This window comes from Microcoleus sp. B7-D4, from assembly GCF_036705125.1.
Taxonomy (GTDB): domain Bacteria; phylum Cyanobacteriota; class Cyanobacteriia; order Cyanobacteriales; family Microcoleaceae; genus Microcoleus.
This window is the reverse complement of the sequence record NZ_JAUBTT010000060.1, coordinates 1-53,886: the sequence shown is the minus strand read 5'-3', so window position 1 is coordinate 53,886 and position 53,886 is coordinate 1. Positions and strand designations below refer to the sequence as shown.

Sequence of the window (53,886 nt, the reverse complement as noted above, 5' to 3'; positions counted from 1 at the left end):
AGGAAAGTATTTAGGTTGTTCGGTGCGAGGTGGTTTTCCGGGTGCAGGTAATCTCAGAAGTTTCGCGCCGATCGGAACTGGTACGGGTAGGTATTCCTTCTTTTTGGCTTTTGGCTTTGATGCCTGTGGTTTACTTACCTGTTGCTTAAGTTTTTCTTCTTCACACTCTGCTAAAAATTCAGCCAATGGTCGGATAGCTTCCCGAATATCAACGGTTGAGCAAGCGTTCGTCCAGCATTGGTACTTGCCGTTCTTGGAGTCAATCCCTAAGCTGTGACCTTCGCAAACAGGGCAAATATAGTAATTTTTGGCTTTGCCTGGTTCCAGTTTGTCGAGATGCTCACGGATGTCGAATTTTTTGGGGGTGCTTGAAGTTTGGTCGTTGTTCGGAGTAGAATTGTCGTACATAAATTTGGCTCGACCCTAAGACGAGCTGAATGTGGATAAGCCTCAAAACCGTTGCGCTCAGGTTCCAATTGAAAGCAGCGGTTTTTTGGTGTTTGTGGGTTTTGAGATATAGCTAAAATTTGGAACCTAGCTCTTGTTCACCAAAAAAACATGGTGAAAAAAGCCAGTTTCCCCGTACCAATGGGTTCTTCAGCTTAGGGTTTGTAAATTGGTGTGTTGCATCCTTGGTACGCGCAGCCCGCGTAGCTGCCAGTTTCCCGGACTCTGCTTAGATCCGCCCTCCCGCATGACTCTACTTTGGAAAGATTCCCGCAGAAATTTGCTTAAGGATATTTCAAAAACCCACTCAAGCCGAACATCTTGCGCCTACTCTTTCTGATTCCAAAGCTTTTTCTCGGTCTAAACGGCCGAGAGTCGCCTATAGATTAAGCTGCGTCGCTACAGCCTGGGACTCCACCAATTGCCTATTTGGTCTTAACAGATAACCTAGAGCACCCTTGTTTTTAGGGCCACCCTTGCGGGGCTAGGACTGTTTTACTTGTCTTGAATTTTACCTCAAGTTTGGTTCGCTCGCTTCTTGCCACCCAACACCGCGTCATAGGGCTTCGGCTGTGGTTCGTTGGGATTGGGTGCTGTGGGTGCGGATGTTATTACAAGGGATGTTCTTACGTTATTTAGGTAATAGGCAAACTTATTTGCGTCACCCCGTTGAGCATGATATTTTTCCTTGCTATTCCACACGCAACCCTTAGTTCTTAAAAATGCCAAGGTGTTTGTAATTTCTGTTTTAGTTCCTATCACTCGGAGGCTTCCTAGTTGTAGTGATTCACTCATTGAGTTTACCCTCAAACTGTTTCAAAATTGACTCTAATTTTACCTTGCCATCTGCAAATTTGCGCCCTCCCATTTTGAGTACATTCTCAACAATCCAAGTCACAGACTTACCCGCTTCCATTGACTTACAAACTTCCAAGTATATAGGGTAATCAGGAGAGTCGGAAGCGGAAGCAGTTTCCTGTAAATCGCCACTGTATATAGCTTCCAGCGCTTGACGGCTAGCTTCCACGTCAACGCCAGGGGAAGTCAGGATAAGTTCAGCTTCCTGCTGTCTTTGTTGCTGTGAAACATAGACGCTCGTGCTGATTTCATCTTCTACATCAGCTTTAATCGCTCTCAGTTTCAACTCCTCAACTTCTCCCTCGTCAGCTAATTGACGGGCGATATTTCCAGCGGAAACGGCACAAGCAATCGCAGCACACAGGCTTACCCCTTGCAGTGCTTTGTGAGTGTCTAGCGTTTTGTCTAGTGCTGCTAGTGGAGTCAACCACAGCACTACAGAGGACGCGCTCAACATAAACAGTTTTAGCTGCATAGAAATACCCCCAAACCAATCAGCAGCATCGCCAAACCGCCGATTAAAACAGCCTGTAAGTCAGCCACTGAAATCTTGAGCAACTTGCTCAGGGAATAGTCAAGCAACCAGCTCAACCCCCACGCAATCGCAATCGCTGCTAACAGGAATAAGACGGCTTTCATTGCCATCGGATGCAGACTCGCTATCCACCCCAAAAGGGAGAAAGCGACGCATCCGGCAAGGAAGTAGTTTGCCAGATACATCGCTTTCATTAGTTCGCCCCCGTCAATCGAGCTTTGATTGCATCAATCCGTTCCCGCGCTGAATTCTCAGCTTTATCAATCCCTAAGCCGAGCTTCGCGTATCCCGGTCGGAGTCCATGAAGTTTTTTAGCGAGTCCGGCGTTCGATCGCACTTTCTTCAATTCCTCACCAGCCACCACACCTTCGTATTTGCGGTGGCTCTTGTGTACTGTGGCATCTGCTACTTCAATCTGGCTCAAGGATTTATAGGCCTTTTTAGCGTGCCTCGCGTCTTCGGTCTTTTCCTTTGCCAACTTCTTCAAGCCCTGGGCTTCTTCCTTATTGAAATATCGAGGATCGGGCACTACGGGTGCGGTGCGGATGCTGCCAAAATTGCCCGGTGAGTTTGGGGTAATTACCCCCACGTCGGTTTGCGCTAATACCTTAGATTTGTCGATCGCGTGGTTGCCGTCGTTGCTGGCAGTAAGTTTTCCAGCATCAGAATTGCCGCCGAAAAGGCGCAGTTGTAAGCTCATAATTTTGTCCCGATTTGAATGTTGATGCGAACTGGGGAGGGAAATAAATTCAGGGGGTTGATTTGTCGCCACATGGACATTGCCAGCATAAATACTCCCGCAGATGCGAGCAAAACAGCAATAAGTTGTCCTAAATCAACCCAGTCGAAGAAGTTGGTGGAATTCTGGCGGGTGAAGCCACACACAGGAAATGAACCGTCGTTAGTCCAATCAAGGGTGTCTACACTGTCTACAAAACCGTCTACACGAAGCAAGTCAGGTGCCGTGTCTACAGTAGTGTCTACAACGTCTACGTTGTCTAGTGGTTTGTCTAGCAGCGTGTCTAGTGTCTCGCGGTCAACAAGGTATACTTCAAGCAGCGTTTCCCACGTAGAAGTTTTTGAAAGCTTGCCAAACTGTCGGGCGTTTTCATTGGTGAAACCACAGGAAAAAGCGATCGCCTTGAGTTGGTCGATGCGACGGTAGCTGACAATGGGTTTAGTCATGTTCAACCGCCTGCATTAACTTAAAAGCTTCCTCTAACCTATTGCCAAGAAGTACAAGACTTGCTGGAACGTATTCGTAGTAAGCATCCAGTAACAAGGAAGCTTGAAAACACCCTGCATCATCCAAAAATTTAGATTTAGTCAGGCAAGTATCAAGACATTCAAGAAAAATTTCTCGGTGGCGAGCATTGGCAAGTTCGTCCACGCTACGACGAACCAATAAAAAAACTCGGTCAAACGTTTTGCGGTCAATCACAATTTTGTCGCTTGACTCAAACGTAAAGAGTTGCGATCGTCCGCAAGGACAATCGTCTGAAAGTGGCATAATTTATAGGCTCCAAACGTTCTAGTACAACGGTTTGGGGAAGTCGTGGTTTGGCTAGCATTGTCAGTGCTCGTCAACCGCGCATCAATCTTCCTTAGTTACTCACGATTGCAGACTTACAGTTCCTTGTCAACACAGGAAGTGTAAAGTTTTGTTTCAAATTATTGAGTTAGCAACTCCATCACTTCGTGGGGTGTAATGCCATAAATAGCAGCTAGCAGTTTGATACTTTTCTCGTCACTTCCCAACTGCTTAAGCACCCCGATCGCGCTACCAAGAGGAATAGCTTCTTTTGTTGAATGAGTTAGCAAGTCAATTGTCGTCTTAGTATTGGCTCGTTTTTTATAAGTACCTTCATTCATCTGTGTTGAATGTCCCAAGCTTTTAGCTCTTGTTTCCTGGGACATCCCTGCCATTTGACCGTTGAGATTAGCTAGGTGGCGTAAAGCGTGAGACTGAGTAAAGCCCTTATTCCATCTTTTTAAAGTAGCCCACGCACGGTCATTATATGCACCAAAAATTGTCTTTGGATTGTTCGATGTCAACCTAACTTCAGGCAATTGCCCTAATTTGATTCCCAATCGTTCGATTAAATCCGAATGAGTAGGAGGAAGCATTGGCACACACAATCGGTAGCCAGTCTTAGTCGTAGTTTCCAACTTGGTTCTTTCGCCTACTACGGCAATCATTTTTGTGTTACTTGGTTCACTCAGTGCCGGAATAGTAATCCCATCTTTTGTCTTAAACGGTTCGTTGACGTTCTGAATTGCGAATACTTCATGTACTCGGAAACCATACACCACCTGCATTGAGAATACCCACAGCCATCGTTTGCGTGATTCTAAGTTGTATCGTTTATCATCGGAGATAGCTAAAACTTCTTCGTGAAATTTAAAAAATTCATCCACTGATATAGACTGAAGGTCTTCTCTGAACAGTGTCTGCGTGCCGTTAATTTCTTTAAGGCGAATAAGCAAGTCAGTGTTACCAACAGTCTCAGCAAGCTTACGCATAGCGCACAAGCAGTTTTTAAAACATTTAGTTCCTACTTGCTTGCTGTGAACTACCAGTAGAATGTCTGCCAGGTTCAGGACTGTGTTTTGGGGCAATAGTTTGAAATAATGTCCGTAAACACATTGCCAACTATATTGATGGCTAGGATTGTTCTTGTCGCGAGGTTGACGACGCTTTGTGTGTCCATCCCAATATTCTTTTTCTACTCTTGCTATCGCCTCACCGAACGTCATTAAATCATTTTTGATGACGTTCTTTTCTAGAATCACATCATCATACCAAGCCAAAAACTGAGACTCGGTTTTTAGTGATTCTAAAGCGCTAGCGACTAGGTGGGCCCTCCTCAAAGCATCAGTAATCCCTTGCATTGTCAGGTAACATCCGCAGGCTTTATTGACTCGCTTGACGCCTAACTTGAATTGAAGTGTTATGTAGCCACCGCTAGCTTTCCTGTCTCTTTTTAGCCCTACGCCCTTGGGGCATTCCTTCTGTGCTTGTTTGAAGTAGTCCAGAATCCGCTCGTAACCAACCAGGTAGTCTCCAGTGGTACTTGCCGTGACTGGATTAGACTTTTCGCTCATCTTTCGCTCCCTACTATAATAATGCCGAGTTTGCTTGCTGTAGACAGCGTACAGCAAGTCGCTCGGTATTCGCTCAAATCCAAAACAGGACTTTCAGAGTAGGCACAAAAAATGGCTAGAACAACGTAAAAGCGTCGATTGAGAACTCAGCGCTAATTCAAATCCCACCCTCTCCGTTTTTGAGAAAATGCCTAATTTTTGGGCTATCGCAACTTGGTCAGACACACCCGATTTCAATTGACAGCCATAAAGGCCGAGAGTCGATCGCTCAAACTCCCCTCCACTCCAATAACTCCCATTGCTGGAACTCTCTTAGGGTTCCCAGGCTCACCCACCAACGCGGATGATTTTCCCTGTCTTCCAACAGGCTCCTCGGGCGTACTTTTATCCTGTTTCCGAGGGACTCTCGGTACAGCATCCAAATAAATTCCCAGTCCATCCAGGCCGCGCTGCAAAATAACTTTTGCAGCATCCACATCGGCATCCTCATGATGGCCGCACTCTTGGCAGATAAACTTCTCCAGATCTCGATTTGTGGGACTTACATACCCGCACTCGCTGCATTCCTGAGAGCTAAAGTGAGGTACCGCTTCATAAACCAGAACGCCCGCCCTTTCGGACAAAATCTTGACTTTCTGTTTTAAGGAACCCCAAGCAGCATCAGTAATGGCTTTGTTCAGTCCAGATTTAGCAGATTGACCGTTAGGCAAATACTTTCCGTTTTCATCCTGCTTTGGTTTGCAGCGTGCCATCATGCCTTGAATATTAAGATTCTCAAACACAATCAGGTCAAACTGCTTGACCAAGCTATTAGCTATCTTCCATTGGTAATCCTCTCGTCGATTAGCAACTTTTTGTTCCAGTCTTGCTAAGCGCTGGCAGGCTTTTCTTCTGCGGCGGGAACCTACAACCTTGTGGCTGATAGCACGGTTTAGTTGCGATCGCGGACGCTCCATCTGTTGATAAAATCTGGGATTGGCAATGGTTTGTCCCGTACTCAGAGACATTAGCTTCTTGATACCCAGATCTACTCCTACTGCTGTTTTAACTTGATTTGCTGCTGGAACATCTGGAACCGACTCATCTTGCAACAAAACAGAAATATAAAAGCCATCTGCTTTTTTCCGCACTGTGACGGAACGAATGCTGAAAGCATTGGGAAATGGTCGGGACTGAAAAAACGACATCCAGCCAATACCGGGAAGTCGGACTTTATTCCCTTTAAAGGCGACATCTCCCGGCGGGTAGGTGAAAGAGCGAAATTTACCCTGCCGCTTTGTTTTCGGATATTTGCCCAATCCTCGGAAAAAGCGCCCAAAAGCAGCATCAACCTGTTTTAGCATTTGTTGCAAAACATGGTGATAGATTTCTCTATACCAAGGACGCTCTTGCTTCAGGTCAACCAAATTGGCATCTTGTTGAGCGAGTGGAGTTCTTTTCTTGCCTTTTGCTGTCCAAGGATTGCCGTACAAAGCACCTTTGCTTAACGAGCAAGCAAGGGGGCAACACTCGGCTTGAGTTTCTATGAAGCAGTAGTTCCCCATAACAGGAAATCTTGCTTGCTCGTAGGCTTCTGTTCGCTCCCTAACTCTAAAGTTGTATTGCAAGCGAAGCAAATGAATCCACCGCTCGATTGTTTGAGCTTGTTTGGGCGATGGATTCAGCTTGTAAACGTAAGCAAGCAGCATAGTGTACTAAGTTAACCAGGCTACTGATTGAGCAGATGAGCAACTTGCTGCGCTGTGGAATGGGAGATGCTAGCGCATGAGCTCACCCCATTAGGATTGAGCGTGTTGATCCGCTTGGCACTGAGAACTTTGGCAAAATCTGTAGCAGCCAGTTCCTCCATTGTCATGCCATCTTTGCAGTTTTGTCTTTTTTTCAATCCTCTGGCTGTTCGGAAATCTTCCGTAGTACCAATGATCGGCTGATACACCCTCGCCTTGCAATGAGCAAAGTGCAGTGGAGCCTGAACCCCATGTTCATACAACGCTGCCTCGTAAAAGTCTTCTTTGGGAATAGAGTCAAGACGGGCTCCAATATATTCACGGCTTTTGCCTTGCTTTTCCCAATTTTTAACTGCCCTTTGCCGACTACGGCGAACGCCGAGTTCTGGATCTACTTCTTCTTCAATCCTTTCTTTGACAGCATTTCGCGCCCAATCACGAAACTCTGTAGACAAGGATTCGGCATATTCGATGGCTATCTTGTCTATGGCATAAGTTCCACCGCCTATACCTCCCCGAGTTGATATCAGACCAACATCTTTAGCTAATTTTCTGACTTGGCTTGCCCAAGCTCTGTATTTTTTACATGCAGAGTTAGCGACTGGTTGTTCTACAAAAGTTCTCTCGACAACGGGTTTTAACTCAAGCTTAGCTTCAAGCACTAATTCCAACAGCCGTTCACAGATACGCTTCTGTATCAACCACTTATCTAGCTCTTGGGATTTAACAGACCCGGCAGCTTTCCACATATCGGTCAGGCAGATTAGCCCACCGTTTTGCTGACAATGAATCACTAAACCTTTGTAATTCATGTTCTTACTCCGTAATTTCCCCATCGCAAAAAAACCTCCACTAAAATCCAAAACAGTCTTGACATATTTGTGACCGTGTGGTAATAGCTAAGGGTTGACAAATGTGCTATGATAAAAGCACAAGAAACTCTAGACCGCAAGAAATTAAATTCTTGCAGCTCAGGTTTATAGCCCAAAGCCACTACCGAGCAAGATCCTTATCTGTGGGGATGGTGGGACTCGAACCCACAAAAACCCTGGCAGGTTATCCGGTTAGGAGCCGGATGCGTTTTCCAGTTCCGCCACATCCCCAAGTAGAATGCAGCGGCGATACTTTGAATTAGGAACTCAAAGCATCGTCGCTGTTTGTTAACGGAGAAAATATCATTTGCGGTGTCATCATCGTGTTGCTCGCATTATTTGACTCTGATTATTCGTTGCACAAATTTGAAGCATAAAGATTTCGACCAAGCTTTTTCCACCTTTTATGTGTCTCTGCGCCCCGACGCAATTCTACGCTCAAGGAGTTTTTGGCTCGCCAAAATTCCTCTTCAGATTCCGCGTCAAATATAGCTTCGACAATCCGATCGGCTAGCATTGGCTCTTGATGAGCATTCAAAACCTTTTCTATGGATTCTGCAAAGGTCAGCCCCAGGTACTGAGGACGCTTTATCTCCACAGGGTTACGCTGATGTCTGTTTTGAGAGATTGCTTTTTCAAGACCTGCATCTTCAAAAGCAAAACTAACATTGGCTAGGCCTCCTTTTAGATGTTCCTCTGCACCAAGAGAACTTGTCGAAGCTACTTGACTCTCATTCAAAGTCAGTGTTTCTGTTTCGGAAACCACATCTGTAGGTTTTGATGCCACTTCATCAGGAGCTACCTGCGCCAGCGTACTCTCGTAATAAAGAATACTTTCTTTTAGTTGTACAGCTTTCGCTTGTACTTCAGCAAGTTCTGACTTCTGCTGGTCAATTTGCTCTGTGAGCCATTTGACGAGCTGTTCGCGGGCAAGATCCTGTGCCATAGCTCCTAAAATTTTCTGTGCTTCTCAGACGATAACACAACAAAACAAATTTAAAAACAAAAACAAGAAAAGAATGTAAATATTTCTCAATCTTTAAATAACATAAGATACCGCTGCTAGCTCCCAACAAAAAAACACCCCCGTAGGGGTGCTGTTGCTTACCAGGTAATTTTTCTAGCCAACGGCGTTAACTAAACCCTTCTTCATCCGCCGGGTCGCCGTAGGGATCTTCGCTGGCCGGGCTCACATTGCCGAACATTCCAGCATCCGCTACGTAGTCTGCGGGGTCGCCGTAGGGGTCTTCGCTGGCCGGAGTCAGGTTGCCGAACTGTCCGTAGTCTGTACCGGCGTAGTCTGCGGGGTCGCCGTAGGGGTCTTGGCTGGCTGGAGTCAGGTTGCCGTACTCTCCCGAACCGGCGTAGTCTGCGGGGTCGCCGTAGGGGTCTTGGCTGGCTGGAGTCAGGTTGCCGTACTCTCCGTACTCAGCCGGGTCGCCGTAGGGGTCTTGGCTGGCTGGAGTCACGTTGCCGTACTGTCCGGCATTGGAGGCATCTTGGTAATTGCCATCAGGATCGAGTTGCTCGCTGTCTGGCCCGACGATCGCATCTTTTAACTTCCGCAAAAATCCGTCTACCATGATAAAGTTCCTCTTTTTTATGTGTTGAAAAACGACTGTTTTAGATTGGGAATCCCAGATTTAATTGAAAGTCAGGGAACCTGCAATCTAAAATCTCAAATGCTTAGACTACTGTGCCGGAACAGGACTTGTAGCTTCCGGCAAGGTAGTAAGGTCTCGACCGGTATTTTGGTTGTTGTACCCCTGGAATTCGCGGTAACGCACTGCCTCGGACTCCGGAACTTTAATTCCTTCAGGCGGGGGCGTTACCCAGACCGCGCGATTCTGGGCATCACGGTAGTAAACGCGACCGTTTTTGGAAAGGTAATGTTTTCCCTGCGGCCCCTTTTCTTGTTTATTTTTGTGCTGATTGTAGATGTAGTAAAGGGCTGCTGCTCCTGCTAAAGTAATCCCTACTTTTTGAGCATTGCTCAGTCCTTTTTTGGCTTGTGGGGAAGGGGAAGGAGTGGAGGCACGATTAGTTTGCACTCCTCCAGCGCGAGTGTTGTCAACAGGAGGCGGAGGAGCGGAATTTTGCTGGCTAGAACCGCAAGCACTCACAAAGGGAAATGTCAGCAGCGTTGTCAGCAGCAGAGCCATGAAGCGCGATCTTTGGGGTTCGGGTTTGATTGTGTTCATTGCCGCTCCGAATTGTCGGGATTATAGGTAGAGTGTGTTCTGGCGAGGTTGAGGAACCTGAGCTGCTGCCAACAGTTTTTAGAGTAAACTAATTTCTCAAAGCAATTTTGACCAAAGTAGTTGCTGAGAACTTAACAGCGCAGGTACGGTATTGCGTTTGTATATTAATCATCCTCAAGTCTCTCGAAAATTTACTCATTCCAGGGATATAAATAAAGTTTCTTTTATTTCAGTCTCCAGGTATAGGCCAATGCGCGCCTTCGGGTAAAAATAAATTCCGTTTGTGGACTGCTCAAAGCAAAGTGAAGCAGACCGAGGGGGCGAGTGCGAAGCTCAAAGCAGGACGGGCGAGGCAAAGGATGCGGGATTTATAAGTCCGGCGGTGTTTAATTGCACCAGAGTGCTTGTGGGAGATGCCTGCAATTTTAGTGGGGGAATTCTGGAGAGGTCGATCGCACTCTTGTAGATATCTATTAACCGCGAGAGAAAGCCCCCGAAGCTTTTCGGATATTTATGAAATTAAAGAATTTACTTACTGCTGCTTTGTCGATCGCAGTTATATTTACTGCGGCAAAATATCTAACTTTTTCAAATCAACAAAATCAAGTCAAGCAATTGCTGGAAACCAAACAGTGTCCCGAATGCAATTTCAGCAAGGCCAACCTAAAAGGATTAGACTTGCAAGGAGTCAACTTGCAGGGAGCCAACTTAGAAGGTGCTAACTTATCAGGATCCAAATTAGCCAATGCCAACCTCAAAAATGCCAACTTAAATAAAGCCAACCTGACGGGAGCTGATTTGGGCTGTGCCGGCATCACTTTCAACCTTGAGGCTAATGAAAAAGAAGCAAATATGGATTTTAATGTCACCGCTGTTCCAGAACAGAATAACCCAGAAAATGCAGTAGTTGGTTTCAATATGAAAGCAACGGATCGAGGAGCCACAATGCGTTTCAACCTCATGGGATGCGCGGACTTCTCAAATGCTAGCTTGCAAGAAGCTAAAATGCCAGATGGCACAATTCATCCTTAATTGCAGCAAATACAGCAATCTGCTGTCTCATCATTTGTCAACTTCTTTTCATTCTTTCTGCTCTCTCTTTTCTCTTTCTCTGTGTCCTCTGTGGCCTCTGTGGTTCATAAAAAAAAACCGTCGCCTGACTGACAGGCGGCGGTTTTTTTAAGCAACTAACAATCGCCTAAAATTAGTGAGCAGAACCATTACCGTGATACTTGTCAGTATCGTAGAATCCGTTTTTTGTGCCGAAGAACAAACAGCAAACCGTGAAAACTGCTGTCAAGACTGCTAAAACTAACTTAACGTCCATAATTTACCTGCTGTTGTTGAGTGAGTGCAAATACTCAGATTGTAGAATCTTTTTGGCTGGCGCGGCCATCTACCAGCGTAGCGCCAGATTTGCTGGGATGTTCGTTGGTGCGGCAGTTTCCTGACGGCGAGACGATTCGGGGAATTATTGTCGAAACCGAAGCTTACGGCCCAGGAGATCCCGCTTGTCACGCTTACCGAAAGCGAACTCCTCGCAATGAGGTGATGTTCGGGCCTCCGGGTATGAGCTACGTTTACTTAATCTACGGGATGTACCATTGCTTTAATGTCGTGACGGATGCAGAGGGAGTTGCTAGTGCTGTGCTGATTCGAGCTTTGCAGCTAGATGCGGTTCCCCAAGAATTCGCTGCAATTCCTGAGAAGAAGCGATCGCGCCTCGCCGCCGGGCCTGGGAAACTGTGTAAGGTACTGCAGATCGATCGAACTTTAAGCGGTTTTCCCTTGGGTTCCGGCCAACCGCTGCGATTGGAACACCGGAGCGAGGAATTTCAGCAAGCTGTGGAGGAGGGTACAATAAATTTTGTGCAAACTACGCGGATCGGGATTTCTCAAGGAATTGATTTGCCTTGGCGGTGGTATGTAGGGAACTGTACGGCTGTGTCACCAAATTATTGGGTCTGAAGCCCCTTCTTCAGTGGCCGGTTTTTTCTTCGCCTTTTTAATATAAAATCTAAATATTTATTAATAGATTGTCCTGCTTTTTGCTGTACTATAAATTATAGGAGGATTCAGCAATGTTTGGTTGTCAACAAAATCTAATTCGAGCTGATTCAAGCATTCAAGCGATTCTTGAATATCTGTGTTCCGAGTCGGCAAAGCTTACTAATTGCGGTATCTATTATTCTCGCCAAATATACTTTAAAACTGGCAAGATTCCGAACCGGGCTAAGCTACATAAAGTCTTGGGAACTGAAGATAGAAACCTGCACTATCAAGCGTTCTATTCAGATACAGCTCAGCAAATTCTAACAGGGGTAGCAGAGTCTTTTAAGTCTTTTATGGGCTTACTCAGAGGAATCAAAAATGGAACGGTTACGCAACACCCTAAATTGCCGGGATACCGTAAAGGTGGAATGGCACTTGTAACGTTTACAGGAAGATCCGTAAAACTTAAGAATGGGATGCTGCGATTTCCTCTCTTGAGCAAGGTTAAAGCGTGGTTCTGGTTAGATGCGTTTTTCCTACCAATGCCATCTAATCTAGATTTTACAACAATTCGAGAGTATCGCATTCTTCCCCGGAATTGCTGTTTCTACTTGGAATTGATTTACAAAACAGAGGATGTCCAAGCGAATGTAGACCCTGCCAAATGCTTAGCAATTGACCACGGAATAGACAACTGGCTAACCTGCTTGAGCAATATCGGCACAAGTTTTATCGTTGACGGCAAACATCTCAAGTCCCTCAATCAAGGATATAACAAACGGGTTGCTTTTCTCATGAAAGGGAAAGCCAACGGCTACTGGTCTAAAAGATTGGCAGGCTTAACTGAAAAACGTAATCGCCAAATGCGAGATGCCGTCAACAAAGCAGCAAGAAAAGTAATTCAGCACTGCTTAGACAACCAAATCGGTACAGTTATTTTTGGCTGGAACAAAGGACAAAAAGAGTCTGTCAATATGGGAAGCAAAACTAATCAAAAGTTTGTGCAAATCCCTACGGGCAGACTGAAAGATAGAATAGCTCAACTGTGCGAGCAATACGGTTTAAGGTTTGTTGAAGCTGAAGAATCATATTCTTCCAAAGCTTCGTTTGTCGATAATGACTTGCTACCTAAATTTGGCGAAAAACCCGAAGGGTGGCTTCCTAGTGGCAAACGAATTAAGCGCGGTTTGTACAGAACGGCTCAAGGTTGGCTAATCAATGCAGATTGTAATGGTTGTGCAAATATTGCTAGAAAAGTAGCGATAATGCTTGGACTAGATCTAAGTGGAATCGGTAGAGGTGCTTTGGCATCGCCTTTAAGACTCAAATTGCTGTCTTAAGAATCCCCGCGCTGGTCTGCCGGGGAGTGTCAAAACTCTAGTAATGTCAAAGGTATCATTGTAAATTTTGTCGCTTATCTTAGTGAAATTATGGCTTACTCTTCTGAAAATCCGATCGTACAACTGAAAAAATGCCTAAGCCTGGTTCAGGATGTTAGCACTCACACCGAAGCCAACCGGGCCTTCGAGCAATTGTGTGGGATTATCGATGCTGAAAACCCAATGGCGGCGCAACTTTTGGAGATGCTTTGGGAAGAAGCAATTATGGCGAGGAGATCGGCTTTATTTTGGCAACAAATGAGCGATGTTGAGAAAGATATGGCTAATAGAATGATGGAAAATATGACGCAGATGCGGCAGAATTATTTGCGGTTGATGCAGGAAATGTAAGATTGGGGAATGGGTAATTGCTAATTAGTAATTGGTAATTGCCCAGACTGCGATCGTAAACGAGAAAAACGAGTAGCAGAAGCGGATTTAACTGCGGCGAGACTCATGATCCACCAAGCAATATGTGCGTATTGAGCGCAGTCGAACCAAGTGAAAGTAAAAATGAAATAAGCAATAGCAACTGCTTCAATACCGCGCAGATACGAATTCATGGCTAAACATACATAATATCCCCAAACTGCAATGCCAGCAAGCAGCCCTAAGATGCCAACTGATAGGGTTGTATCCAGAATCCAATTGTGAGCTTTGTAAGTAGGAATTTCTCTAGTGCTGATTTCAGCTTTTATGTTAATATAGTCGTAAGTAAACTCGTCTAAATTTACAACAATCGGAGTTACTTGAGGATTTCGGATGTAGGGATAGGCAATGCCGAAACCGTCAAATCCCCATCCAAATAGCGGGCGTTTTTTGATGCCACGGGCTGAGAGAGTCCACATCGGCGATCGGCTAGACATGACTTGTGCGATCGAAGGTTTGCTCCAATCTAGGGGTCTGGTGACAGTCATGATGGCAATAGCAATTACACCGCTCAGAGCAATTCCTGCAAGGATTTTGTAATATTTGCGTCTCAGCAAATAGGCACTGGCAACCATCAAAGCTAAAATAGCACTTCGGGTAGATGTTAGCAGCAGCGCGGGAACAGTTAAAATTAAAGTAATTGCAGTTAATTTAGTTGTGATAAATCTCGAAAACCAACCGACAAGAGCAGTAATTATTATTAATGCTAAAACTATGGCTGCGTGGCCTCTGTGGGAATACAATCCTATGGGTTGCTGCCCTTGAAATATGCTGCTGACATTAACATCTGCTCGGATAATTTGCCCCATTGTGGCGGTGTAGTCGATCCGCCAGTCGATGATTTGGGGGAAGATACTAAGAGAAAGGATCGTGCCGCCAATTAGCAGTCCTTGGAATTGGGAATTTATGAGTTGCGGGTGTATGGTTAAGAGCAAGCTGTTGCTCAGGGTGAAGGCAGCGATTAACAGCCAGTACAGCCAGCCATCTCCCATTTGGTCTTGACCGAAGAAAGAGGTTAAGGGAAAAGGACTTTGTAGAGTGGAGATAGCTCCGATTGATAGAAATATTGTCCACAGTATTAGCGAGATTTTCCACTGTCTGGGAATGGTTAGGGCTTTTCTTTGTTCCCACAAGAGGGCGAGATTGACTCCTACTATTAGCCAAATAATTAATACTTTGGGGGAAGTCCAGATAAGGGCCCGGCTGCTTCCCGAAGGGTTGATGAGGATGATGCTGAGGGCATATAGCAGGGTGTAGAGGGTTTTCATTACTCTTTGTTTTTCCGGTTTTTGAGTCTTTTAATTACAGGCAATACAGCGAGGGCAAATAAAGTTCCTAATGCTGTAGTTGGTTCGGGAACGGCTTCTGCGGGGAGGGCGTCGTCGTCGGTGTTTTTAGATGAGACTTTTGGAGTTTTTGCGGTGAGAGTATCGTCAAGATACGATAGTTCTGGGTCTTCAAGTAAGTCGGCACTGATGCCTGCTAAATCTACTTCGTTATCCTTGTTATCCTCTGAAGATAGTTCTGGGTCTTCAAGTAAGTCGGCACTGATGCCTCCTATATCTGCGTTATTTTCATCGTTGTCTGTTGAAGATAATTCTGGGTCTTCAAGTAGGTCGCTGCTGATGTCGGCTAAATTTACTTGGTTTTCGTTGCTGTCTGTTGAAGATAATTCTGGGTCTTCCAGTAAGTCGCTGCTGATGCCGGCTAAACTTACTTGATTTTCGTTGCTGTCTGTTGATGATAGTTCTGGAGTTTCCAGCAAATCACGACTGACGCCTGCTACGTTGACATTGTTCAAACTATTGTCTGTTGATGATAGTTCTGGGTCTTCGAGTAAGTCGCTGCTGATTGCTGTTAAGTAGTCAGTGTTAGCTTTGCTACTGCTCTCAAAAAGTGAGCTTTTTCGCAAGCTCTGGGCATTAGCGTTTGATATCGCAGAAATGGGAACCGCCCGAATCGGACGCCCACCCCGACGGGGTGCTGGTGCTGGACGCGGACTCGGTGCTGGCGCTGGACGAGGGGTGGGTGCTGGGCGTGGGGTTGGTGCTGGTGCTGGACGCGGGCTGGGTGCTGGACGCGGGCTCGGTGCTGGGCGAGGGCTGGGGGCTGGGCGAGGGCTGGGTGCTGGAGGCGGGCTCGGCGCTGGACGAGGGCTGGGGGCTGGACGCGGACTGGGGATGGGAGCCGGTGATGGTTTTGGTGTTGGTGATGGTGACGGCGATGGTGTGACACAACCTATCCCGCCACCACCGCTGCTGCTGCTGGCGATAATCACGCTACCGCTGTTATTAAAGAAACCAGGTGGTGGTGGGCAAATTTCCTGGGGAACTGGAACTGGAGTTGGAGCAGGCACTGGAACGGGAGCTGGGACGGGAACGGGATTTTTATCAGGAAAATACTCGTACACCCAACCCCATTTGACTCCGTTATAAATCGTGACTTCTTGTTGATTCTTGGGATTCGCTTGAGCTAGGTAAAGTTCCGCAGTCCAGAAATAATTTCGATTTAAATTTGTGATTTCATAGGGGCGAAAGGGGCGATCTTCAAATAAACCATTTGGCTTCAGAGGATCGCCTGAACCATAGTATGGAGCGAGACTATTTCTCCCCTCATTCGGCCCCCGAAGAGGAATGTTGTCAATATAGCTTATCGTAGCACCGACTGGTCCAATTTTATCGCTTCCTGGGTAGTTAGTAGTAACGCGCTGAATCCAATAAAGTAAATTTTTGCTATTTTTAGGGTCAGGATTAGGCTGTCTTTTGCTTGTACCGGGACGGTAAATCAAACTAAGTGCAGAGCCAATTCCCCCCTCACTTGGGGTTAATTTAGTACCCTGACCGCAATTAGTCTTAATACCGCATGGGTACTGAAGCTTGACATTAAAACTCCCTTTTAAATTCTGTCCTTTCTTAAAAGTCCAACCTTCTTCTCCGTAAACTATTCTTAAGTTTTCTAGGAATCTGTTTCTACCTCCTAGTTTTATCTCGCTAACGAAGGGGCTAGCCTTACTTAAGTTAAAAGGGTCATCTGGATCTAGTACATTTAAAGAAGTATAGCCTTTTCCATTGGGCAACTCAGACTCAGATATGTAATTGAATAGTCCACGATTCTGTGTGAGAGTAAACGCACTACTAGATTGACAGGAAAGCGTGGCTATTAAGCTAGTTGATAATACGAAAAAAAAGTCTCTGACTTGCATTGTTTTTACCTGTTTGGGAAATTAAACAAAAAGAAATAGTGATTCGCCATTCAAGGCTGGGTTATACGGAATTCAACAAAGGGAGTATCCACCCGCCCAGTCCAAACTTTTTCTATTGGCCGACTTGTGATCGACTGCCCTGCAAGGTTTTTCTTCTGTATGGTATTACTGATATTTTCATACCGGAAGCGGAAGTGATATATACCTGGCTTGAGTTCGTTAAAAGACCATGCACCACCACTGCCGTCAGAGACACCAAGCGAAAGTTGGTCGCACTTCCTCCAGGAGAGGTCGATATCTGGAAAAAGTGTCACACTTTTTCCAGGTGTGACTAACAGAAAATCAGATTCTTCAGGCCCTCTCATCCAGTCGCTAATATAGCCTCCCCGCAATATTTGACCATCTGGTATGACAAGACTTGGGGCAAAACTGCCATAAAAGCTGAAGTAAAATGAGGTTAGCGTGTTGTTGGTAATCCGCATACCAATCTGCACAGATTGGTATGAATTGTCACTCTTATTTGGCACAGTTAAGAATGGCTCCGGTATGAAAGTTTCAAAACGAATACCATCTACTTCCACTGCACTGTTATTCAACCCAACAGGTTGAAGTAGGCGAAAATTAGCTAAGGGAGTTACCAACTGACCTGTCCCAGCTACTTCTATTCTCTCTAGCGGCACTTCTTTTCCCTCTAGTAGTTCTTTAATATTAAAAACAGTGAAGGGATTCGTGTATACTATTGTCCCAGTCGGAGTTTCATAAGTGAATCGAACCTGATATTCCCCTGGCCCAAGAGTATCAAAAGACCAAGATTTATCGAGATCAATAGGGCTTTCATCGTAGGTGGGGCGATGTAATATCAGTTGAAGTAAATTATTTTGCCAAGACAGTCTTCCCTTCATAGAGGTGGATATCTGCTGTCTGACCCCAACTAACGAGCCATGATATTCTCCGTTCCCAACTTGCCTATTTATCGGTTCTCTTCGGTGCAGTGCTTGACCATCTGGTCCGAATATTTCTGGAATTAAAGCATCATAATCTATAGCCAAGGGAATAGGGGCTGGTGTATTATTAGTCAGGCTGACAGTAAAGCTGAATTCAGCAGTGACACCGGGCTTGTTTTCGGGGATAGATAGTGCCACAATTTCTGGCAATTCCACTTTCAGTTGGAGGCCATCTTGTTTAACGTTATTGCTGCGCTTAGATTTTCTAGATGCCATGTTTGTTACCTTTTCAACTTTTGAATTTTCATTGCCAACAGCTTGTATACTTCCATAGGTTACTACCAGGAGCGCAGCCATTACTAAAGCTAATAAAAACCGCAAAAGATACTTCATCGCCATCGGGATTATCAAATAATTAAAGAAAAAAACCGAAATTCCCTTGCATATAAGTGATAGACTGAGTTGGAAGGTATAAATCTCGCGCTCCTTTTGCTGCAAAACTCAGGCTGAAACCCATAGCCTCTTGACTCGTGAATGCAACTAACAAGGGTGTTGCTAAAAACATTACGATCGTTTGTGTGGTGGCCATTATGTATCCTCAATCAGTTATGTTTATACGAAGTGCTAATTATTAGGCGTAAATCCTTAATTAGTTTCATTTTCACTTTGTGGTTACTGGTTGCACTATGCAAAAGTCTATGAAAGGGGTAAAGACTTGCCCCACCCATACCATTTTTAAGCACTGTTTATCTATTAATTCGTCATAACCTTTTACTGCCGCATTAGTTACTTCGTATTTGAATCTAATCGAATAATTCCCCGTAGATGGTAGATAAAATTTCCAATATTCACGGTTGGTAAAAGGCATAAAAAGTCTTAAATCTCTATCCGGCCTTCTTTTTATTTTTGGATATCTTCGCTCCCAATAACACTGAGCGGTTTGAGAAAAAGTTACAGACTTTCCCGGCATAGTTAAGTGAAGATCGGATTCGTCAGGTACTCCTACTCCATCTGCCTGATAACCAGGATTAATATTTTGACCATCTGATGTTATAATTTCTGGAAGAAATTGGAAAAAACTAAAATAATAGGGAGTTGAAGTATTGTTAGTGATGGAAAAACCTAACACTACAGATGTATGATCGTCTTGCTTAAGCTGTTGTGCATTTAAATTGTATATTTCGAGTCCCGATCAAAAATCGTCAAATCCTCTCCCCCTCTCCCCTTCTCCCCCTCTCCCTCTCTAGTACCATAGGCAATCTAGATGCAACACAGCTTAGTTCTTTTTATCGGGACAGTCCACAGACGGTCTGACAGGATTGTTTCAAACCGAATGCCATCTACTTCAACGGCATTGTTGTCACTGGATTCTCCTATAGTCATGATGCTTGTCCTCCTTAAGCTGTTGTGCATTTAAATTGAATGTCAAAAAATAATCTAAGTCTTGTGGGGTGGGCGTCTCGCCCGCCCTGAATATGCAATTTAAATGCGTGACAGCTTATTGCTTTATCCTAAGAGTATGGCAGTAGCGCCTACGCTGATTTAAAAGAAGTTTGGTGAGATTATTTCCCAAGATTATCACAGTATCAAAGTTCTCCACAATCCAAAAATTTACTGAATTTAGTGACATCTAGAGAAGTCAATCAAATTTTTCCTAGTAATATTAGTTATGCCTAAAGTAAGATTTAAGAGAAAATCTTGACTTCTGTAGCTAAAAAGTTACAATAGATACTGTTTTTTATCGAGTTTGCTCTAAGATGCGAGGCAATCAGCGAATATAGGGTTGATATAAAATCCGGGTGCACTGGAATTATTTGTTTGTAAAATTTGGTAAAGTTCGCAGTTGCGGGTTTTTTGCCACACCGCAACTGCGAACTTTTCTTACTTCATTAAAGCAGCGCCGCGGTTGTAAAGTTCCCGCGCGTAATCAGTCCAAGTTCCCTGTCCCCAATAGCGAAAACAGCTTGTTTGCAGCAACAAATTGTACAGCAAAGCTTGCTGGTATTCAAACTGCTTGGTAACGGTGGCATCTTGCTGCACCCGCGCATCGTATTTTTTGTGGAATGCAGCGCTGAGTAGATTCATCGGTTCCAAGACATTTTCGTAGCCTTTCACCCAACTTAAATCGTTAGTCCAAGAAGCACCATCCATGTGAAAATTATGGTCTGTTTGCTTGAGTTGGGCGATCGCACTTTCCACTTTTTCCGGCGTCGCACTATCAGCATCGACTAGATGCCAGATTTTGTGCTGGTTAACCCCTTGACAAATGGGATAATCATCAGGATTAACACCCGCCGCTTCAATTATCTCCAAATATTCAGTGCCGTTTAAACCGACAACGCCGGATTTTCCCCCGCCTTGTTCGCGGTTTTCGTGCCAAGCTTTGACAAAAGCGCTGGGAAATTCATTCATCATCACGCCGCCATTTTCGCCGTCGGCAATTTGAGTAACTAAAGAAGGGACTGTGATATTGCCAATTTGCTGTTTATTGCGTCCTTTGGCTTCGTAATAAGGCTGCATTTGACCGACCAATTTCGTATCTGAACCTTGGGTTTTAATCAAAGCAGTAATACTGATTGTTTCGCCGCGAGAATTGCGGGCAACTAAACGGTTGGGAATATATTTTTGGTCTTGCGACAATCCCGAACCGTCTGGATTTTCTACAGAATGTTCTTGCACCATCAGCCAGCGATAGCCGCATTCTTTCAAAGCTTTGATGTATTCGTAAAGTGTATCTGGGTGATTGGGAAAGTGCATTTCTGGGGGCGAAAAACCTTTGACGCGCTTCAGGGCATCAATGCCAAAGATAGCGGCAAAATGATGTTGCCATGCTTGAATTTGGAGTTTGATGTCGGGAATGGGAGTTGAGGGAATGACGGCGTGACTCCACATTGTCCCCAGCCATTCTACGTGAGGTTGATATTGAGGATCGCAGGTAATCCGCTTGAGATTATCAAAGATATCGTCGCGTCCCATTTGGCGCAATCCCCACAATAAGTTGCCCGAATAGTCGAGCATAATTCGCGGGTTGCAGCCTTCGGCAATCAGTTGGGGGATAAATTCTCCCATGCGAGAATAGCACCAAGCAAAGACTGCGGCGTTGTGGTTGTCTCCTTGGTTGGGATGTTCAAACATATGCTGGAGATTGCCGATCAGTTCGCCGTTTGCACCCGCAGGAATGGTGGGTTGGTGCATATGCAGGGCGCAGGCGAATCCGGCTTGAATATTTTCCAGGCGCAGATTTGTGGTAGGTAGAAAGATTGGTTCGTTGCTATTGGCTGCGGCATTAATTTCTGCTTCGGAGCCGCAAATATGGGGTAATCCTGAGTTGATTTCTTGTAAAATGGGTAAATTGGGAGATTGTGCGATCGCAGGCATAAATTTTTCTCAACAATTGTGGAGGGGCGCTGTCTGCTATTGCTAAGATAGCTAGATACTTTAACAGTAGCAGAGGATGTCTGCAAAAGATAAATTACCCAAGATAAGTCCGGGAGCGCAGAAGCTCCTAATCTTGGGTAAAATGTTTAACACATTTCACGTAAATAGGCGAGGTAAATTATGAAATACGAAATCAAGCTTTTGGAACCGACGGATTTGTGGTACGTCCAAAATAACATCAATAAAGAAACCAACAAGTTTTACCATCCAACTAAAAATATTCCGTTGGTTCAGCAAGCGGAAATTCACTTGAACAATTCGGGAGTGATTATTCAAAAAGGTGCGCTGCATTGGTGTATGGGAAAATTGACTTCCGGTGTTTATAAAACGGATAACCGTTTAAAAGATATGTGGGTATCGTTGACTACGGAAATGGACTACAACGCTCCCGTATATCAAGGAACTGGTACGGTGAAACTGGAACCGAGACAAAAAGGGAATTTCCTGCATTATACGCCGATCGAGCTTTTGGATGCAGAGCAGTGGGAATTTGATGATGGTGTATTTCAGTTTTGTTCGGACAATGTAGTTATCGGTGCTAAAAAACTGAAATTCCGACAAGTGGCTGCTTCTAATGACGGTAGGTGGAGAATTGCTGTTACAGCTTTGCGCGAGCAAAAAGCTATAGTTGTAGCTGCTACAAATTCACCGGCTAAGGTTGTCGAACTCAAACAAGGTGAAACTTTGATAGCTGATTGCGATTTGGTGAAAGGATTTACCAAGGGGATTGAAGAAGATTATCGAAAATTAGGTCATTTTGGCAAAGGCGGTGGAGAGGGTTATGTTTGGTATTATCAGGGGAAAGGTAAATTATTAGTATGTGAAAATGATGCTATGGGTTTGGGATAAGTTGTTGCATTTTTGTCGAGCGGTATGAGAATGATGAGTGGGATTTATGTAAGATAAGGAGGAAGAAACATCGCACACAAATTTGCAGGCATGAAAGTGTCTGAGATTCTCAAAGGTAAAAAAGGTAGTAGAAAACAAGCACAGCTTCCGGCAAATTCGCCAAGTTGGGAAGAATTTAGCGAAATGATATGGGAGCAAATAGAAAGAGGTGCTGAAGAAAATCTCCCCGGCTTTAAGATGGTTCGCAAATTGTTGAGCGATCGGAGATTTGATAGATGAAAAATAATGGATTTGACCAAGTAATATTATTTTTGCAAAAATTGCAAAAACAGGCTATCGATTACAGTTTAGCGCATCATCGCGATGAAGCTCTGATGGTAATTGTAGCTGTACCTGGGGAACGGTGGGAAATTGAATTTTTGAGTGATGGTTCGGTGGAGGTAGAGAAGTTTGTCAGTAATGGAGAAATTGTTGGAGAAGAAGCTTTGAGTGAGTTATTCGATCGCTATTCGGAACTAGACGAGACAAATGGCGATTTGACTCAAAAGATTGAGTTGACAAATGTGAGAAGATGAGTTATGTTTTGCGGAATTTGCGATCGAGTTGCAGCAATGCCGAAACGATATCGCCGATCGCAACCGCCGCAAATTCGGCTTCTGGGAGCCCGATCGCCCTGTATTCCCAATGGCCTACTTGCTTATTTGGCGAGAAACCATATACTTTGTCATGTTAAGAAAATATCTTTTTGATTCATCCAGGAGCGACAAAAAAAAATGTACATAGTACAAATTGCCTCAGAGTGCGCCCCCGTCATCAAAGCAGGGGGTTTGGGCGACGTAGTTTACGGCTTGAGTCGGGAGTTACAGAATTCCGGCCACTGCGTCGAGATTATTCTACCGAAGTACGACTGCATGAGGTACGACCACATTTGGGGACTTCACGAGGCCTACCGGGATTTGGCTGTGCCCTGGTACGGCGGCGAAATCCTCTGCGATGTGTTGTGCGGCTGGGTGCACGGGCAGTTGTGTTTTTTCATCGAACCTCGCTCTCAAGATAACTTTTTTAATCGCGGCTGTTATTACGGGTGCAATGACGACAATATGCGGTTTGCATTTTTCAGCAAAGCCGCTTTGGAATTTTTGCTCAGAAGCAACAAACGTCCCGATGTGATTCACTGTCATGATTGGCAAACTGGTTTGGTGCCAGTCTTGCTGTTTGAAATTTACAAATACAATTGGATGGAATATCAGCGAGTCTGCTATACCATTCACAATTTCAAACATCAAGGCATGGGAGGTAGCGATATTTTGCAAGCAACGGGTTTGCACAGACCGGATTATTATTTTGATTACGATCGCCTCCGAGATAACTTTAACCCTTTTGCTATCAACTTTATGAAAGGCGGCATTGTTTACTCGAACTTTGTCACCACGGTTTCGCCGCATCATGCTTGGGAAGCTCACCTCGGCGAGTGTGGCTACGGTTTGGGCCACACATTGCATTTATATCAAGAGAAGTTTCGCGGCGTGCTCAACGGCATTGATTATGATGTCTGGAATCCCGATGGCGATCGCTATATTCCTCACCACTACAATCAGGAGGATTTGGCAGGAAAAGCCAAAACTAAAAAAGCTTTGCGCGATCGGCTGTTACTGCGCGATGCTGACAAGCCTATTATTACCTTTATCGGTCGTTTGGACGACCAAAAAGGCGTTCATCTCGTCCACCATGCAATTTATTACTCTCTGAGTAAGGGAGCGCAATTCGTGCTTTTGGGCTCCGCGACGGAAGCCGGAATTAACGCGCATTTCCAGCACGAAAGACAGTTTTTAAATGATAATCCAGACTGCCATTTAGAACTAGGTTTTAATGAGGAACTGTCGCACTTAATTTACGCCGGTGGGGATATGATTGTGGTTCCCAGTAATTACGAACCCTGCGGGCTGACTCAGATGATCGGGTTGAGGTACGGCACTGTTCCTGTGGTGCGGGGAGTTGGCGGTTTGGTGAATACTGTGTTCGATCGAGATTACGACACCCGCCACCTCCCGGAAGAACGCAACGGTTACGTGTTTTACCAAAGCGACTACTACGCTTTAGAGTCGGCGCTCGATCGCGCGATCGGATTGTGGTATGACTATCATGATGAATTTGAAAAACTCATGCTTCAAGGCATGAATTGTGACAATTCGTGGAACTATCCAGCTAAAGACTATGTGGAAATTTACGAGCTAATTAGACACAAATAATCCGTAGGATCTCAGATGCTGCACCATTGTCAAGAACGGGCTCTGGGGCCCGTTCCACAAAGAATGAGTTTTCTCGCTTCACAGGCCGTCCAGCCTGTTCATAAAAGGCTTATTGAGAATGGTGCAACATCTCAGATGAAATTGTTGTGGGGAGTAGGGGTTGGGCGTCCCGCCCGCCCGAAAAATACAACGCAAGATGCCCGACAGCTTATAAAAAAGTCTTTGCGTAAAAAAAATTGCCGGTTGAGCGAAGTCGAGACCGGATTTCTGACCACGAATTTCAAAGGTGGTACCCGCCACGTGATTTATCCGTGGAATCAATCCAAAATCGAAAATCGAAAATCCTCAAGAAAGAGCATTTATCCGTGGGGTCGCCTCTAAAATCTAAAATCTAAAATCTAAAATCGATTGACCAGCAGTGCGTCAGCCCTAAAATAGTTACGATCTCGATCATCAAATAAGAATTACTTGCATTAATATAGTAAAGCACTGACTATAGATGGCTGTAGAGAGACCATCGTGTCAATTACCAGATGAAAAAATCTATCATTATAGAACAATGAGCATTTCTCGGCGTATTTTTCTTGCCAGCGGTACAGCAATGGCTGTCGTGGCCGTGGGGGAACTAAGCAAAAAAGCCCCTGTCGCAGCCCAAACCGGGACTCTCAACCTTTATTCAGCACGTCACTACGACACTGATAATGAGTTGTACCAAAGCTTCACCAAAAAAACTGGGATCAAGGTTAACCTCGTTGAGGCGGATGCTGACCAACTAATTGAACGGATCAGAAGTGAAGGTGCAAATAGCCCCGCTGATGTTTTCATCACGGTGGATGGTGGGCGTTTGTGGCGGGCCAAACAAGCAGGTATTCTGCAACCTGTTTCTTCAACAATCCTGACATCGGCAATTCCAGCAAGTTTGCGAGATCCTCAAGGTTTCTGGTTTGGTCTATCGCGCCGGGCACGGGTGATTGTTTATAACAAAAGCAAGGTGAACCCGACCCAATTGTCAACCTATGAGGCGCTGACAGAACCTCGGTGGAAAGGCAAAGTTTTAGTGCGATCGTCCACTAATATCTATAATCAGTCTCTGGTTGGGGCTATGTTAGCGGTTCATGGAGCTCAAAAAACAGAAGCTTGGGCACGAGGATTGGTGGCTAATTTTGCGCGTCCTCCAGAAGGAAATGATACGGCGCAAATCAAGGCTGTTGCTGATGGGGTAGGCGATATTGCCATTGTTAATACCTATTATGTAGCTCGCTTAATGAAATCGAAAGATCCAGCAGAAAAAGCGATCGCGGCGAAAGTAGGTGTATTTTTCCCGAACCAGCGCGATCGCGGTACCCACGTCAATATTAGTGGTGGAGGTGTAGTCAAAACCTCCCGTAACAAAGCAGGCGCGACCAAATTCTTGGAACACTTAGCCAGTCGCGAAGCGCAACAAATTTTTGCTAGGAGTAATAACGAATACCCTGTGATTTCAGGTGTGGCGATCGATCCTGTAGTGGCAAGTTTTGGTACATTCAAATCTGACCCTCTCAACCCTGATGTGTTTGGGAAAAATAACCCCGAAGCTTTAAAGGTTGCCGATCGGGCAGGATGGAAATAGAGGCTTTTTGAACAAGAAGCTACTCTTTGTGATTCGGCGGTTGAAACCGCCGAATCCCATAAACTTTAATTTTTAATTTTACCATCCGGCATGATAGCGCCTTTCAGGTTGGCCCCTTTCAGGTTTGCCCCAGTCAAATCAGCACTATTTAAGTCAGTTTCACTTAAATCGGCATTACTAAGATTGGCATTATTCAGTTTTGCCCCTCGCAAAAAAGCCCCCTTGAGATTTGCATTACTCAAATCAGCATTTGTGAGATCAGCAGAAAATAAACCTGCTTTTTCCAGAGAAGCAGCTTTTAAATTTGCACCTTTGAGATTGACGCTATCGAGTAAGGCTTCATTAAGTTTGACATTTTCTAGCATAGCACCTTCCAACTTAGCACCGTTGAGATTAGCACTTGTTAAATCAATGTCACTTAACTTAGTATCAGTCAGGTCACATCCTGGACATTGCTTAGTTTTTTGTAATGTTTCGAGAGGGCTGGCCGCCTGTTTTTGGCATCCAAAGGTGACAAAAATAGTAAGCAGTAAGAAGGAGATTGTGCCAGTAGTGCGGTTAAACATTGCTAAGTTTTTATTAATCATCTTAATTTATGAAGGAAAAAAGAAGATGGAAGAAGGGTTGATACATTCTCCTGAAACCCGCCAGGGAATAAATTCCCTGTCTAATAGCTAAAGTCGGTTGAAACCGACATCTTGCACCATTGTCAAGAACGGGCAAGATGCCCGTTCCACAAACAGTAGATTTTCTTGTGGAACAGGCCGAAAAGCCTGTTCCTAAACAAGTAATTGAGAGTGGTGCAAGATGTGAGTTGAAACCGACTGAAATCCTAGCTGTATAGTCGTCTTCAGACGAGTTTCGCTATGAGACAGGGGTTTCAACCCCTGTCGGACTATAGCTTTAAAAGAATCAATCACCTGTGCAAGCAGGGAAGAGATTTGGCGGTTATAGTGTTGAAGACTTGCGCGATCGCGCAATTTTCCAACTTAATAAAATAACCGGTAACATCCCCACTAAAACAATTGCCAAGGCTGGGCCAGAAGCTTCCGCCAATCGCTCATCTGAGGCAAGTTGATAAGTTCGCACAGCCAAGGTATCAAAGTTAAAAGGTCTAATAATTATAGTAGCAGGTAACTCTTTCATTACATCAACGAATACTAACATCATGGCAGTTAGTAAACCTCCCGTCATCATTGGTGTATGAACTGTAACTAAAGTTTGCATCGGGCTATAACCCAAACTTCTCGCCGCATCATCTAAATTAGGCTTGATTTTGCTCAAACTTGACTCCACGGCATTTAAAGAAACAGCTAGGAAGCGAACTATATAGGCAAATACCAAAGCTGCGATCGTACCACTTAACAACAAGCCTGTAGAAATTCCCCAGTTTTCACGCATCCAACTATCAAATAGATTGTCAAATTTTCCAATGGGAACCATAATCCCCACTGCAATCACAGAACCAGGTACAGCATAGCCCATTGCCGCAACTCTAGTTCCTAACTGCACTCCTAAATTAGGATATAACCGTAAGCCATAAGCCATAATCAAGGCAATAACTACGGCTAATATTGCTGTCAGTGTTGCCAAAATTAAACTATGACGGGCAAAGATCCAAAAACGTTCATCTAAAGTGACTTGCCAATTAGCTAAAGTCAACTTGCCTAAAAGACCTGCTGGCAATAAAAAACCAAAAAACAGCGGCAGGAAACAAGCCATTACCGCTAAAATTTCCCGGATTCCTTTAAGTTGATAAGTTGGTAGTTGGCGATAGCGGCTGCTAGCTTGATAATATTTAGTCCGACTTCGAGACCAGCGTTCTAGTAAAATTAAACCCAGAACAAATAATAATAGCAGGGCAGCTAATTGATTGGCAGCAATTCGTTCTCCCATGCCAAACCAAGTCCGATAAATACCTGTGGTGAATGTATCAACTCCAAAATACTGAACAGTACCATAATCGTTGAGAGTTTCCATCAAAGCCAGTGCTAAACCTGCAACAATTGCTGGTCTAGCCATTGGTAAGGCAACTGTCATAAAACTCCGCCAAGGGCTACAGCCGAGTATTCTACTAGCTTCTAGGGTACAAGTTGATTGCTCCAAAAAGGCAACTCTTGTTAATAGGTAGACGTAGGGATATAAAACTAAGATTAGCATTAAGATTGCTCCAGGGAGCGATCGCACGTTAGGAAACCAATAGTCTCCATAACTCCAGCCAAAAATATAACGCAAAGCACTTTGAACTGGGCCTGAAAATTCTAAAAAGTCTGTATAAGTATAAGCTAGCACATAAGCTGGGGCCGCTAAGGGTAACAGTAATGCCCATTCAAATACGCGACTGGCCCGAAAGCGACACATTGTTACTAGCCACGCACATCCTACCCCAATCACGACAACACCAAAGCCTACACCGATCATTAACCAAAAAGAGTTGATGATATAACGAGTTAAAACTGTATCGGTTAGATGTTGCCATGTATCTTTAGCTTCCACAAAGATACTGGATAAGACACTGAAAACTGGTATGGCGATCGGCAATGCTAAAGCAATAACCGCAAGCGTCCACCCACTAGCGGATAAGCCGCGTAAGGTCGATCGCCATTGGATTGTCCTAATTGCTGTTTTTTGTAGTGATTGTTGGGAATTTTTCATCGCTAGTAAATTGTCTAGCTTGCTAGTTTATCAGTAGGTGTAAACATTTGTCAAGTCTTTCTGACAATTTATATCACTAAACAGGTTTATTGTAGAATAGTAAGTTGTTGATTATTTATAGCAATAATGGCTCGACCGATAATTCTGCATTTGGATGGTGTAACAAAACAGTATGCCCAAGCAGCATCACCTGCGGTGGCATCTGTCACCCTGACCTTACATCAAGGAGATATACTGGGGTTGTTGGGGCCATCGGGTTGTGGGAAAACAACGTTGCTGCGGTTAATTGCGGGTTTTGAACAGCTACAAGCAGGGACGATCGCTCTAGCAGGAAAAACTGTAGCCAGTGTTAATATGTCAGTGCCGCCGGAACAGCGAGACATTGGTATGGTGTTTCAAGACTATGCACTCTTCCCCCATTTGACGGTCGCCAAAAATGTAGCTTTTGGCTTGACGCATCAAGGAAAAGAGTCAAAGCATAATATTCAGAAAGGTGTCACCGAAGCATTAGCATTGGTGGGATTAGAAGGATTAGAAAACCGTTATCCCCATGAATTATCCGGGGGTCAGCAACAGCGAGTGGCCCTGGCCCGTGCTTTAGCCCCTAGACCTGCGATTATTTTACTAGATGAACCATTGAGTAATTTAGATGTACAGGTACGGTTAAGATTGCGTCAGGAAGTCCGCGAGATTCTCAAAGCAACGGGAACCTCTGGTGTATTTGTCACCCACGATCGCGAAGAAGCACTTTCGATTTCAGATTGGGTAGCGGTGATGCGTCAAGGCCAATTAGAACAGTTTGGCACTCCAGAGGAAGTTTATCAAGAACCAGCATCTAGATTTGTGGCTGAGTTTGTGACGCAAGCTAATTTTGTGTCTGCATCGCTGAAGCAGGATTTTTGGGAAACAGAAGTAGGTTGTTTTGCTGTTAAAGGATATTCATCTTCACAAGTTCCTTGTGATGTTTCTACTGAAGGAGAATTGATGATCCGGCAGGAAGACTTGAGTTTATACTTAGATGAAGATTCGGCTGTTGTGGTTTGCGATCGTCAGTTTTTAGGTAGAGAAAATCGTTATTGTTTAAAAACACCTTCGGGCGAAAAGTTATATGCCCTCACAACCACAGGAAATGTTTTTCCCATTGGTTCTAAAGTTCGGTTATCTTGTGGTGATAATTCTCCCTTAGCTTTCTTTGTCGGTAAGCCTAGGTCATAGCTAAGGACTAATTGCTAATAGACATCTCGCAAAAAGAATCTCAAACCGTTGCCCTATGTAGAAAAGGTTATTTGCAGCCACTCAACAGGAAGGTTACATTTTTTCCCGACAGGTGAATGCGATCGCCTGCAACTCCTTCCCCTCGCCCGCCTTATTTCCCTAAAGCCTCAAAAAATACAGCAACCACCAAGGCTAAAATCAGATCTGGATCGATCGCCAATATACCACCAACCCCGTCAGCAACAAATTCCCCTCGCTATCCCACCACCGTAACCATTGCTGAGTCTGATTTTGGTAACTGCCTTCCCATAGGGCCAAGTTTAGTTCCATAAGTTCGATCGGCTACTGAAGGTTGATTAACAGTAAGACTTTTTCTGACATTTGCTAACAATCACTTACATTTGCCTTCTGGTCTTCATGTCATATAGAATGAATTTAGCCACTCAGATGTAGGTGAAAAACCTTGGTAGTACGCAACCGCTATATAAATAAGTTGCCTCTACATTATCAAAGCAAATAATCAGATTGGCGTGGGGCTGTAAGCGATAACCAAGCTGAAGGCAAGAATATAAGTGCTTGTAGAAATTTCTACGGGCATCGGTTGATACGCCTTGGTTGAGATAGGATCTCAACTTATGTATTTGTTAGCAAATGTTAGCAAAAAAGTATCGGAAACAATATTACAACATAAAAGCCTTTCATCCCGGTGACTTTAGTCTGGGGATGAAAGGCTTTTGCACGTTTTGACCAGCCTTCAATCTTGTGGGCTTGACAGATTTAAGCTAATTTTATTCAAATGAAAGTATGTTAATTTTCGGACTTTTGTCCTTGCGATTCCGGCAGTGCAACTTCTGAATCCGGCTGAGTGAGAGCCATTTCTAGAGATTTTGCAATCTCGACTGACTCAGGAGTACGCTTAGAAAATCCCCAGATAAACATCAAGACAATACTGGAAACTAACAGCCATTGCGGAGGAACTAAATCGGGATTAATTACTTTCACCAACAACCGCATTCCCACGAACCCAACTGTGATGTAACCAGCACTTTCTAGGTGAACGAACTCATCCAGCCAGCGGATGAACAACCCGGCCATGAATCGCAGGGCAATAATTCCAATAGTAGCGCCTGTTACGACGATAAAAGTGTTGTCAGACACAGCGATCGCAGTAGTAACGCTATCCAATGAAAACGCTAAATCCGTAAAAGCAATCATGGGAATTGCTTGCCACACAGACGCAAATCTGGGCCCGTGATGTTCTCCTTCGGAGTCTGTCTCTGAAGTAAAATGTTGGAAAACAAGCCACAGCAGGTAGAGAGCACCAAGCAGCTCAAACTGCCAGTATTGGATCACCCAAGTAGCCGTTAAAATTAGGGCGATCCGCAGTACAAAAGCAATTATCAAACCCAAGTTGAGAGCTCTTTGCTGATCCTTGGCATCTTCTAAACCTTTAGAAATAGACGCCAGGGCGATCGCGTTGTCAGCCGAAAGTACAGCCTCCAAAGCCACCAAAACCAACAATAATAAAAAGCCGTCAACTCCAAAATTGGGTGAAGCGTCGAGAAATTGATCTAGCATTAACTATTTTGTGCACCTAAAATTGGCAAGGGTCGAGCGCAGCGCAAATTACCCGCTCTGTCTAACATTAGTGTCACCTTCACGTGAACTACCAGACGCTGACCACTTCATTGGTACAGCGCTGGCTTCCTGATTCAACGGGGCGGCGCGTCCAACAAAACCGAAGTTTTGCCAGATCGACTTACATCCCCTCCACAGGCAGAAGCGCTAGTTCCTAACGCCAAAATCCGCAAGGCTTCATTTCTAATGTTGAGGGCTGCATTTACATCACGGTCATGATGAGTACCACAATGTTTACAAGTCCATGCCCTAACATCAAGAGTGAGATGCTCAACTTGATTTAGGCAGGCATGACAAGTTTTTGAGCTAGGAAACCATCGATCAATCTCAATGTATTGTTTACCTTCACTTTGGGCCTTGTACTTAAGCATTGTGCAGAACATACCCCAGCCAACATCACTAATGGCTTTGGCTAAATTATGATTCTTGACCATGCCTTTGATATTGAGATTTTCTACTGCAATAACTTGGTTTTCGTTAACTATCTTGCGGGATAGCTTTTGTAGAAAATCTTCCCGGCATCGGGCAATCTTGGAGTGAACTTTTGCCACCGCCCGTCTTGCCTTTTTCCTGTTTTGACTGCCTTTCTTTTTGCGATCGAGCTTTTGTTGTTTACGTTTTAAGTTTCGTTGACGTTTGACGAAATACTTGGGATTGCCGAACTTAGAACCATCACTGGTAATCGCAAAATGAGTTAACCCTACGTCAATGCCAATAGCTTTATCTGCTGGGACTAACTCAGGCTGTTCTTTCCCATCGTCAATCAAAACAGAAACAAAATGTTTACCGTCCGGGTTGCGAGATACGGTAACGGTCTTGATATCGCCCTCAAAATCACGATGTCGCCGACAGAAAACTAAACCAATCTTAGGTAGGTTGATATAGTCACCGTCGAATTTGACATTTTGAGGGTAGCTGATCGACTGCCTGCCATGCTTGGCTTTGAACTTGGGCAGCATCGCCATCTTGTCAAAGAAGTTTTTGTAGGCAGTAGATAAATTCAATGCAACCACCTGCAAGCATTGAGAATAAGGTTCTTTTAACCATTCGTATTCTTTTTTGAGTGCAGGGAGCAAGCCTTGTATGTATGCCCTAGATAGTCCTTTGCCAGTATTCTTGTAAGTTTCTTGACATAGATTCAAAGCATAGTTCCAGAACCATCTCGCACAGCCAAAAGACTTTGCAAGCAAGACATCTTGCTCATCTGTGGGATAAATTCTGTACTTGTAAGCTTTATACATTTATCAAGGTTGCAGAATACCGATAAAATTATCATAGCGCACAAAAAGGATATTGATTCGCTCTCGCTCAATTTATTTTCGGGCTGCGTTTTCATCCCGACGCTCACCTTCGGTAGAGCGCAAGACTTCCCATTCGCATTAGTTAAATCTTAACCTAACGCGGTAGTTCTGTGCGAGGCGATCGTCCCAACAACGTCGGAAGGAAGCAGTCCCAGGAAACAAGGAAAAATTCTCCCCCTCCGACACTCAAAAACAGCGCCACTGCGCCACTGCGCTACTGCCCCACTCCTCCCCGGAGGCAGCATTTGTGTTGCAAGTTGTAACAAATGATTCCCAAAAGCGCCAATTTGTCTCAAATTAGTGAAAGCTCGTCCCCGCGAAAAGGAGTTTTGCGAATATGTCTTTAACAGATACCCAAGTCTACGTAGCGCTCGTAATTGCTTTGATTCCCGGAATCTTGGCTTTCCGGTTGTCAACTGAACTGTACAAATAGTTTCCAGACACCAGTTGCGAACTGCAAAACGCCTGCCTGACCAGTTAAATCTCTCGCATTACAGATACAGACAATTGCTGCCCCAGTGCAGTAGATTGTTTGTGTTCCGCAAGACGAGACTGCAAGGGCAGGCATTTTTATGGGAAAATTCCGTCTTAAGGCGTCACCTTTGTCTCAACAATTTTGGCTGTCAGCACCCTGACAAACAGCGGCGAGTGTGCGTTAAGCTCAGAATTTGCTCTGTTGAACTCTAAAACGTCAGTCTCAGGTATTTGAAAAAAAATTATGCAAGCGATTCAACCCACCGTTACCCCACTGCGTCCTGTAAAAAACTCCCCTCGGGTTACTCCTCGTCGCAACAGCAGCCGCCAGCGTTCCTACCCTCACCAAACCCTCGCGGCCGAAACAGGGGTCAAGTTGGCAGTCAACATGGTACTTTCAGTCTGTGCCACTTCTGCTTTGCTTCAGCTTTGGCCTCACTACCGGGCGGTGCAAGAAAAATTGCACGAAATCCAAGCTGAAGTCAATCTTACCCAAGGGCGAGTAAATCAGTCGCGATCGGACTTTAACCGCTACTTTGACCCTAGTCTTGCTAAAACTGTGATGCAAGAGCAAAGCAACCAAGCTGACCCGCAGCAGCGTCCGGTGATTTTGCAAGAAGCCGAGGTGCCCGACGCCGAGGAATCAACCCCCCAACCTTAAGGGAAGGGCTGTTTTGGGTTTGGATATCACGTCCGATGTGCATCATTCTTTTATGTCATTGGTTCGCACAGCGAACAATGACAGATGAATCTGTCGGACGTGATATCAGTTTTGAATAAAAGAGCAAAACTTAAGTGCCAAATACTTTGCTAAACTTATTCACAGTTAATCACCGAGAGGAAGTTTCATGTTTGCTGTCAAGCGGGCGCTAAAATTAAATAACAAGGAAGCGACGTTGATGGCAAAACACGCAGGATTCCGGCGCGTAGTTTTCAATTTTGGGTTGAGCCTGCGAACTCAAATGTACAGTGAGGGGAAATTTACCGACTCGAAGGTACTCAACGAAGTCAAGAAGGTTCTCACCAATCACGTCAAGAAAACGTCTGAATTTGCTTGGATGAACCAGTTGTCTAGCCGAGTTTATCAAAACGCTTTGATTGACTTAAAAGATGCTTTTAGTCGATATCGTTCGGGGAAAGCAGGTCATCCGAAGTTCGCCAGCCGCCGAGACGGTCAATCTTTTACGGTTGATTCATCTAACGGTAAAGTTTTGTTAGTCGCTGGTAGCACTATCAAGATTCCTACGTTGGGAACTTTTCGACTTTTTGAGCCGTTAGAATGTGGTTTTATTTCTCAAACTTTTACGGTTTCAAAAGAAGGGAATCGCTGGTTTGTTTCCTTTTGTGTTGATGCAGAGCGCCTGCCCGGTGGGCAGTCTGAAGGTTCTGTGGGAATTGATGTCGGCATCAAGTATGCGGCCACGCTATCAACCCAACAGAGTTTTGATGCACCAAAGCCGCTAAAGCAAGCGAAAACCAAGCTTGCTACTTTACAGCGCCAAGCATCTAAACAGGTAAAAGGCTCTCGAAATCAGCGCAAAACCTACAACAAAATTAGTCAGATCCATGCACGAGTCGCTCGTATTCGCTTAGACTTCCTTCACAAGTTAACAACTTACCTAGCTAAAACTTTCAAGCTAATTAAGATTGAGAACTTGAATGTTCAAGGAATGATGGCGAATCATAAGTTAGCTGGAGCAATATCTGACCTGGGATTTTACGAATTCAAACGTCAGCTCGACTACAAATGCCAAATGTATGGAGCTAGTTTAGTGCTAGTAGACCCGTGGTTCCCTAGTACGAAAACATGCTCAAATTGTGGCACAAAAAAAGATATGCCACTAAGCGTTCGGACTTTTGACTGTCCTACTTGTGGCATATCTTTGGATCGGGATTTTAACGCAAGTTTGAATATTTTAAATTGGGAACCCTCGGCTTGAGGGGAATAGCCTACTTATCTTGGGATTAGCCGTCTACCCAACAGCGTAGGAAGTGAACTCGAATTGTGTCTAAAAATGAGTTTAGACAAGTTTAGATAAGTTTCACGAAGCAGTTTTTAGGATGATTCTTGTCTGTCGTGGCGAAGCAAACGCAGAGACAGACAGACCTGCGTATTGTCACCTATTGCAATCTCAAAACTTTAAACTCAGGCTTATACTGACTTTGCCAGCACGGTTTTTTCTTTCAGTAGTTGCAGTGCAGCTTGATATTGCAAGTCTGCTGCGGTGCCGATTTGATCGCGCGCGATGGGTTCCAAAGGCACTACGCGATCGGGCGCAATCCCCAGCTTGTTAATATCTTTATGGTTCGGTGTCTCGTACTTAGCAACAGTCACGGCTAACCCGGAACCGTCAGACAAATCAAACAGGGACTGAATCAGTCCTTTGCCAAAAGTCTTTTCTCCTACCAGTTGAGCTCTGCCGTTATCTTGCAGCGCACCCGCCAAAATTTCGCTAGCACTGGCAGTTCCCTTGTTCACCAAAACAATCAGCGGATCGTTAGTTAGGGCTTGTCCAGAGGCTTCAAAACTGCCGAGAATGCCTTGTCTGTTGACCGTGTAGACGATCGTCCCGGAATCGAGCCACAAGCGGGCAATTTCAATCCCTGCTTGCAACAGTCCGCCCGGGTTGTTCCGCAGGTCGAGAATGTAGGCGGCGGCTCCTTGTTTTTCCAAGCGGTCGATCGCGTGAGCGACTTCTTCAGTGGCGTTAGCGCTGAATTGACTCAAGCGAATGTAGCCCACCGGCAAATTCTCCGACGCCGACTGCAATTCGGCGTAAACCGGATTCAGAGCAATGCGATCGCGCACTAGCTCAATGTCCTCAGCAGCGTCCCTCCCCTCGCGCCCCAAGGTCAAGGTAACGGGAGTGCCGATGCGGCCACGCATTCGAGTTGCTGCTTCGTCTAGGCTCAATTCTGAGGTAGGAGTGCCGTCAATTTTCAGAATGCGATCGAGGGGTTGGATACCAGCTTTATCCGCCGGTGAGCCGGCCAAAGGAGCCACCACTGTCAGGGTATTTGTCTGGGGGTCGATCGCAATTTGCAGCCCCACACCCGTCAATTCTCCCGAAGTGTTGACCTGCAAACTGCGGTACTGTTCGGGTTTCAGCAGTCGAGTGAAGGGGTCGTCGAGATTGGCCAGCATCCCCTGAATCGCCGTGTAAGTCTGCTGTCTGTCGTTAAGCGGTTGCTTGACAGCTTTTTGGCGAATCGACCACCAGTTTTGAGAGTTGAAGCTGTCGTCCACATAAGAGCGATTGACAATTCGCCAAGCTTCGCTCAATAGCTGCTGTTCAGGAGTCAGCGCCGCCGCAGGCTGCGCCCACCCACCTAGAACTAGGACGACTTGGAGGCAAAGTACAATAGCAATCTGGAAAACTCGTCTGTGCATGATTTTTCTGTAAAATACCAGTAAGTATTACATTTTATGTATTTTAGGTTTGTACGCTCGGAACCCTGTTGCAGATTTAACTCAGATTTGTTTCCCGACGGTCAGTCCCGAAGGCACTCGGATGTTTAGAAGAATCCTCGCCGTAGAACGGCGAGGAGTTGTCAACTACAAAATAGCAACTCGTCCAGTCGGTGCCAGTTATGTCCCCACAGAAACCTTTAATTCTTGATTTTGCCAAGACAGACGGGATGAAAGTGATTCTCCCGCGCCCCGCAATCCTGTCGAGTCACGGCACAAAGTGGCAAGGAATTCATGTCGAATATCACTCTCAGCCGCCAAACGAATGTCCCGAACACTGTCTCGAACAGCACACGGTTGGCTTGATGCTCAATTCAGCCACACTAAAAGGAACAGTGAACGGGAAAAACTGCGGTAGCGAATCGTGGCAAAGTGGGCAGATGTTCATCGCTGCTGCTGGTACTTATTTCCAGTCAGTTGCAGCCGCAGACTATGAATTTATGGCGATCGCTCTTGAACCTACCGACTTCGACAATACAGTTGGCGAATCGATCAATTCAAATTCCATTGAAATTATACCGCAATGGCAAACCCGCGATCCGTTGGTTCACGGAATTGCCTGGGCTCTCAAAACCGAACTGGAATCAGGCGGATTAAACGGTACTCTTTATGTCGATGCACTGAAAAACGCGCTTTCACTGCACATACTGCACCGCTATGGCGCGAAAAAACCTAATCGGCGAGATGTGGGAGGCGGTCTTGACCCCGGTCAATTGCAGCTAGTTATTCACTACATTAATGAATTCATAAACCGAGATTTGCACTTAAGTGAACTTGCTAATTTAGTGAACATTAGTTCTTATCATTTCAGCCGTATGTTTAAACAATCGACTGGAGTCACGCCCCATCAGTACGTGACCCAGTGCCGAATTGAAAAAGCAAAACAGTTGTTGAAAAAACCGAAGTTATCAATAAAATATATCTCCCAGCAAGTGGGATTTCACGACCAAAGTCACTTTAGTAAGACATTCTGCAAAATTGTCGGTTTGACTCCTAAGCAATATCGCGATCGGCTTTAACAAAACTCAAGCCCCTGTCACATTAAAAGCAGTTTGTAGTTGCAAAGTATTTTCGCCTAGGGCTTGCGGGGATTCAGAAACCGGGTTTTTTGCCCGATCGGGAAACCTGTGTATTTTGGTACAAAACCCGGTTTCTTTGGTAAGCTGTTCTGCCTTTAAATTGTATGTCAAAAAAATTTAAAGTCTTGTGGGGAGTAGGGGTTGGGCGTCCCGCCCGCCCTGAATATACAGTTTAAATGCGCGACAGCTTATTGAGGCGTAAGTTCTGTCGTAAAAAACCCCTGCCCGCCGGCGCTGTTACAATTCTTCATCAAATAGGGATAAATTCCGCAAGAAAATTATATTTTTAGCAATTTTTCCGCAAGAATTTACAATACAGCAGAGCTGGTGCTTTTGTAGACTTGCTCGCATCACATAAACCCGAAGTATCAGCTAGGTAAATTAATCATGTCTACTTTCAGTATTGGTACCAAGTTTCCTGCCGGCACAAGTCCCCAATCCCTCAGTGCCGAAAACTGTAATAACGATAACATCCCAGACTTAAACATCCCAGACTTAGGGATCGCCCCAACGGCTGTTTCCCTAAAGTCAATGACTCAGCTTTCCTCAAAAGCGATCGCATTTATCGATGCTGCCGTCCCCGACTGTCAAACATTAATCGACGGCGTTATCCCTGAAACCGAAGTAATTAAATTAGAAACTAACCGCAACGGCATCGAACAAATTGCCGAAGCTTTGCAGGGAAGGAAATTTTCAGTAATTCACATTATTGCCCACGGAAAGCCCGGTTGTTTGCAACTGGGGAACGTTGAATTGAGTTGGCAGAATTTGATAAATCGCGCCGACAATTTTGTCAAAACAGTTAAGATATGGGCGGGCGGGCTGACACAAAATGCCGAAATTTTGCTCTACGGGTGCAATGTTGCCAAAGGAAATATAGGTAAAGAATTTGTAAAAAACCTGAGTCAAATAACAGGAGCCAATGTTGCCGCTTCTGATAATTTAATAGGTTGTGCGGCAAAAGGCGGCGATTGGAAATTAACAGTGACAGCGGGGACAATTAAAGCTGGAATTGTATTTGTGCCCGAGGCGATCGCAGCTTACGGCCACGTTCTCAATACGTTTAGTTCTCCTAATAATTTTAATGCGGGAACCAGTCCATCCTTTGTTGCGGCTGGCGATTTCAATACCGATGGCCTCTTAGATTTAGCTGTTGCTAACCCCACCACGAATAGGGTTTCTATTTTACTGGGAAACGGTCAAGGAGGATTTAACTCTGGAACTGATTTGACTTCGGTATTTGGTCCGACCGCGATCGCAGTTGGCAATTTTAACGGCGATAACTTTTCCGACTTAGCGATAACTTCCGCACAAGGTTCGGAATTTAGCAGCATTTATATCTTTTTAGGATCTGGTAATGGCAACTTTAACAGTCCGGGATTTTTGACTGCCCTAGAAAATCCTAGCGCGATCGCTGTCGGCAATTTTAATGCTGATGATTTACTCGATATTGCCATTACTCAATCCAGTGGCAATGGTTTTGTACCTGAAGGCAATGTTGGCATTTATTTGGGAACGGGACAAGGCGGTTTTTCCACTCCTGTTACTGTGAATGTTGGGCAAAGTCCCAGCGCGATCGCTGCGGGAAATTTTAACGGCGACAATTTCCTCGATCTCGCCGTGGCCAACCGAAATTCTAATAGTGTTACCATATTATCGGCAAATGGTCAAGGTAGTTTTGGCAATCCGACTAATATTAATGTCGGTCAAAGTCCGAGTGCGATCGCAGTCGGAGATTTTAACGCTGACGGCAGATCCGATCTAGCTGTAGCCAATGCAGGCAATCAGAACGTATCAATTTTATCAGGGACAGGTCAAGGCACTTTTAGCAATCCTGCTAACTTTAATGTTGGGGCAGATCCTAATGATATTGCCGTTGGTGATTTCAACGCTGACGGTCAACCCGATTTAGCTGTAGTGAACGCCGGTTCTAATAATGTTTCAATTTTAACTGGAACCGGTCAAGGAACGTTTAACGGGCCGTTTAATTATAATAGTGGGGGAACCACTCCGAGCGCGATCGCGGTTGGAGATTTTAACTCTGATACCAGACCAGATATTGCTGTCGCAAATACCAACAGTAACAGAGTTTCAATTCTGTTGAATGTGCTATTGAAAGCAAGTTTTGGTAATTCGGCCTACAGCAGTCTTGAAGGAGACGCAGATGCGACTGTTAATATTCCTGTGACACTCGAAGACGGTTTGCGATTTACAGACTTGATTGTACCGATCGCAACTGTCTTGCCCGTTCCTCCTGCTACCTCACGAGCGACTCAAGGTTCGGATTATACTCTTTCTACTAATACTCTCACTTTTGCCGCAGGTAGTGGCAGTTCGACTCAAAATATAGCTGTCACTATCAAACCAGACAACCTTGCAGAAATGGATGAAGCAGTTGTCTTGAGTTTTGGTACGAGTCCGGGAGGGTTTGCAGGTACAATCCCTCAAACTACCCTCACAATTCCAGCCAACGATCCGATTATTTACACAGTTGCTGCTAGCGCTGGTACTGTTCCTGAAGGCAACTCCGGCACAAATCCGCTGATATTTACTGTTAGTCGCAGTGGCGGTACTGATTCAGCAGGGACTGTCGATTATGGAATAGGGGGAACTGCAACCAACGGCAGTGATTACAATATCGGCGCTACTTCGGGCGCAACAAGTACCAATGCTACTATTAATTTTGCATCGGGAGAAACATCAAAAACTGTCACCATAGATGTATTAGGTGATGCTAGCGTTGAACCAGACGAAACTATTACTGTCACTCTCTCAAATCCCGTGACATTGCCTAATGGTGGTCTTCCCAGCGGCATCTCAACAATTGGTTCTGCTAGTGCGACAACTACTATTACTAATGACGACACTGCTGGAATTGCCGTCAATCCCGATAGTGGATTAATTACAACAGAAGCAGGAGGAACAGCGACATTTACTGTCCAACTCAACTCTCAACCAACTGCTAACGTGACTGTTGGCTTAAGCAGTTCCAATGTTGCCGAGGGAACAGTTTCTACACCCTCGCTGACATTCACTCCCGCCAATTGGAGTGCGCCGCAAACTGTAACTATTAGTGGCGTTGAAGACAATATTGCTGACGGCAATCAAACTTACAATATTGTCACCGCTGCGGCTGTTAGTACAGACAGCAATTACAGCAATTTAAGTGCTGCCGATGTCAGCGTTACGAATAGCGACAACGAAACTCCCGGCATTACCGTTAATCCCGCCAGTACCACAGCAGCAGAAGGCGGTGCAACGGGAATTTATACACTTCAGCTAAATTCGCAGCCAACAGCGCCGGTAACAGTCAGCTTGGAGGGGGGGAATCAAATAAATGCGATCGCCCCCATTAGCTTCGACAGCACTAATTGGAATATTGCCCAAACTGTAACTGTGATTGCGACGGATGACACAGTTGTAGAAGGTACTCACACAGGCACAATCAATCACGCGGTAACAACTACTGACGCGAAATATAGCGGAATTGCGATCGGGGCTGTCACTGTCGCCATTACCGACAATGACACGCCAATTACATCGCCAACACCGCCAATTACATCGCCAACACCGCCAATTACATCGCCAACACCGCCAATTACATCGCCAACACCGCCAATTACATCGCCAACACCGCCAACATCGCCAACACCGCCAACATCGCCAACACCGCCAATTACATCGCCAACACCGCCAATTACATCGCCAACACCGCCAACACCGCCAACACCAACACCGCCAATTACATCGCCCACACCGCCAATTACATCACCCACACCGCCAACACCGCCAACACCACCAATTACACCGACGCCAGCCCCAATCATCATGCCGCCGGCGAAATCGGCTGGGATTACGGTCAATTTGACATCGGGATTAACCACTACAGAATCGGGAGACAAAGCAACATTTACCGTCAAACTAGATAGTCCGCCAACTGCTGATGTCAAAATTGATTTAGCAAGTTCCAATACAACAGAAGGAATCATTTCCCCAGTCTCGCTTACTTTCAATTCAACTAACTGGAATTCACCGCAAACGGTAACAGTAACAGGTGTTGATGACCTTGTAGCCGACGGGAATAAAACTTACAGCATTGTTACGACACCTGCTGTTAGCAATGACAGCAACTATTCTGGGTTAAACGCAGCCGATGTTAGCGTTACCAATAGCGACAGCGAAACCGACAACAATACAGGATTTCCGGTAGATAGCGCAACTGGCGTCGCATATAAACCGGGCGAACTGTTGGTAAAACTCAAACAAGGTCGAGGGAACGAGGCAATCCAGAGTGCTTTTCAGTTTAATGGAGCGATCGAGATCGAAAATCTAGTACCCCGAAGCGAACAGTTAAGCTCAACACCTCGCCGATTAGATCGGTGGCGAGTCGTCAAGTTTGCGACTGATGCAGACTTGTTGCAAATTCAGAGAAACTTAGCTTCAGATTTCAGAATAGAAGCCGTGCAACTGAACTATCTGGAATCTATCAACGCAGTGCCCGATGATACCCTGTTCAGCGAACTTTGGGGTTTGAATAATACAGGAGCCGATGGCGGAACAGCAGATGCCGATATTGATGCGCCGGAAGCTTGGGACACCGCAACAGGTAGCAGCAGTGTCCTCGTCGCCGTTGTGGACAGTGGCGTGGACTACAATCACGAAGACCTGGCTGCCAATATGTGGACTAACTCCGGGGAAATTGCCGGCAATGGTATTGATGATGATGGCAACGGCTACACAGATGATGTGCGCGGCTATGACTTTGCTAACAACGACAGCGATCCGATGGATGATAATGACCACGGCAGTCACGTTGCCGGCACCATCGGTGCTGTTGGCAATAACAGTCTTGGCATAACAGGCATTAATCACACCGTCAGGATCGTGCCTTTGAAATTTATCGGTGCGGGTGGCACAGGTTCGGTAGCTAATGCTGCCAGAGCCATCCGCTACGCTACTGATAAGGGTGCGGACGCAATCAACTACAGCGCTGGCGGTTATCGTCCTTCTGATTTCGACCCGCTTACAGATGTTCGGTATGATGCGATCGCAGATGCCAATGATGCTGGCATTATCTTCGTCGCAGCAGCAGGTAATGATGCGAACAATAATGACAGCAATCGCTTTTACCCTGCTAACTTCGATCTGCCCAATGTCATTTCAGTGGCGGCAACCAACCGTAATGATGGTTTGTGGAGTTCCTCCAATTTTGGAGCTACTACCGTAGACTTAGGTGCGCCCGGAAGCAGCATTTTGAGCACAGTTCCTGGTAATAACTACGATGTTTTTAGCGGAACTTCTATGGCTGCACCCCACGTAGCAGGTGCGGCGGCGCTGCTATTAGCTCAAGATCCGACCCTGACTGTCACTCAACTGAAAAATTCTCTTCTGTCAAATGTTGACCTGCTGCCTTCACTTGCAGGAAGGACTGCTACGGGAGGACGTTTAAATCTTCGCAAGGCTTTCAACCGTCCGCCAGTTGTGAATCGTTCGGTGTTTTCCCAAAGCGCGGCGCTGGGTTTTTCTCAGGCGGGAAATACCTTTACTTTAGCTGCCAATACTGACACCGATCCCGATGCGGGTGACAGCATTAATTATTCGATCGCCCTGGCAAATTCTAGCGATTTAAGTTCATCTGCATTTACCTGGAGAACCGATCTCAATGGCGGTTCCTACCGCCAACCAATTGCCGGTTCAAGTTTCCCGGAAATTCCTTTGCCTTCCTGGCTAACTTTTAATTCCGCAACTCGCACGATTAATTTAGGCCCAACTCGTCCAGGATCGTTCAATTATTGGCTGAAAGTAACGGGAACTGATGAATCTGGCGCGAGTGTTAGCGAGGTAATTCGGTTCAAGAGTTATGGCCTCGGCGGTTTTGTGATTGACGGTTATATCGCTGGCGCTACAGTCTTTTTCGACGCTAACAAGAACGGGGTACTCGATGCTAGCGAACCTTCTGCTACTACTGCGGATAACGGGGAATTCGATCTCGATCTCGACTCCAACATTTTCGACAAAAATCAAAATGGCGAACTCGATCCAGAGGAAGGCAATATTGTTGCTTTCGGCGGCATTGATACTGCTACGGGTTTGCCTTTGGAAACGCCTGTCACTGCCCCGCCTTACGCTACTGTTGTCACCTTGTTAACCAGTTTAGTAGCAGATTTAATTGACAAAGGAATTGACAGCGATCGCGCCGAATCTCTCGTCAAATCTTCTCTGTCCATTCCCGCTAATGTTGATATAACTAGCTTAGATCCGATCGCAGCTACCGAAAACGCGATCGCGGGTGGAGTAGAAACTTTGACTGCAATGGTCAAGGTACAAAACGTCATTACCCAAGCTGCTGCTTTAATAGACGGTGCGTCGATTCTGGAAAATACCGACGCCGTAAAAGCAGTTGTAAGTGCGATCGTTCAACAAATTCAATCGGGGACAACTCTCAATCTCAGCGATGCCAACCAGTTAGCAACCATTGTCGATCGCGCCGTCACAGCAGCGCAACAATTTGACTCGGATTTAAACACTCAGCAATTGTTGCAAATTGCCCCCGATGCAGCTAAGGTAATGGCCGAAGCAAATCAGCGCATTGACCAAGTTGTATCCAACACTGCAACAGCTTCAATTAACCGAGAAGTTGCCCGCGTGCAAAAAGTAGCCCTAGGCGCAACCTCTGCAGACTTAAAAGCAGTCGGTACAGGTACGAAATCGATCGCCCAAGTTATTGCCGAAAATACTGGTACTGCCTTAGATACCAAAATTCAACAAACGACATTGCCCGATACACCTGCTGTTGCGGTGATTGAAGGAGAAATAGATGCGATCGCAGCTAACTCCAATCTAATCGGTACTGACGGCGACGACAGCCTCTCCGGCGACAGCGGCAGCGATACAATGGCCGGCCAACGTGGCAATGATACTCTCAGCGGTTTGGGCGGCAACGACTGGATACACGGCAATCAAGGTAATGATTCCCTCGACGGTAGCGACGGCGATGACACTGTTTACGGCGGCAAAGAAAGCGATAATTTGTTCGGCAATAATGGCGAAGATATCCTATTTGGAAATCGCGGTCAAGATAGCTTGAGTGGAGGTGAAGGCAATGACAGTCTTTACGGCGGTCAAGCTAGCGATATTCTCCTCGGCGGTAACGGATCTGATTTTCTCAGCGGTGACAACGGCGACGACAGCTTGATAGGAGGAAATGGGAGCGATCGCTTCTTAATTTCAGCCAATTCTGGCAGCGATATCATTTTTGATTTTGCGGATGGTATCGACTTATTCGCACTTGCTGAAAATTTAAGTTTCTCGCAACTCTCTATTATCCCTAGCAACACTGCAACTTTAATCACCTTGACAGCAACTGGCGAAATTTTAGCTGCTATCAATGGTGTGACAGCTAACCAAATTACCATCGCTGATTTCATTTAAAATATTAGGGATACCGGCAAATCCTGTGTCCCTAATATTCGTTCAAAAATCAGGGATGATGCAACCTGGATGGCTCTAATTTATCGGCGTTAATCTGTGTTTATCTGCCCTAATCTGCGGTTAAGAAAAGAGAATGTATTAACCGCCTCGGACAAGGGATTGACGCTGATTCACGCAGATGAATAGAAGAGAGATAGGAATAATTCCGATGCTAACAGATTTGATATCAGGACTAAAGTCCTTACAAACTCCAAACTTCAAAATTTAAAATTGCGGGGAGGGGAACAATCCAAAATCTAAAATCCAAAATCTAAAATAGAGTGACTGTTGTGAAATAGTTTTCAGGAGGACAAATGTATGGTAGTTATATGCGGTGACAATCTCGATAATTTGCTAGCCGGTGAAATTGGCGATGATTCCCTGTGCGGGCTGGGAGGCAATGATACTCTATTTGGTTTGGCTGGTAATGACACTTTAGATGGCGGAGAAGGAAATGATAGTCTCGCAGGTGGAGTCGGTAGCGATCGCCTTTTGGGCTACTTTGGTAACGACAGTCTCAGCGGTGGCGAAGGCGATGACAAACTTGAAGGAGGTGCCGGGAATGATATTCTTGAGGGTGGCGAAGGCGCGGATTTAATCAGAGGAGAAAACAATAACGACAGTATCTTGGGATGGGCTGGCAATGACTGTCTTTACGGCGGTCAAGGCAATGATACGGCGATCGGAGGAGATGGAGACGATCTCTTGTTTGGTAGCTTCAACAACGACTTGTTAATGGGTGGCAAAGGTAACGATCGCCTGTTGGGAGAAGGTGGGAACGACACTTTAAGAGGTGACTTAGATAATGACTACATTAACGGCAATGCAGGAGACGATTTGCTTGAGGGAAATGAAGGCAGCGACACCCTGATTGGCGGGCCGGGTAATGACACCATATCGGGTTACAGCTTTTCATCAACTGGAGAACAAATCGATTATTTAATCGGGCAAAATGGAGCCGACATATTTGTTCTCGGTTCATTAAATGCCCGCCCTTACCTCTTCTATGGCGGTGAAGGTCGCCATGCCGTTATTGAGGATTTTAACCGGGTCGAAGGCGACAAAATTCAAGTTGTTGGTTTCGTACAAGATCGTAATGGTTCTAACTTCTTCTCTTACCGATTTGAATCTTATGATGACGCTATGACACGGGGAACTCGGATATTTGTCGGATCGGATTTAATCGCCGACGTTAAAAATGTTACAGATGTGAGTCTATCAGATTGCGCGATCGTTTCGACTGGGTTTACACCGCCATCGCGAGACTTTCCATCCTTCCCGTCTCTTCCTGAAATTCCCTTCCCGATACCGCCGCGTCCCACTCCTTTCTCGCCAATACTGCCAGTTTTTGTGGAAAGTTTGCTTTCTTTTCAATTGTGATAGGACTTTACGGATGGGGGCAATCACCGGCTTTTTTTACGGAAATACGCAGGTTGCCGCCAGCAGATTTTGTTAGTAAAGACTGCAGTCCTGACTACAAAACAAGATTCGATTGTACGATCGAGCCGGTTCGGGTTACTCGATCGACAATGAGGGCGTTTGGGCCCAAAAGGTAAAGTTTTACGATCGAGATGAAATTTGGCCTCTCGCGGCAAACCTGTTTCCGGCTCGGACTGCTTGCTGTAGCTCAGCCCTACCCGCATAGTAGCTTGGGCGGATGTTGAGATTCCGAAAAAAGCCTTGTAAGTGTCCAAAAAGCGATCGCGTGCGTGAAAATTGCACGGCAATTATGTTACATTTTTTATCACAGTCTGGAATTCGATCGGGCAACGCCAGCGAGTAGGGACAAGCCACCGCTTAGTTTCCCAGGGCTTGCAGGCGATCGCACAATAGAGTTCCTTTCGTCAGCTCCAAATTTAAAAAATAGCCTCAGGCATTTGCTAGTAAAAGCAAGCTGCTCGGCGCGGGGCGACAAAAAACCTTGTGGCTGCTGCCCTGAACCTCAACCACAGCAATATTCTTTTAGGAATTCTGGCTCCATGTTTTCTAAACAAATCACCGACTCAAAAACCTACCAGTGGTTTGAGGAACGCCTGGAAATTCAGGCGCTCGCCGATGACATCACTACAAAGTATGTACCCCCCCACGTCAATATTTTCTACTGCTTGGGCGGAATTACTTTAGTTTGCTTTCTGATCCAGTTTGCCACCGGCTTCGCCATGACTTTCTATTACCGTCCGACGGTAGCAGAAGCTTTTTCTTCAGTGCAATACCTGATGAATGAAGTCAACTTCGGCTGGCTGATCCGCTCCATCCACCGCTGGTCTGCCAGCATGATGGTACTGATGATGATTTTGCACACCTTCCGGGTTTATCTGACAGGCGGCTTCAAAAAGCCCCGCGAATTAACCTGGGTGACAGGAGTAATCTTGGCAGTCATCACTGTTTCTTTCGGCGTGACCGGCTATTCGCTGCCTTGGGATCAAATTGGTTACTGGGCAGTTAAAATCGTTTCCGGCGTCCCCGAAGCCATCCCGTTTGTCGGTTCTTTGATGGTTGAACTGCTGCGTGGCGGTGTCAGCGTCGGTCAAGGCACTTTGACTCGCTACTACAGCTTGCACACTTTTGTGTTGCCTTGGCTGATTGTAGTGTTCATGCTGGCTCACTTCTTGATGATTCGCAAGCAAGGTATCTCTGGCCCGTTGTAAATTTTGAGTTGTGGGGGCGGTATTTTTTTTGCCCCCCCGCTGAATTGTGAGTTGAAAATTCAGAATTCATCGCTCAAGATATTTATTTACGGCTAATACTTCCTGCGATCGCCCCGCTGATTCAGACTAACGAATACAGCGGAATGGCAGGCCCGGGTAAAACTAAAAGGAGAACACTCTCACTATGTCTATTATCAAAAAACCAGATTTGAGCGATCCCGCGCTCCGCGCTAAGCTCGCTAAGGGCATGGGTCACAACTATTACGGCGAACCAGCTTGGCCTAATGACTTGCTCTACGTTTTCCCTATAGTCATCATGGGAACGATTTCTCTGTGCGTGGGTTTGGCTGTACTAGACCCGGCTTTGGTTGGAGAACCGGCTAATCCTTTTGCTACTCCGCTGGAAATTCTGCCGGAATGGTATTTGTGGCCTGTGTTCCAACTCCTGCGCGTTTTGCCTAACAAATTGTTGGGTATTGCTTGCATGGCTGGTGTTCCCGTTGGCTTGATTTTGATTCCGTTCATCGAAAGCGTTAACAAGTTTCAAAATCCGTTCCGCCGCCCTGTTGCTACTACTGTTTTCCTCTTGGGAACTGTGTTCACTCTGTGGTTGGGTATTGGTGCTATTTTCCCGATCGACAAATCTTTCACACTGGGTCTTTTCTAAGATTTAAGTTTGCTTGATATTGACGCCTGCGGGTTTCCTGTAAAGTGCTTTTGTACTGCTGGGAAACTTTAGCGGGCGTCATTTGATTTTAGATTTTAGATTTTAGATTTTAGATTGGTGATTTTGGATTTTAGATTTTAGATGTGGGATTTTAGATGTGGGATTTATCGCTCTAAAAGTTAAGAATTATCAGTAATTAATTGTAGGCACAACGGCTGGTATGAAAAAGCCGACTATCGATCGACTCTACACCGCCCTAGAGTCAAACTCCATTAATTTTTATTGCGGAACCTTGACAAACAGAGCTAGAATATGTAACGGACTGGGTATATTTTGTATACCTGCGGGAACTTCAGAGCTCTAGAATAACAGCAACTGCCCCAGGTGCAAGCTATGTCCTCAGAGAAAGCCTTAATTCTTGATTTTGCCCAGCCAGACGCGATGAAATCGATTCTCCCGATTCCCTCAATCCTGTCGAGTCAGGGCACAAAATGGGAGGGAATTCACGTCGAATATCACCGTCAGCCAGCAGACGAAACTCCCGAACACTGTTTCCAACAACACAACATTGGGCTGATACTCAATTCAGTTACAGTAAAGGGAATACTCAACGGGAAACACTACGGTAGCGAACCGTGGCAAAGAGGAGAGATTTTCATTGGTGGTGCTGGTACTGATTTCCAGTCAGGTGCAGTCGAAGATCCTGAATTTGTCGCGATCGGGATCGACCCTACCGACTTCGACAAAACAGTTGGCGAATCGACCAATTCAAACCTCATTGAAATTATACCGCACTGGAAAATCAGCGATCCTTTGATTCTCGGCATTGGCTGGGCGCTCAAAACCGAACTCGAATCAGGTGGATTAAACGGTACTCTTTATGTCGATGCACTGAAAAACGCGCTTTCAATGCACATACTGCACCGCTATTGTGCACAAAAACCGCATAGGCGAGATTTTGAAGGCGGTCTCGATCCTGTCAAATTGCAGATTGTTATCAACTACATAAATGACTACCTAAACCGAGATTTGCACATAGCTGAAATGGCTAACTTAGTGCAGATTAGTCCTTATTATTTCAGTCGTTTGTTCAAACAATCAATTGGAGTCACGCCCCATCAATACGTCACCAAGTGCCGGATTGAGAAAGCCAAACAGTTGTTGAAAAGGCAAGATTTATCAATAACATATATCTCGGAGCAAGTCGGGTTTCACGACCAAAGTCACTTTAGCAAGACTTTCTGCAAAATCGTCGGTTTGACTCCTAAGAAATATCGCGCTCAACTTTAACAGCGATTTGTCGTTGGGTGGGGGCAGGTTTATGAGATTGTCGGTTTTAGGCAATTATTGTCGGTGAGGGGAGCCCCTACAGGAATTATATCTATTTGACCGGACATGATATTAATCCTGTAGGGGCGGGTTCACCAATATCTCTAATAGAAACGAGAAAGCCTATAAACCCTTCCTAAGCCTTTAATCGCGGTCGATCGACCCGACACGATCAGAATCTGGTTGGAAATGCAGAAAACCAGCTACAAAAACCGAGTCCGTAGCCCGTGTTACAATTTTTTATCAACAATCCGAGAAATTTCGCAAGAAAATTGTATTTTTCGTAAATTTTTCGCAAGAATTTACTATACAGCAGAGCTGGTACTTGTATATACTTACTCGCATAACATGAACCAGGGGTACCAGCTATGAGCTCTCAAAATCAACAGGCATCTTACGGTCAAATTCCCTTAAGTTTTATTGCAAATGCTGGACAAACTGACCCAAATGTGAAATTCCAGGTTAAAGGTGCTGGTCACAGCATCTTTTTTACTCCAAACGAAATTTCTTTCGTCGCTTTCCAGCCACCTAATGAACCGGGAAAGCAAGCCACAAATTCTTCAGTTGTCCGCAGCAGCTTAGCCAACAGCAACCCGAATCCCACAATTTCCGGGCTGGAACAATTGCCGGGAGTTGCTAACTTTCTTTTAGGCGAAGATTCTAGTCAATGGCAGACTAATGTGCCTACTTTTAACGGCGTTGTTTATCAAAACGTCTATCAAGGAATTGACCGCGTTTTCAAAGGCACAGAAGGACAACTTAAAAGCGAGTTTTTGGTAGCACCTTTTGCCGATCCGAGTCAAATTAAAATGAACTATAGCGGTGTTAATGACATCCGGTTGCGTGACGACGGCGCACTGATATTAGAGACACCACTAGGCGAATTAATTGATAACGCACCGATAGTTTATCAAGACATTAACGGACAGCGGGTGAATGTTCCCGCAGCTTACAATTTATTAGGAAACAATCAAGTTAATTTTAGTTTGGGATATTTTGACCCCACTCAACCCCTAGTGATTGACCCGGTTTTAGCTTACTCGACTTACTTAGGCGGCAGCGGCGATGGCATCAGCGGCAACGGCAATGATTACGCCAACCGCATCACCGTAGATAGTACAGGTGCGGCTTACATTATTGGAACTACTTTTAACAATTTTACGACTACTCCTGGTGCATACCAAACTACGCCAGCAGGTAACGCTGATTTCTTAGTTACCAAAATTAACCCCGAAGGAACTGCGTTAGTTTACTCTACTTATATCGGCGGTATTGGCAATGAATACGGTTTTGGGATTGCGGCAGACAGTCAAGGCAATACTTATTTAACCGGACAAGTCGATCCGGGTTATCCAATTACACCGGGTGCTTTTCAACCGACAGCACCTAATTACACTGCTGGGGTAACAAAACTCAATGCAGCCGGCAATGCATTAGTTTATTCTACCTTTTTAGGCACGAGCACCAGCGGCGCCCTAGGCAACGGCATTGCGGTAGACAGTAGCGGCAATGCTTATGTTACCGGACCGACAGGCGATGGTTTCCCCATCGTCGGAAATTCCTCTCAATTTTACGGAGGCGGAATTGATGCCTTTGTTGCTAAAGTTAATCCAACTGGCAGTGGTTTAGTTTACTCTACTTATATAGGCGGGAGTGCAAGAGAAGATGCTAAAGCTATTGCAGTAGACAGTGAAGGAAATACCTACATTACCGGAGTTACTTATTCTACTAACTTCCCCACTCGTGGCGCTTTGGATGGTGTTACCCCAAGAGGTGTTTATTACAAGATTTTGCAGGAGTTCAATAGCAGCAAGTTCGATTCCAGTATTAGCAGTCAAGAAGCTTTTGTGACTAGACTGAACAAGGGAGGACAGGTTGACAGTTCTACCTACTTAGGCGGTAACGGCGATGACGAAGGTGTCGATATCGCTGTAAACGGTTCTGGAAACGTCTATGTTGTCGGAACTACCAGTTCAACTGATTTTCGTACATCTCCTCTATATTTAAGTCAACTTCAAGCGGCTAATGCAGGTGGGAAAGATGCTTTCATTACCAAGATTAGCAAAGATTATTTCATTGACAACAACGGTCTTCAGCCTGCCAGTTCGGAGAGTAGTTATTCAACTTATTTGGGCGGCAGCGGAGATGACAGTGGCGTTCGCATTACTGCTGACAGTGCGGGTAATGCTTATGTGGCGGGAAACACTACTTCGACTAATTTCCCAACTAAGAATGCTATTCAAAGTGTCAGCGGTGGCGGGAAAGATGCTTTTGTCACGAAAATAAATTCATCGGGTGAAGCCTTAGTTGATTCTACTTATTTGGGTGGCAGCGGCGACGACAACGGTAGTGGTATTGCGGTGGATGCTTCGGGTGCAGTTTATGTGGCGGGATCTACTACGTCTACTAATTTGCCTACTGCGAATCCTTTGCAAGCGGCGAATGGGGGAGGTGCTTCTGATGCTTTTATTACTAAAATAATTCCTGGCGGGCCGCAGGTGAAGATTGTTGAGTCGGGCGGCAGCACGAATGTAGCAGAAAGCGGGACGACGGATGCTTATACAGTGGTGTTGACTAATCAGCCTACTGCAAATGTGGCGATCGCACTTAATACCGACACTCAAATTCAACCGATTGCTGGCATTAGTTTCACTCCAACTAACTGGTTTGTACCGCAAACAGTGACAGTCAGTGCAGTTGATGATGCAGTAGCAGAAACTTCGCCACACAGCGGCCCGATCGCCCACAGTGCTATCAGTACCGATGCTAATTATAACGGGACTACTGCAAGTTTTACAGTTAATGGCACTGCTGGCAATACCGTCAATGCTAATATTACTGATAATGACACCGCAGGCGTTAGTATTACTCCGACTAACATGACTGCGACGGAAGACGGTGCAACTGGAAGTTATACGGTTAAATTAAATACTCAACCGATCGCACCTGTTACGATTAACGTGGCTACAGGCAGTCAAATTCAACCAATTACCGCACTTACTTTTACAGCGAATAATTGGAATGTCGCTCAAACTGTGGCGGTGGCTGCTGTGGACGACAATGCAGTTGAAGGAAATCATGCAGGTACGATCGCCCATACTGCTACCAGTAACGATACTAACTATAACAGCATCACAATTGGGGCTGTTAATGTCGCCATTACCGATAACGACACCGCAGGCGTTAGCATTACTCCCACTAACACGACTGCGACGGAAGGCGGTGCAAACGGAAGTTATAGCGTTAAATTAAATAGTCAACCGATCGCACCTGTTACGATTAACTTAGCTACAGGCAGTCAAATTCAACCAATTACCGCACTTACTTTTACAGCGAATAATTGGAATGTCGCTCAAACTGTGGCGGTGGCTGCTGTGGACGACAATGCAGTTGAAGGAAATCATGCAGGTACGATCGCCCATACTGCTACCAGTAACGATACTAACTATAACAGCATCACAATTGGGGCTGTTAATGTCGCCATTACCGATAATGACACGGCAGGTTTCAGCATTGCACCTACGAACATAACTGCTACAGAAGGTGGCGCAAATGGCAGTTACAAAATCCAGCTAACTTCGGAACCGAAGGCACCGGTTACTATCAGTTTCAATACTGACAATCAACTTAATCCGATCGCCACACCTATTACTTTTGACAGCACTAACTGGAACGTTGCTCAAACTGTCAGTGTTACTGCGCTCGACGACAATGTAGCACAAGGAACCCACAGCGGCACGATTTCTCACACAGCTACGAGTAGCGATGCAAATTATAATGCGAAAGTCATTCCCAATGTGACAGCATCGATTACAGATAACGATAGTCCCGGTATTTCTCTTGTCCAATCAGGAGGCGGAACAGCTATTGCTGAAGGCGGTGCAACGGATAGCTACGGCGTACTTCTGACTACCGCACCTACTGCAAACGTCACGATTAATTTTGACACGGGCAATGAAATTAATGCGATCGCACCTGTCACTTTCACCCCGAATAATTGGAATGTGGCGCAAAATGTCACTGTTACGGCGATCGATGACAGCATAGCCCAAGGAACCCGCAGCGGCACGATCGCTCACACCTCTGTCAGTACCGATATCAAGTA

47 protein-coding genes, 1 tRNA gene and 2 pseudogenes are annotated in these 53,886 nt (G+C 45.4%); 24 read left to right on the top strand and 26 right to left on the bottom strand.

The features are described 5' to 3' along the window. The 14 genes and pseudogenes from QUB12_RS23230 to QUB12_RS23165 all read right to left on the bottom strand — a co-directional run. Positions 1-408 (bottom strand): annotated as a pseudogene (locus tag QUB12_RS23230) (DUF5906 domain-containing protein); the annotation flags it as partial. Positions 409-963: 555 nt separating this feature from the next. Continuing rightward, positions 964-1,242, bottom strand: coding sequence for a hypothetical protein (locus QUB12_RS23225; RefSeq protein WP_333308562.1), 279 nt, complete (start codon positions 1,240-1,242; stop codon positions 964-966). Beyond that, positions 1,235-1,780 (bottom strand): hypothetical protein, encoded by a 546-nt coding sequence (locus QUB12_RS23220; protein WP_333308560.1) that lies wholly within the window; start codon positions 1,778-1,780, stop codon positions 1,235-1,237. The genes QUB12_RS23225 and QUB12_RS23220 overlap by 8 nt, the downstream gene beginning before the upstream one ends. Then, positions 1,771-2,034, bottom strand: a complete 264-nt coding sequence (locus QUB12_RS23215; RefSeq protein WP_333308558.1) for a hypothetical protein — start codon at positions 2,032-2,034, stop codon at positions 1,771-1,773. The genes QUB12_RS23220 and QUB12_RS23215 overlap by 10 nt, the downstream gene beginning before the upstream one ends. After that, complete coding sequence (locus QUB12_RS23210; RefSeq protein ID WP_333308556.1) at positions 2,034-2,540, bottom strand: hypothetical protein; 507 nt, start codon at positions 2,538-2,540, stop codon at positions 2,034-2,036. Before QUB12_RS23210 ends, QUB12_RS23215 begins: the two co-directional genes overlap by 1 nt. Then, positions 2,537-3,025 (bottom strand): hypothetical protein, encoded by a 489-nt coding sequence (locus QUB12_RS23205; RefSeq protein WP_333308554.1) that lies wholly within the window; start codon positions 3,023-3,025, stop codon positions 2,537-2,539. The genes QUB12_RS23210 and QUB12_RS23205 overlap by 4 nt, the downstream gene beginning before the upstream one ends. Beyond that, positions 3,018-3,350 carry a hypothetical protein gene (locus QUB12_RS23200; protein WP_333308552.1) on the bottom strand — a complete coding sequence of 111 codons (333 nt, stop codon included), beginning with the start codon at positions 3,348-3,350 and terminating at the stop codon, positions 3,018-3,020. The genes QUB12_RS23205 and QUB12_RS23200 overlap by 8 nt, the downstream gene beginning before the upstream one ends. Positions 3,351-3,511: 161 nt before the next feature. Further along, positions 3,512-4,945, bottom strand: coding sequence for a hypothetical protein (locus QUB12_RS23195; protein ID WP_333308550.1), 1,434 nt, complete (start codon positions 4,943-4,945; stop codon positions 3,512-3,514). A 233-nt stretch (positions 4,946-5,178) separates the two neighbouring features. Then, positions 5,179-6,633: a transposase gene (locus QUB12_RS23190; protein WP_333308548.1), complete on the bottom strand. Its 1,455-nt coding sequence runs from the start codon at positions 6,631-6,633 to the stop codon at positions 5,179-5,181. A gap of 20 nt (positions 6,634-6,653) precedes the next feature. Further along, positions 6,654-7,484, bottom strand: a complete 831-nt coding sequence (locus tag QUB12_RS23185) for a KilA-N domain-containing protein (RefSeq protein ID WP_333157310.1) — start codon at positions 7,482-7,484, stop codon at positions 6,654-6,656. Positions 7,485-7,688: 204 nt separating this feature from the next. Then, positions 7,689-7,775 (bottom strand) — tRNA-Arg (locus tag QUB12_RS23180). 118 nt (positions 7,776-7,893) lie between these two features. Continuing rightward, positions 7,894-8,490 carry a hypothetical protein gene (locus tag QUB12_RS23175; RefSeq protein ID WP_333308546.1) on the bottom strand — a complete coding sequence of 199 codons (597 nt, stop codon included), beginning with the start codon at positions 8,488-8,490 and terminating at the stop codon, positions 7,894-7,896. Positions 8,491-8,677: 187 nt separating this feature from the next. Beyond that, positions 8,678-9,127 (bottom strand): translation initiation factor, encoded by a 450-nt coding sequence (locus QUB12_RS23170; protein WP_333308544.1) that lies wholly within the window; start codon positions 9,125-9,127, stop codon positions 8,678-8,680. A gap of 108 nt (positions 9,128-9,235) precedes the next feature. Beyond that, positions 9,236-9,745: a hypothetical protein gene (locus tag QUB12_RS23165; RefSeq protein WP_333308542.1), complete on the bottom strand. Its 510-nt coding sequence runs from the start codon at positions 9,743-9,745 to the stop codon at positions 9,236-9,238. A gap of 283 nt (positions 9,746-10,028) precedes the next feature. On the opposite strand from QUB12_RS23165, the gene QUB12_RS23160 reads away from it, so the two are divergent. Continuing rightward, positions 10,029-10,211, top strand: coding sequence for a hypothetical protein (locus QUB12_RS23160; RefSeq protein WP_333308540.1), 183 nt, complete (start codon positions 10,029-10,031; stop codon positions 10,209-10,211). Between the two features lie 47 nt (positions 10,212-10,258). Beyond that, positions 10,259-10,777 (top strand): pentapeptide repeat-containing protein, encoded by a 519-nt coding sequence (locus QUB12_RS23155; RefSeq protein WP_333308538.1) that lies wholly within the window; start codon positions 10,259-10,261, stop codon positions 10,775-10,777. 172 nt (positions 10,778-10,949) lie between these two features. On the opposite strand, the gene QUB12_RS23150 is transcribed toward QUB12_RS23155, so the two are convergent. After that, on the bottom strand, positions 10,950-11,072 hold the full coding sequence (locus QUB12_RS23150; RefSeq protein WP_006633228.1) for a hypothetical protein: 123 nt from the start codon (positions 11,070-11,072) through the stop codon (positions 10,950-10,952). 20 nt (positions 11,073-11,092) lie between these two features. Here QUB12_RS23150 and QUB12_RS23145 point away from each other — a divergent pair, with 20 nt between their 5' ends. The 3 genes from QUB12_RS23145 to QUB12_RS23135 all read left to right on the top strand — a co-directional run bounded on the left by QUB12_RS23145 (position 11,093) and on the right by QUB12_RS23135 (position 13,467). Continuing rightward, positions 11,093-11,713 (top strand): DNA-3-methyladenine glycosylase, encoded by a 621-nt coding sequence (locus tag QUB12_RS23145; RefSeq protein ID WP_333308536.1) that lies wholly within the window; start codon positions 11,093-11,095, stop codon positions 11,711-11,713. Positions 11,714-11,826: 113 nt separating this feature from the next. Then, positions 11,827-13,077, top strand: a complete 1,251-nt coding sequence (locus QUB12_RS23140) for a transposase (protein WP_333308534.1) — start codon at positions 11,827-11,829, stop codon at positions 13,075-13,077. A 90-nt stretch (positions 13,078-13,167) separates the two neighbouring features. Further along, a complete protein-coding gene (locus QUB12_RS23135) occupies positions 13,168-13,467 on the top strand; it encodes a hypothetical protein (RefSeq protein WP_006633230.1) in 300 nt (99 codons plus the stop codon). Between the two features lie 20 nt (positions 13,468-13,487). On the opposite strand, the gene QUB12_RS23130 is transcribed toward QUB12_RS23135, so the two are convergent. Continuing rightward, entirely contained in the window at positions 13,488-14,813 is a 1,326-nt protein-coding gene (locus QUB12_RS23130) for an O-antigen ligase family protein (RefSeq protein ID WP_333308532.1), read from the bottom strand. Continuing rightward, complete coding sequence (locus QUB12_RS23125) at positions 14,813-15,457, bottom strand: hypothetical protein (RefSeq protein ID WP_333308530.1); 645 nt, start codon at positions 15,455-15,457, stop codon at positions 14,813-14,815. Before QUB12_RS23125 ends, QUB12_RS23130 begins: the two co-directional genes overlap by 1 nt. A gap of 17 nt (positions 15,458-15,474) precedes the next feature. Here QUB12_RS23125 and QUB12_RS23120 point away from each other — a divergent pair, with 17 nt between their 5' ends. Both QUB12_RS23120 and QUB12_RS23115 read left to right on the top strand, forming a co-directional pair. Then, positions 15,475-15,777 (top strand): hypothetical protein, encoded by a 303-nt coding sequence (locus QUB12_RS23120; RefSeq protein ID WP_333308528.1) that lies wholly within the window; start codon positions 15,475-15,477, stop codon positions 15,775-15,777. Further along, positions 15,774-15,980, top strand: coding sequence for a hypothetical protein (locus tag QUB12_RS23115; protein WP_333308526.1), 207 nt, complete (start codon positions 15,774-15,776; stop codon positions 15,978-15,980). The genes QUB12_RS23120 and QUB12_RS23115 overlap by 4 nt, the downstream gene beginning before the upstream one ends. A gap of 817 nt (positions 15,981-16,797) precedes the next feature. On the opposite strand, the gene QUB12_RS23110 is transcribed toward QUB12_RS23115, so the two are convergent. From QUB12_RS23110 to QUB12_RS23100, 3 genes are all read right to left on the bottom strand, one after another. Further along, the gene (locus QUB12_RS23110; RefSeq protein ID WP_333308524.1) at positions 16,798-18,189 is read right to left on the bottom strand and encodes a hypothetical protein; all 1,392 of its coding nucleotides are present in this window, start codon (positions 18,187-18,189) and stop codon (positions 16,798-16,800) included. Between the two features lie 163 nt (positions 18,190-18,352). After that, positions 18,353-18,820: a hypothetical protein gene (locus QUB12_RS23105; protein WP_333308522.1), complete on the bottom strand. Its 468-nt coding sequence runs from the start codon at positions 18,818-18,820 to the stop codon at positions 18,353-18,355. A gap of 752 nt (positions 18,821-19,572) precedes the next feature. Continuing rightward, on the bottom strand, positions 19,573-21,069 hold the full coding sequence (locus tag QUB12_RS23100; RefSeq protein WP_333308520.1) for a glycosyl hydrolase family 57: 1,497 nt from the start codon (positions 21,067-21,069) through the stop codon (positions 19,573-19,575). A gap of 180 nt (positions 21,070-21,249) precedes the next feature. Here QUB12_RS23100 and QUB12_RS23095 point away from each other — a divergent pair, with 180 nt between their 5' ends. The 6 genes from QUB12_RS23095 to QUB12_RS23070 all read left to right on the top strand — a co-directional run bounded on the left by QUB12_RS23095 (position 21,250) and on the right by QUB12_RS23070 (position 25,836). Continuing rightward, positions 21,250-21,978, top strand: coding sequence for an AIM24 family protein (locus QUB12_RS23095; RefSeq protein WP_333142641.1), 729 nt, complete (start codon positions 21,250-21,252; stop codon positions 21,976-21,978). A gap of 90 nt (positions 21,979-22,068) precedes the next feature. Beyond that, positions 22,069-22,257 (top strand): hypothetical protein, encoded by a 189-nt coding sequence (locus QUB12_RS23090; protein ID WP_333142640.1) that lies wholly within the window; start codon positions 22,069-22,071, stop codon positions 22,255-22,257. Continuing rightward, on the top strand, positions 22,254-22,553 hold the full coding sequence (locus tag QUB12_RS23085; RefSeq protein ID WP_333142639.1) for a hypothetical protein: 300 nt from the start codon (positions 22,254-22,256) through the stop codon (positions 22,551-22,553). The genes QUB12_RS23090 and QUB12_RS23085 overlap by 4 nt, the downstream gene beginning before the upstream one ends. Positions 22,554-22,751: 198 nt before the next feature. Next, positions 22,752-24,227, top strand: a complete 1,476-nt coding sequence (gene glgA, locus QUB12_RS23080; protein ID WP_333308518.1) for a glycogen synthase GlgA — start codon at positions 22,752-22,754, stop codon at positions 24,225-24,227. Between the two features lie 63 nt (positions 24,228-24,290). After that, positions 24,291-24,608 carry a hypothetical protein gene (locus QUB12_RS23075; RefSeq protein WP_333308516.1) on the top strand — a complete coding sequence of 106 codons (318 nt, stop codon included), beginning with the start codon at positions 24,291-24,293 and terminating at the stop codon, positions 24,606-24,608. A gap of 178 nt (positions 24,609-24,786) precedes the next feature. Next, entirely contained in the window at positions 24,787-25,836 is a 1,050-nt protein-coding gene (locus tag QUB12_RS23070; RefSeq protein WP_333142637.1) for a Fe(3+) ABC transporter substrate-binding protein, read from the top strand. Positions 25,837-25,901: 65 nt separating this feature from the next. On the opposite strand, the gene QUB12_RS23065 is transcribed toward QUB12_RS23070, so the two are convergent. Then, entirely contained in the window at positions 25,902-26,423 is a 522-nt protein-coding gene (locus tag QUB12_RS23065; protein ID WP_333142636.1) for a pentapeptide repeat-containing protein, read from the bottom strand. Between the two features lie 361 nt (positions 26,424-26,784). After that, positions 26,785-28,491 (bottom strand): iron ABC transporter permease, encoded by a 1,707-nt coding sequence (locus tag QUB12_RS23060; RefSeq protein ID WP_333308514.1) that lies wholly within the window; start codon positions 28,489-28,491, stop codon positions 26,785-26,787. 126 nt (positions 28,492-28,617) lie between these two features. On the opposite strand from QUB12_RS23060, the gene QUB12_RS23055 reads away from it, so the two are divergent. Continuing rightward, positions 28,618-29,706 carry an ABC transporter ATP-binding protein gene (locus QUB12_RS23055; protein WP_333308513.1) on the top strand — a complete coding sequence of 363 codons (1,089 nt, stop codon included), beginning with the start codon at positions 28,618-28,620 and terminating at the stop codon, positions 29,704-29,706. Positions 29,707-29,937: 231 nt separating this feature from the next. Here QUB12_RS23055 and QUB12_RS23050 read toward each other — a convergent pair. The 3 genes and pseudogenes from QUB12_RS23050 to tnpB form a co-directional block, all read right to left on the bottom strand. Beyond that, a pseudogene (locus QUB12_RS23050) lies at positions 29,938-30,024 on the bottom strand (Uma2 family endonuclease); the annotation flags it as partial. Between the two features lie 489 nt (positions 30,025-30,513). Then, positions 30,514-31,284 (bottom strand): TerC family protein, encoded by a 771-nt coding sequence (locus QUB12_RS23045; RefSeq protein WP_333142633.1) that lies wholly within the window; start codon positions 31,282-31,284, stop codon positions 30,514-30,516. 134 nt (positions 31,285-31,418) lie between these two features. After that, positions 31,419-32,585 carry an IS200/IS605 family element RNA-guided endonuclease TnpB gene (gene tnpB, locus QUB12_RS23040; protein ID WP_333142632.1) on the bottom strand — a complete coding sequence of 389 codons (1,167 nt, stop codon included), beginning with the start codon at positions 32,583-32,585 and terminating at the stop codon, positions 31,419-31,421. A 397-nt stretch (positions 32,586-32,982) separates the two neighbouring features. Between tnpB and psaM the strand changes: the two genes are divergently transcribed. The 3 genes from psaM (at position 32,983) to QUB12_RS23025 (ending at position 35,059) form a co-directional block, all read left to right on the top strand. Beyond that, a complete protein-coding gene (psaM, locus tag QUB12_RS23035; protein WP_015174804.1) occupies positions 32,983-33,078 on the top strand; it encodes a photosystem I reaction center subunit XII in 96 nt (31 codons plus the stop codon). 285 nt (positions 33,079-33,363) lie between these two features. Further along, positions 33,364-33,780 carry a slr1601 family putative cell division protein gene (locus QUB12_RS23030; RefSeq protein WP_333142631.1) on the top strand — a complete coding sequence of 139 codons (417 nt, stop codon included), beginning with the start codon at positions 33,364-33,366 and terminating at the stop codon, positions 33,778-33,780. 187 nt (positions 33,781-33,967) lie between these two features. Then, positions 33,968-35,059, top strand: a complete 1,092-nt coding sequence (locus QUB12_RS23025; protein WP_333142630.1) for an RNA-guided endonuclease TnpB family protein — start codon at positions 33,968-33,970, stop codon at positions 35,057-35,059. A 212-nt stretch (positions 35,060-35,271) separates the two neighbouring features. Here the strand turns inward: QUB12_RS23025 and ctpA are convergent, their stop codons facing one another. Next, positions 35,272-36,510, bottom strand: a complete 1,239-nt coding sequence (gene ctpA, locus QUB12_RS23020) for a carboxyl-terminal processing protease CtpA (RefSeq protein WP_333101772.1) — start codon at positions 36,508-36,510, stop codon at positions 35,272-35,274. 200 nt (positions 36,511-36,710) lie between these two features. Between ctpA and QUB12_RS23015 the strand changes: the two genes are divergently transcribed. From QUB12_RS23015 to QUB12_RS22985, 7 genes are all read left to right on the top strand, one after another. Further along, entirely contained in the window at positions 36,711-37,607 is an 897-nt protein-coding gene (locus tag QUB12_RS23015; protein ID WP_333142627.1) for an AraC family transcriptional regulator, read from the top strand. 447 nt (positions 37,608-38,054) lie between these two features. Further along, positions 38,055-45,098: a S8 family serine peptidase gene (locus tag QUB12_RS23010; protein WP_333308511.1), complete on the top strand. Its 7,044-nt coding sequence runs from the start codon at positions 38,055-38,057 to the stop codon at positions 45,096-45,098. Between the two features lie 357 nt (positions 45,099-45,455). Continuing rightward, positions 45,456-46,517, top strand: a complete 1,062-nt coding sequence (locus QUB12_RS23005) for a calcium-binding protein (RefSeq protein WP_333142624.1) — start codon at positions 45,456-45,458, stop codon at positions 46,515-46,517. Between the two features lie 599 nt (positions 46,518-47,116). Beyond that, the gene (gene petB / locus QUB12_RS23000; RefSeq protein WP_172190423.1) at positions 47,117-47,785 is read left to right on the top strand and encodes a cytochrome b6; all 669 of its coding nucleotides are present in this window, start codon (positions 47,117-47,119) and stop codon (positions 47,783-47,785) included. 184 nt (positions 47,786-47,969) lie between these two features. Then, positions 47,970-48,452 (top strand): cytochrome b6-f complex subunit IV, encoded by a 483-nt coding sequence (gene petD, locus QUB12_RS22995; protein WP_333101767.1) that lies wholly within the window; start codon positions 47,970-47,972, stop codon positions 48,450-48,452. Positions 48,453-48,845: 393 nt separating this feature from the next. Continuing rightward, complete coding sequence (locus tag QUB12_RS22990; protein ID WP_333142622.1) at positions 48,846-49,742, top strand: AraC family transcriptional regulator; 897 nt, start codon at positions 48,846-48,848, stop codon at positions 49,740-49,742. A 407-nt stretch (positions 49,743-50,149) separates the two neighbouring features. Further along, on the top strand, positions 50,150-53,886 hold a 3,737-nt coding region (locus tag QUB12_RS22985; protein WP_333308509.1), incomplete at its 3' end, for a DUF7948 domain-containing protein.

Coding starts and splice junctions, on each gene's coding strand:
- QUB12_RS23185 (WP_333157310.1), bottom strand. CDS start 7,484: ATGAATTACAAAGGTTTAGTGATTCATTGTCAGCAAAACGGTGGGCTA.
- QUB12_RS23205 (WP_333308554.1), bottom strand. CDS start 3,025: ATGACTAAACCCATTGTCAGCTACCGTCGCATCGACCAACTCAAGGCG.
- QUB12_RS23025 (WP_333142630.1), top strand. CDS start 33,968: ATGTTTGCTGTCAAGCGGGCGCTAAAATTAAATAACAAGGAAGCGACG.
- QUB12_RS23200 (WP_333308552.1), bottom strand. CDS start 3,350: ATGCCACTTTCAGACGATTGTCCTTGCGGACGATCGCAACTCTTTACG.
- QUB12_RS23150 (WP_006633228.1), bottom strand. CDS start 11,072: ATGGACGTTAAGTTAGTTTTAGCAGTCTTGACAGCAGTTTTCACGGTT.
- QUB12_RS23095 (WP_333142641.1), top strand. CDS start 21,250: ATGAAATACGAAATCAAGCTTTTGGAACCGACGGATTTGTGGTACGTC.
- QUB12_RS23055 (WP_333308513.1), top strand. CDS start 28,618: ATGGCTCGACCGATAATTCTGCATTTGGATGGTGTAACAAAACAGTAT.
- QUB12_RS23065 (WP_333142636.1), bottom strand. CDS start 26,423: ATGATTAATAAAAACTTAGCAATGTTTAACCGCACTACTGGCACAATC.
- QUB12_RS23210 (WP_333308556.1), bottom strand. CDS start 2,540: ATGAGCTTACAACTGCGCCTTTTCGGCGGCAATTCTGATGCTGGAAAA.
- QUB12_RS23015 (WP_333142627.1), top strand. CDS start 36,711: ATGTCCCCACAGAAACCTTTAATTCTTGATTTTGCCAAGACAGACGGG.
- QUB12_RS23130 (WP_333308532.1), bottom strand. CDS start 14,813: ATGAAAACCCTCTACACCCTGCTATATGCCCTCAGCATCATCCTCATC.
- QUB12_RS23155 (WP_333308538.1), top strand. CDS start 10,259: ATGAAATTAAAGAATTTACTTACTGCTGCTTTGTCGATCGCAGTTATA.
- petB (WP_172190423.1), top strand. CDS start 47,117: ATGTTTTCTAAACAAATCACCGACTCAAAAACCTACCAGTGGTTTGAG.
- QUB12_RS23100 (WP_333308520.1), bottom strand. CDS start 21,069: ATGCCTGCGATCGCACAATCTCCCAATTTACCCATTTTACAAGAAATC.
- glgA (WP_333308518.1), top strand. CDS start 22,752: ATGTACATAGTACAAATTGCCTCAGAGTGCGCCCCCGTCATCAAAGCA.
- QUB12_RS23070 (WP_333142637.1), top strand. CDS start 24,787: ATGAGCATTTCTCGGCGTATTTTTCTTGCCAGCGGTACAGCAATGGCT.
- QUB12_RS23140 (WP_333308534.1), top strand. CDS start 11,827: ATGTTTGGTTGTCAACAAAATCTAATTCGAGCTGATTCAAGCATTCAA.
- psaM (WP_015174804.1), top strand. CDS start 32,983: ATGTCTTTAACAGATACCCAAGTCTACGTAGCGCTCGTAATTGCTTTG.
- QUB12_RS23010 (WP_333308511.1), top strand. CDS start 38,055: ATGTCTACTTTCAGTATTGGTACCAAGTTTCCTGCCGGCACAAGTCCC.
- QUB12_RS23165 (WP_333308542.1), bottom strand. CDS start 9,745: ATGAACACAATCAAACCCGAACCCCAAAGATCGCGCTTCATGGCTCTG.
- ctpA (WP_333101772.1), bottom strand. CDS start 36,510: ATGCACAGACGAGTTTTCCAGATTGCTATTGTACTTTGCCTCCAAGTC.
- QUB12_RS23090 (WP_333142640.1), top strand. CDS start 22,069: ATGAAAGTGTCTGAGATTCTCAAAGGTAAAAAAGGTAGTAGAAAACAA.
- QUB12_RS23085 (WP_333142639.1), top strand. CDS start 22,254: ATGAAAAATAATGGATTTGACCAAGTAATATTATTTTTGCAAAAATTG.
- QUB12_RS23175 (WP_333308546.1), bottom strand. CDS start 8,490: ATGGCACAGGATCTTGCCCGCGAACAGCTCGTCAAATGGCTCACAGAG.
- QUB12_RS23060 (WP_333308514.1), bottom strand. CDS start 28,491: ATGAAAAATTCCCAACAATCACTACAAAAAACAGCAATTAGGACAATC.
- QUB12_RS23170 (WP_333308544.1), bottom strand. CDS start 9,127: ATGGTAGACGGATTTTTGCGGAAGTTAAAAGATGCGATCGTCGGGCCA.
- QUB12_RS23075 (WP_333308516.1), top strand. CDS start 24,291: ATGAGTTTTCTCGCTTCACAGGCCGTCCAGCCTGTTCATAAAAGGCTT.
- QUB12_RS23195 (WP_333308550.1), bottom strand. CDS start 4,945: ATGAGCGAAAAGTCTAATCCAGTCACGGCAAGTACCACTGGAGACTAC.
- QUB12_RS22990 (WP_333142622.1), top strand. CDS start 48,846: ATGTCCTCAGAGAAAGCCTTAATTCTTGATTTTGCCCAGCCAGACGCG.
- QUB12_RS23225 (WP_333308562.1), bottom strand. CDS start 1,242: ATGAGTGAATCACTACAACTAGGAAGCCTCCGAGTGATAGGAACTAAA.
- QUB12_RS23045 (WP_333142633.1), bottom strand. CDS start 31,284: ATGCTAGATCAATTTCTCGACGCTTCACCCAATTTTGGAGTTGACGGC.
- QUB12_RS23220 (WP_333308560.1), bottom strand. CDS start 1,780: ATGCAGCTAAAACTGTTTATGTTGAGCGCGTCCTCTGTAGTGCTGTGG.
- tnpB (WP_333142632.1), bottom strand. CDS start 32,585: ATGTATAAAGCTTACAAGTACAGAATTTATCCCACAGATGAGCAAGAT.
- QUB12_RS23030 (WP_333142631.1), top strand. CDS start 33,364: ATGCAAGCGATTCAACCCACCGTTACCCCACTGCGTCCTGTAAAAAAC.
- QUB12_RS23005 (WP_333142624.1), top strand. CDS start 45,456: ATGGTAGTTATATGCGGTGACAATCTCGATAATTTGCTAGCCGGTGAA.
- QUB12_RS23215 (WP_333308558.1), bottom strand. CDS start 2,034: ATGAAAGCGATGTATCTGGCAAACTACTTCCTTGCCGGATGCGTCGCT.
- QUB12_RS23135 (WP_006633230.1), top strand. CDS start 13,168: ATGGCTTACTCTTCTGAAAATCCGATCGTACAACTGAAAAAATGCCTA.
- QUB12_RS23190 (WP_333308548.1), bottom strand. CDS start 6,633: ATGCTGCTTGCTTACGTTTACAAGCTGAATCCATCGCCCAAACAAGCT.
- petD (WP_333101767.1), top strand. CDS start 47,970: ATGTCTATTATCAAAAAACCAGATTTGAGCGATCCCGCGCTCCGCGCT.